Genomic DNA, 57244 nt, shown 5'->3' with positions numbered 1-57244 from the left:
CCGCCACTCGTCGTGAGCACAACGGGAGAAGACCCCGGCACCCGATATGAGGACACTGGGACCACGGGTCGTCGGAGATCGAACACACATCTCAGGGCCGCAAGAAGGGTGACACGGTATGCGCAAGGTACTGATCGTCGGCGCCGGGCAGGCCGGGCTGCATCTCGCGCTCGGACTGCAGCAGCGCGGATATGACGTGACCGTGGTGTCGGCGCGGACGGCCGACGAGATCGAGCACGGCAACGTGATGTCGTCGCAGTTCCAGTTCGACAGCACGCTCAGGCTCGAACGCGACCTCGGTATCTACTTCTGGGACGGACAGCCGCCGCACACCCCGTTCACCCGCTTCATGTTGGGCGCGGGCGGCCCCACTCCGGCCGTCGAGTGGAGCAGCCCGCTGAAGAAGCCGGGCGCCGACATCGACCAGCGGGTCAAGATGTCGCACTGGCTCCGGTTGTTCGAGGGCAACGGTGGCAACCTGATCGTCCGGAACGCCACCGTCTCCGACGTCGACAGGTGGGCGGGCGAGTACGACCTCGTCGTCGTCGCCGCGGGCAAGGGCCGGCTGGCCGAGATGTTCGAGCGTGACGCGGCCCGATCGCCCTACACGGAGCCGCAGCGCATGCTCTCGCTCGTCTACGTCAACGGCTTCCAGCCCGATCCGGCCGGCCCCGGTGACAATTCCGTGGACTTCCACCTGCTGCCGGGGCTGGGCGAGATGATCGTGATGCCCGCGCTCACCGTCTCGGGTCCGTGCCACGTCCTGTTCTTCGAAGCCCTTCCCGGCGGGGAGCTGGACGTGTTCGGCGACGTCTCCTCCCCCCAGCAGCACCTGGAGCGTTTCGCCGGGCTGCTGGAACGGCACGTGCCATGGGTGCGCGAGCAGTACGACAAGCTGGAGCTCACCGACCCGGGCGGCACGCTGCGCGGCGGGTTCACGCCGATCGTCCGGCGGCCGGTCGCGACACTGCCCTCGGGCGGCCGGGCGCTGGGCATGGGGGACGTCGTCGTGACCAACGACCCCATCACGGGTCAGGGGTCGAACATGGCCGCCAAGTGTGCGGCGACCTACCTGGACAGCATCCTGGAGCACGGGGACCGGCCCTTCGACCGTGCTTTCATGGAGCGCGCCTTCGAGACGTTCTGGACGCAGCACGGGCGCGCGACCACCGAGTGGACCAACATGGCGCTGTCGCCGCCGCCTCCGCACGTGGTCGAACTCCTGGGAGCGGCGGGCCAGTACACCGCGATCGCCAACCGCTACATCGAGGGTTTCGACGACCCGAACGACTTCGCCGAGTGGTTCATGGATTCCGACAAGGCCGCCGCCTACCTCGCCGAGGTCGTCGGAGCCGCTGCCGGATCGGCCCGCTGAGATCTGTAACGGGCCGGGGAGCGGGCGCTGTGACCTGCATGGACGTCGCACGGCGACGCGTTGGCGCCCCGGGCGGTGATATTACGGCGGAGTAGGCTGGCGACATGGTCAAGAAGCGCAGCTACAACGAAGGATGCCCGGTCTCCCATGCGCTGGATCTCGTGGGGGAGCGTTGGGCGCTCCTGGTCGTCCGCGAGCTGATGCTCGGGCCGAAGCGCTTCAGCGACCTCCGGGACGGCCTGTGCGGAGTCAGCTCCAACATCCTGACGAGGCGACTTCGCGATCTTGAGGAGAGTGGTGTGCTGCGCAAGCAGCGCGCGGGCATTCCGGTGAGCACGAACGTGTACGAACTCACCGACTGGGGGCGGTCCCTGGAGCCGGTTCTCTTCGCGCTGGGCAACTGGGGGGTGATGTCGCCTTTCTGGGACAGGCAGGCCCCTTCGACCGTCGATTCGCTTCTCCTGTCGCTGCGCTCGCAGGCCGAGCTGTTCTTCCCCGGCGGCATGCCCGTCACCGGCACCTGCGACATGCGGATCGGGGAAGAGCGGTTCACCATGCGCTTCGGCGATGCCGGACTGACCATCGCCCGCACCGCCGCCCACCAGGCCGATGCCGTCGTACGGTTGGACGCCCGCACCCTGAAAGCGCTGGTCAACCGTGACGAAACGCTGGACGACGCCATCGCGGCGGGGCGCGCGACGCTCGACGGCGACGAGCGGCTGATCAGGTGTGTGATCAAGTAGCCAGGTTTTACCTTCCGGCCACCCGGTGCAGGTCATCCATTTAGCCTGACTCTGTTGCACGGGCTCACGGGGGCTCTGTAGGCTCGCAGTGCGAAAATTGAAGCAGATGGTTTTATTTTCGAATCAACCATCGTCGCGGGACCGCAGAGCCTCCCGAAGGAGTGAGGGCACCATGGCATCCGCCGAAGTCGGGGTAGCGACACCCCATAAGGGCTGGACATTGGCCCTCGGCTCAGTGGGCGTCTTCATGACGGCCCTGGACGCCCTCGTCGTCACCACCGCCCTGCCGAAGCTGCGCGCCGACTTCGGCGCGAGCCTCAGCGACCTCGAGTGGACGATCAACGCCTACATCCTCACCTTCGCCTGCGTCATGCTGTCCCTGGCCGCGCTGGCCGACCGCTTCGGGCGCCGGCGGGTGTACACGATCGGGTTGCTGATCTTCACGGTGACGTCGGCGGTCGCGGCGCTCTCCCCGGACATCGGCGTGCTGATCGCGGCCCGCGCCGGCCAGGGACTGGCCTGCGCCATCCTCATGCCCGTCTCGCTCACCCTGATCAGCGACGCCTTCCCGGTCGAGAAACGGGGCACGGCGATCGGGACGTGGGGCGCGGTCTCGGGGCTCGCGGTCGCGGTCGGTCCGGTCGTCGGCGGCGTGGTCGTCAACGGGCTCAACTGGCACTGGATCTTCTGGATCAACGTGCCCATCGGGCTGGTGGCCGCGCTCCTGTCGAGGTCGCGGCTGACCGAAAGCTACGGACCGCGCCACTCGATCGACCTGTACGGGCTCGCCCTGGCCTGCGCCGGGGCGTTTCTCCTGGCCTGGGGGCTGGTGCGGGTCAGCAGCGTCGGCTGGGCAAGTCCCGAGGTCGTCGCCTCGCTGATCGCCGGAGCGGTCGTCGTGGTGGTGTTCCTGCTGGTCGAGAGCCGCAGGCCCGAGCCGATGGTGCGCCTGGAGCTGTTTCGGAACAGGGCCTTCAACGCGGCGAGCTGGGTCAACTTCTTCATGTACGCCCCGCTGTTCGGCGCGCTGTTCCTGATGGCCCAACTCTTCCAGGTCGGGCTCGGCGACACCCCGCTGATGGCCGGCCTGCATCTACTCGCCTGGACCGGCGTGTCCATGTTCATCGGCCCGGTCGTCGGCCCCTTGGCCGACAAGTACGGCAACCGCTCGTTCATGGCCCTGGGCATAGCTCTGCAGGCGATCGGATTCGGCTGGGTGGCGACGGCCGTCCAGCCCGGCATCGGCTTCGGCGGGCTCATCGGTCCGCTGCTCGTCGCGGGAGTGGGCATCGGCATCGCCTTCCCGACCGTCGCGAACGGGGTGATGACCTCGGTGGGGCCCGACCAGACCGGAATCGCCTCGGGTACCAGCGCGACGCTGCGCGAACTGGGGGGCGTGTTCGGGGTCGCGCTCGCCGCGAGCGTCTTCGCCCACCCGGACAACTACACGTCCCCCTCGATCTTCATCACCAGCTTCAGCCATGCCCTCTGGCTGTGCGCGGCTCTCTCGGCGGTCGGCGCCCTCGTGTCGCTGACGTACCCGAGGCATCGCGCTCTCCAGGCGCAGCACGAGGCGCACCGCCTGTCGGAGTCATCCGCCTGGTAGACGTCCACGGCTGATCGGCTGCCCAGAGAGGAGGTGAGGCCGGCCCGTACTTTCCGATAGCAACCGCCAGAGATTCCCACTCCCGGCGCCAGGAATTCCGTTCCGTCAACCGCTTGAGCATGAACGTCGCCGTGACGGCTCCGGCTCGGCGGTCGACCGCAGCGATCCGGGCGTATGAGCGAAATGAGGTCACGATATGGCTGCGCAGGACCAGAAGAACGAAGAGACCGCCGTCCTCGACGTCGTCAACGGCGTCCACGAGGCCTGGAGCAAGAACGACGCCGACGTCTTCGTCGCCGACTACCTCGAGAACGCGACCGCGACCGTGCCCGGCTCCTTCATGGAGTCGCGCGAGCAGATCCACGGCTCGATGACGTTCCTGTTCAACGGGCCGATGAAGGGCACGAGCGCCTCCCAGAAGGTGCGGGATGTCCGGTTCCCCAGCGACGAGACGGCCGTGGTCATCACCGAGACCGGCGTGCTGATCCCCGGAGAGAGCGTGGCCCCGCCCGAGCGCACGGCGTACGCGACCTGGGTTCTCGTGAAGCAGGACGGCCACTGGAAGCTCGCCGCCTACTGCAACAGCCCCACGGTCGGCCCCGGCCCGCGGTAGTCAGCGGACCGACGTGACCGTGCCCCGCCCTGGCCCCCGCAGGGCGGGGCACATCGCCTGTGCGCCTTGACGGAACGAGATGGACGACTTTATCTCCGGGAATGCCCGTCCGGCGCGGCGGAATCCGACAGGACGTGGCCCCGAGGGGCGACGAAGGGCCGGCCACAGATTGTTCGATGATTTTTCGATGATCGCCGCCAGCTCTTCTCCGGTGTCGCCGAATCCGGCCCGGCTTATCCCGCCGATCATTCACCAAACAGGAGCAGCAAAATGACATTCGAGAACACGACCGTGCTGGTGACCGGGGCCAACCGCGGCATCGGGCAGGCACTGGCCGCCGAGGCCCTGGCCAGGGACGCCAAGCAGGTCTATGCCGGCACTCGCCGCCCGCTGACCCACGCCGACGCGCGGGTCACCCCCGTGACGCTGGACGTCACCGATCCCGAGCAGATCAAGGCGGCCGCCGACCAGGTCGAGTCGCTGGACGTCCTGATCAACAACGCCGGCATCATGCTGCCCGACCTCCCGTTCGACCCGGACGTGCTCGAACGGCACCTGGCCGTCAACCTCTACGGCACCAATGCCGTGACCCAGGCCTTCCTGCCCGCACTGATCCGCTCCCGCGGGGTCGTCATCAACATCCTGTCGGTGATCGCGTTGGCTCCCCTGCCGCCCTTCCCGTCCTACTCGATCTCGAAAGCGGCCGCGTTCTCCCTGACCCAGACGCTGCGCGCGCTCCACGCCGGGCAGGGGGTTAGGTTCCACGCGGTCCTGGCCGGCCCAATCGACACCGACATGACGCGCGAGCTCGACGTGCCCAAGGCGTCTCCCGAATCCGCCGCCCGGGCCATCTTCGACGCGGTGGAGAAGGGCGAGGAGGACATCTTCCCCGACCCCGCGTCCGCGCCCCTGGGGGGACTCTGGAACGGCAGCCCCGACAAGATCCTGGAGCGCCAGTTCGCGCAGCTCGTGCAGGGAGGGCCCCCCGCGTCGTGAGCGGGACGGCGGCGCCCGTAGCCCCCTGACCACCACCCCCAGGACGTAGCACAGATCACGGCCGGCTCCGGGGGCGGACTCCCCAAGTCCGATCGAGTCCGCCCCCGGAGCCGGAAGAACAACGGAGCCGGAAGAACAACGGAGCCGCCGCGGGATCGTTCCACGCGATTCACGGGGAGCGGCACCGCGACTCGAACCACGGAAAACCCTCGAAACAGCCCGCGCGACCCCATATCGATGATGGGTCCGCCTCCCCTGAAAGACCCAACGATCCGCGGGCGAACATGCAAAAGGAAATACATTGGCAAGAGACAGGCAACAACGGCGGTGGCGGCATCGCTGGACCGGAATCCTCCTCGCGGTGGTGGCCCTGTTCGCGGTGATGAGCGTGAACCTCGCCGCGGACGCGGGCACTGCTGCCGCCCAGGGACCGGACTGGCCGATGTTCGGCCAGAATCCGAACAACACGGCCAACGGCCCGGCCGAGCGGACCGGGCGGCTCACGCCGGCCCATGTCGGCCGTCTCGCACCGAAGTGGACGTTCACGACCGGCGGTGACGTGTCCGCCCGTGCCGCCGTGGTCGGCAACCTCGTCTATTTTCCCGACTGGTCGGGGCACCTGTACGCGCTCAAGGCGGGCAACGGCCGCCTCAAGTGGTCGCGCGACATCCTGAGAGATTATCTGCAGGGCGTTTTCCCCAATCCGCCGGCCAAGGTGGTCTCCCGCACCACGCCGTACGTGGATTCGTCCACCAACACGATGTACATCGGCACACAGCAGGGGGCCTGGCTCCTCGCCATCGACGCCACCACCGGTGCCCTGAAGTGGAAAACCCAGTTGGACAGCCACCCGTACGCGATCGACACCGGCTCGCCGATCGTCAGTCAAGGCGTGCTCTACGTCGGGGTGTCCTCCAACGAGGAGACCGCGGCCGGCGATCCCGGCTACCCGTGTTGCAGCTTCCGTGGCAGCGTGGTCGCGCTCAACGCGAAAACCGGAGCCCTGAAGTGGAAGACCTTCACGGTGCCGACGGGATACTCCGGTGGCGCGATCTGGAGCAGCACCGTCGTCCCGGACCCGGGCAGAGGCGTCGTGTACACCACCACCGGCAACAACTACAACACGCCGACCGACCCCGCCTACACGGCCTGCGTCAGCAATGGCGGTACGCAGGAATCGTGTCAGTCCCCGGACAACCATTTCGACACGGTGCTCGCGCTGCGCATGACGAACGGTTCCGTCGCCTGGGCGCAACGGATGTCCGACGGAGACGACTGGAACCTCGCGTGCCTGTTCGGCACCCCCGGAGGGAACTGCCCGGCACCGGCCGGTGAAGACTACGACTTCGGCAGCGGCATCAACCTGTTCACCATCAGAACGAATCGGGGATCGAAAACCCTGCTCGGCGCCGGGCAGAAGAGCGGCATCTACGCTGCTTTCGACCCCGACCTCAACGGCGCACTCCGCTGGGCCACCCAAGTCGGGCCGGGAGGGCCACTCGGTGGAATCCAGTGGGGCTCCGCCACCGATGGCACCCGAATCTACGTCGCCATCTCCAACTCCAGCAGCGAACCCTATGTGCTCCAGCCATCCGGTGTCAGCACCAGCCACGGCTCATGGAGCGCACTGGACCCGGCGACCGGGGCTGTTCTCTGGCAGACCCCAGACCCCGGGGGCGCCACGGACCAGGGTCCTCTGGCCGTCGCCAACGGCGTCGTCTACGCACCCTCGATGGCCGGCACCGGCGACAACATGTTCGCGCTCAACGCCGCCACCGGCGGGATCCTCTGGAAATTCCCCTCCGGCGGATCGGTGATCGCCGGGGCCACGATCGCACGGAACAAGGTTTTCTGGGGTTCTGGTTACAGCCAGATCCCCGGATTCACCGGGAACAACAAGTTCTATGCGTTCAGCCTGAACGGAAACTAGCCTCGATTCGGCCCCGGCAGGCTGGGCACCGCCCTCCTGCCGGGGTCGTCTTCTTTCCGTCCGGCACCGGCGTCCGGTGGCCGGCACGTGGCTTCGGGATCTCCGATGCCCATGCGGAGTGGTCAGTCCCGGATCAGGAGGCCCTGGTAGGTGACACCGTCCTCGCCGCCGTCCCGGCGGTAGGCGAGCCCTTCACTCGTCTGGGTCAGGGTGATCCTGCCCGCGGCGCACCTGTCCAGCCGGAAGACGAGTGCGGTGCCGGAGCCGCGCGTCAGCGTCAGACTCCCCCGGCACGAGCTGTCGGTGTCCTTCCAGCTTCCGGTGCGCCCGCCCGCTGCCAGCACGATCTGGACGTCGGCCTCGCTGGTTCCCACGAGCTCGTCGGGCACGACATGGCCTCCCCAGGTGCCGGCGAACGCGGCCGGAACCGTCCCGCCCGGCGTGGTCGACGGCGCCGCGGTGCCCTTCGGAGTCGCCGTGGCGTCCCCCGCGGCGTCGTCCGTCGTCACAGCGTCATCCGTCGCCGCGCCGTCGTCCTCGGTCGAGCCGTCGTCCGTGACCGTGTCCCCCGGCGTGGCGCCGGCGGGTGGCGCCGCTGAGCCGGCGGTGCCCGAGACGGTGGTGCCCGAGACGGTGGTGCGCGAGACGGTCGTCGTCGCGCCGGTGTGCGGCGAGATGCCAGTGTGCGGCGAAGTGCCGGCCGCGCGGCCGGAAAGCAGGCGCGGCCCCAGCAGCGCGGCGGTGACCGACAGCGCGGCCACGGCGGCCACCACCCCGGCGACGATCCCGGTACGGGAGGCCTGCCGGCGGTCGCCCGTCACGGTGGTCCGCGACGCGGGCGGATTCGTCCCGGCCGGATCGGAGGCCGGGAAGGTGGGGAGGATCGCGGTCGTGCCGCCCTGCCGTACGCCCTCCGGCCTGGTGGCCGCCGCGGCCGCGCCCGCCCGAAGCGGGTCGGGGGCGGCCCCGACGAGCTCCAGCAGCAGGTCGCGGGAGGCCGGCCGGAGCGCGGGATCCTTGGCCAGGCACCGTTCGACCACCCCGCGCAGGGGCCGGGGCAGCGCCGAGGCGTCGGGCTCGGCGGTCAGGATCCGGTGCATGACGGCGGGGACGGTGGCGGCGCCGAAGGCCGGGCGGCCCGTGGCGGCGAAGACGATCGTGGCTCCCCAGGCGAACACGTCGGAGGCGGGCGTGGCCGGTTCCCCGGCGATCTGCTCGGGCGCGAGGTAGGCCGGAGTGCCGACCGGACCCGCCGTGATCGTGTCGCTCGCGCCCTGCCTGGCGATGCCGAAGTCCACCACCCGGGGGCCGTCCGGCCCCAGCAGCACGTTCGCCGGCTTGAAGTCCCGGTGCACGATCCCGGCCGCGTGCACGGCCGCGAGCGCCGTGGCCGTGCCGACCGCGAGGCGTTCCAGCTCGCCGCCCCGCAGCGGACCGCCGGAAGCGACCCGCTGCTGCAGGGACGGCCCGTCGATGAACTCGCTCACCACGTACGGCATCCGCCCGTCGACCACCGCGGTCAGCACCCGGGCGGTGCAGAAGGGCGCGACTCCGCGCATCGCGTCGAGCTCGCGGACCAGCCGCTCCTGCACCGACGCGTCGAGCCCCGACTTGAGCACCTTCACCGCGACCGGTTCACCTCGGGGCGACCGGCCGAGGAACACCACCCCCTGCCCGCCCTCGCCGAGCCGTCCGCTCAGTGTGAACTCGCCCAGTACGCGCGGATCGCCGGGCTCCAGAGGGGTGACCATGGCACCGGACCCTAGCGAGGCGAGCGCCCCTGCGGAACGCCTCACTGCGGCCGGCCGCCGGCCACGGAGACCGCCGACAAGTCATGAGCGCTTCGGTTCTCACGGCATCACCCGACGCGGGTGAAGTCCATGATCCAGTTGGTCTCCCAGGTCTCGCCGCCGTCGTAGGAGAAGGCCTGCGCCCAGTGGCACGAGTCGCGTGTGGTCTCCGACCAGGTGAACCGGACGCGGATCGGGCGGCCGTCGTCGGTGTCGTCGGCGTAGAACGTGCCGACCCCGTCGACGAAGCGGCCGACGACCGGGACCGGATCCAGGCCGCGCCTGCTGTTGATCCAGTGGATGGACCACTCGTCCCGCTCGGCGTCGTACGTCCGGACCGTCGCGCCGTCGAAGTCCTTGGTGGGCAGCGTGAGCGTGTCGAAGCTGCCCGCACCGTCGAAGAAGCCGTACGCGACGCAGTGGCCGGGGAACTCCTCCCACTCGTCGCTGCCGACACCCCGCTTGAGGAGCCTCCGGTTGGCCATGTCCCACCTGCCGACGAGGAAGTCGAAGTCGTTTGCCATGCCCAGGACCGTACGACCCCTCCACTGACATCTATTGTCAGTGGATGTGCGCGCATCCCGGCTGTTGTCCATCCTTCTGCTGCTCCAGTCGCGGGAGCGCCTGACGGCCCGCCGGCTCGCCGAAGAGCTGGAGGTGAGTGTCCGCACGATCTACCGCGACGTCGAGTCGCTGCAGGCCGCCGGCATCCCGTTGTACGGCGAGGCCGGGCACGAGGGCGGATACCGGCTGATGGACGGCTTCCGCACCCGCCTCACCGGCCTGACCCCGCGGGAGGCGGAGGCGCTGTTCCTGGCCCCGCTGCCGGGACCGGCCGCCGAGCTCGGGCTCGGCGCCCTCGCGGCGGCGGCCGAGCTCAAGATCGAGGCCGCGCTGCCCGCCACCCTGCGGGAGGGCGCCAGGCGGATACGGAGCCACTTCCTCCTCGACGCGCCCGGCTGGTATCACGACGGCGACCACGTGCCGCACCTGCCCGACGTCGCCGAGGCCGTGTGGAACGGCCGCGTCATCGAGGTGCTCTACCGGCGATGGGCCGCCCCGACCGAGGTCGAACGCCGGCTGGAGCCGTACGGGCTGGTGCTTAAGAGCGGGAAGTGGTATCTCGTGGCCCGCTGCGACGGCGCCCTGCGGACCTACCGGGTCACCCAGATCCTGCGGCTGCGGGTCACGGACGACACGTTCGAGCGCCCCGAGGGCTTCGACCTGGCCGGGCACTGGCGCGAGCACCTGGCGGGCTTCCGCTCGCGGCTGTTCCAGGGGCACGCGGTGATCCGGCTCTCGCCGGACGGGTGTGAGCGGCTGCGGGAGACGATGAGCTCGGCCGTGGTGACCGCCGTGGACGACACGGCCGAGGAGCCGGACGCGGAGGGCTGGATCAGGGCCACCGTGCCGATCGAGTCGCTGACGCACGCCCATTCCGAGTTCCTCAGGCTCGGGGCCGAGGTGGAGGTCCTGGAGCCCGCCGAGCTGCGGAGCAGGCTGGCGGACACCGCCGCCGCCCTGGCCGCCCTCTACCGGTGACCCGCGCCGGGGCGGGTGGATGGCAGGATGCTTGCGGGAGGGGTCATGACGGTCAGGGTGCGAGAGGACGCGCACCGGACCGCGGGAGAGCCGGAGGAGGCAGATGAGCCGGAGGAGCCATCGCGTCGCCGTGCTCGTGCTGGAGGGCGCGAAGCCGCTCGACGTCGGCATCCCCGCGCAGGTGTTCTCCAGCCGGCCGAGCATGCCGTACGAGGTGCGGGTGTGCGGCGCCGCGCCCGGACTGGTGACCGGCGGCGACGGCCTCTCCTATCACGTGGCCGAGGGCCTCGACGCCTTCGAGCAGGCCGACACGGTCTTCATCCCCGGCTATCGGGAGCCCGCGACCACGGAGCCGCCGGCCGCGGTCCTCGGCGCGCTCATGGCGGCCCACGAGCGCGGAACCCGGCTCGCGGCCATCTCGACAGGGGCGTTCGCACTGGCGGCGGCCGGCCTGCTCGACGGCAAGCGGGCGACGACCCACTGGCACTACACGAAGGCCCTCGCCGGCAAGCATCCGCTCGTACGGGTGGACGAGAACGTGCTGTTCGTGGACGAGGGCGACGTGCTGACGTCGGCGGGCGCGGCGTCCGGCATCGACCTGTGCCTGCACCTGGTGCGGCGCGACCACGGCGTCGGGCTGTCCAACCACGTGGCGAGACGGCTGGTGGCGGCGCCCTACCGAAGCGGCGGTCAGGCGCAGTACGTTCCCCGCAGCGTCCCCGAACCGCTCGGCGACCTGTTCGCGAACACGCGGGAGTGGGCCCTGGCGCACCTGTCCGAACGGCTGACCCTCGAAACCCTCGCCCGCCACGCGCGGGTGTCGGCGCGCACCTTCTCCCGGCGGTTCGTGGAGGACACCGGCCACACGCCGATGCAGTGGGTGCTCCGGGCACGCGTGGACCTGGCCCGCGAACTGCTCGAACGCACCGACCTGGGCGTGGAGCAGATCGCCGACCGGGTCGGGCTCGGCACCGGCGCCAACCTGCGCCTGCACTTCCAGCGCATTCTCGGCACCTCCCCGACCGAATACCGCCACACCTTTTCGGCCTGAACCCGATCGGGCGGGGTGTGGCGAGATCCTTGCGAACGGTGGCGAAACTTCTGGCTCGATCCTTGCGCGTGCTGTCATTCAGGCCACTGTCGGCCCGGCGTCCGGACGCCGATCATGGAGCGCGAGACGAAAGGAACGCCCATGACCCGCATCGCCGTCAACGGATTCGGCCGCATCGGACGCAACACCCTCCGAGCCCTGCTCGAACGTGACACCGACCTCGAAGTGGTCGCGGTCAACGACCTCACCGCCCCGGAGACCCTCGCGCACCTGCTCAGGTACGACAGCGCGCTCGGCCGCCTCGGCCTTCCCGTCGAGGTCGACGGCGCCGAGCTCGTGGTCGGCGGCCGCCGCATCCAGGTGCTCGCCGAACGCGAGCCTGCCAAGCTGCCCTGGGCCGAGCTCGGCGTCGGGATCGTGCTCGAGTCCACCGGCCGCTTCACCGCGGCGCGTGCCGCCCGCGCGCACATCGACGCGGGGGCCAGGCGCGTGCTGGTGAGCGCCCCCTCCGACGGCGCCGACGTCACGCTCGCCTACGGCGTGAACACCGAGGCGTACGACCCCGCCAGGCACGTGATCGTCTCGAACGCCTCGTGCACCACGAACGCGCTGGCTCCGCTGGCGTCCGTGCTCGACGACCTGGCCGGCATCGAGCACGGCTTCATGACCACGGTGCACGCCTACACCCAGGAGCAGAACCTGCAGGACGGCCCGCACCGCGACCTGCGGCGCGCACGCGCGGCCGGCGTGAACATCGTGCCGACCACCACGGGAGCCGCCAAGGCCATCGGCCAGGTGCTGCCGAACCTCGACGGCAGGCTGTCGGGCGACTCGATCCGCGTGCCGGTTCCGGTGGGTTCGCTCGTGGAGCTGAACACCTCCGTCTCACGCGAGGTGACCCGCGACGAGGTGCTCGCGGCCTACCGCGCCGCCGCCGACGGCAGGCTCAGGGGCATCCTCGACTACGCCGACGAGCCGCTGGTCTCCAGCGACATCACCGGCCAGCCGGCGTCGTCGATCTTCGACGCCGCCCTCACCCGCGTCCACGGCAGGCACGTCAAGGTGGTGGCCTGGTACGACAACGAGTGGGGCTTCTCGAACCGGGTCGTCGACACGCTGGAGCTGCTCGCACGCGACTGAGCCTCTTTCTGAGGTGGGATGACTCCCGGCGGCCCGGCACCCTCGGAAGGGTGAAGGAGGCAACCGGCGGCAGGCGCGCACCTCGCGGTCACGGTCCCGGCCCCCGCCCTTCCTGCCGCTGAAATTTTCACCGAGCTCCTGGCCACAGTTGATGACCGCCCTGGAACGGGGACCGAGATGACACGGCGTCCACGACGTTCCTTGACGCAAGACATAGGACGTCATACGTTGCGCCGGTACGTCATATTCATGGGATGTCTGGCGGCACAGGCGGTGCTCGGCCGCGACCATCCCCCCGGCTCGCCACCAGGAGCTTCGATGAACATGCCGCTGAACCGTCGACGCTTCATCGCCACCACGGCGGCGACCGTTGGCGCCGCCGCGCTTCCTTCGACGATCTTCTCTGGCCGGGCGGCCGCCGCCGTACCGCCGCAGGTGACGCTGCCGCAACGCGGCATCTACGACACGGCCGCCGCCGCCAACTGGACCGATGCCTTCCTGACCGGCAACGGCGAGTACGGGGCCATGCTCTACGGCGCGCCCACCCTGGAGAAGGTCGTCTTCACGCATCATCGGTTCGTGCTGCCCAACGGCACCCGCAACGTGACACCGCCGGTGCTGTCGAATCGGTTAGCGGGGGTCAGGGACAAGGCGCTCGCCGGTGACTTCAACGGTGCCACCGGCGACTTCACCTCCGGCTGGTCGCTGCGCTGGACTCAGACCTTCCATCCGGGCTACGAGCTGCGGATCAGCACCCCGGGGATGACGACTGCCGCCGACTACGCCCGGATCACCGATTTCCGGACCGGTGAGGTCACCTCCACCTGGACCGACAGCTACGGCGCGTGGACGCGCCGGGCCTTCGCCTCCCGAGCCGACCGGGTCATCGTCCACGAACTCACGGCCGCGCCGGGCCGGACGATCGACACCACGCTGAGCGTCAACACGGCCCTGAGCGGCGTGCCGGGGTCTGTCGGCTTCACCACCCTGGCCACGGCCGGCAACGGTGACGGATACCTGAACCTGCGGGGCACCTACCCCGCCGGGCAGGGGGCGTTCGGCTACGAGGGCGTCACCCGGGTGGTCGCGACCGGCGGTTCGGTACGGGTCAGCGGGTCGACCATCGTCGTGGCCGGGGCGACCAGACTCGTGCTGCTGACCAAACTCGACCGCTACGAATCATCCACCGCGTGGGACGCCAAACCCCTGCACACGGCGCTGGCCGCGCTGAGCGCCGACTACACGGCGCTGCTCGCGCGGCACACCGCCCTGCACACCCCGCTGTACGACCGTTCACGCCTCGACCTGAACGTGAGCGCCGCCGATCGGCAACTGTCGACCGGTGAGCTGATCGGCCGGCAGAACTCCAACCGCAACGTCATCGACCTCGCGTTGCTGGAGCGGATGTACGACTCCGGCCGTTACCTGTTCCTCAGTTCCAGCGGCGTCCTGCCGCCGCGGCTCACCGGCCTGTGGACGGGCGCCTGGGACGCGGCGTGGGCCGGCGACTTCACCACCGACGCCAACGTCAACTTCCAGGTCGCCGGCGGCAACATCCTGTCCCTCACCGAGGCCATGGACGGTTACTTCACCCTGATCCTCGGCCAGATCAATGACTGGCGCACCAACGCGAGAAACCTCTACGGCACCCGCGGCCTGCTCGCTCCCTCCCGTACGGACGGCGAGTACGGCAAGATGCTGCACTTCGACGGCGGGTTCCCCGGCCACACCTGGATCGGCGGCGCCGACTGGCTCCTCTATCCCCTGCTCGAGTACTACCAGGTCAGCGGTGACACCACCTTCTACCGCACCAAGCTCGCCCCGGTCCTGATCGAGCTCGCGTTGTTCTACGAGGACTTCCTCACCCGCACCGACGCGGGCGGCAAGGTCGTCTTCGTGCCGTGCTTCTCCATGGAGAACAGCCCGGGCAACACGGGCAGGCAACTGTCGATCAACGCGACCGGCGAGATCGCCGCGGGCCGGCACGCGCTGCAGGCCGCCGTCGACGCCGCCAACTTCCTCGGCACCGAGCAGGGCCAAGGCCAGGGCGTACAACGCTGGACCGCCCTGCTGGCCAAACTGCCCGACTATCGGATCAACGGCGACGGGGCGCTCGCGGAATGGTCGTGGCCCAGCCTGTCCGACCGGTACAACCACCGGCACGTACAGCACATGTATCCGGTCTGGCCGCTGCACGAGATCAACCCCGAGGACAAGCCCGACCTGATCCGGTACGCCAGCCGCGCCCTGGATCTGCGGGGGGACGAGGGAGGGGAGGCCCACGGGGCCATCCACCGCAGCCTCGCCCGGGCCCGGCTCAAGGACGGCGCCGGTGTGTACGGCAACCTGCGGAAGATCCTGGGCAACAACATGGTCTTCCGGTCGTTGATGACCTCGCACAACCCGAACCTGTCGATCTACAACGCCGACGCCGCCAACTCGCTGCCCGCGATCGTCGCCGAGGCGTTGGTCTACTCCAGGCCCGGCGTCCTGGAGTTGCTGCCCGCGCTGCCCGACCAGTTCGCCAAGGGCGCGATCACCGGCGTACGCGGCCGCAACCGCATCCGGATCGATTCGCTCACCTGGGACGTCGTCGCCCGGACCGTCACCGCCACCGTCGTCTCCGACATCACCCAGACCGTGACGCTCATCTGCCGGCGCGGGATCGCCTCCGTGACCACCAGCGCGGGCGTCGCCGCCTCGCCGCTGGGCAACCATGCCCGGCAGGTGTCGCTCACCGCGGGCACGACGACCCAGATCACCGTCGAGCTGGGCGCCGGCGGCCCGGCTTCCAGCGTCGTCCGCCTGGTCAACCGCAACAGCGGCAAGGTGCTGGACGTCTACGGCGGCTCCACCGCCGACGGCGCGACCGTCGTCCAGTGGCCCTGGAAGGGCGGGGCCAACCAGCAGTGGCGGATGACACAGAACTCCGACGGCTCGTTCCGGCTGGTCAGTCTCGGCAGCGGCAAGGCTCTCACCAGCCCGAACGCCAACCAGGGCACCGCCCTTGTCCAGACGACCGACACCAACGGCGCGAACCAGCGGTGGAAACTCGTCCCCGCCACCACGAGCGGCTACCACCGGCTCGTCAACGTCGGCAACGGACTGTGCGCGGACGTCGAAGGGGGCTCCACAGCCGACGGCGCCCGGGTCATCCAATGGGCCGCCAACGGCGGCGTCAATCAGGAATGGCAGGTCGTCACCGTGTGACCCCGGGAGCCCGGCCGCGCTCCTCCGCACTCCCCCGCGAGCTCTCCGCGGCCAGGCCGGAGGTGACCGTGTCCCCCTGCGCCCGCAGCGCAGCGATCACCGAATGTTCACTCCGGGTGAGCCTGGCGGTCCCGGCCCTCCACCACCGGGCGCCCGAGCAGCTTGTCGATGCTGCGGCGCTCGCGTTTGGTGGGGCGTCCCGCGCCACGGGCCCGGACGGCCACCGTCACCGCCTCCTCGCGCGGAGGAGGCGGAGGGCTCTTGTCGACGTAGCACTCGGCGGCCACAGCGGCGCCGACGCGCTTGGTGATGACGCGGGAGACGACCACGATGCGTTCGCGCCCCTCGTGCCGCAGCCGGACCTCGTCGCCGACCCGGACGACATGCGCGGGCTTGACCCGCACCCCGTTGACCCGGACGTGACCACCCCGGCAGGCGTCGGACGCGATCGAACGAGTCCTGGTCAGCCGTACCGACCAGATCCAGATGTCCACCCGCGCACTCACCTGCTCACCCGGCACCCCGCCACTGTACTGAGACCGGCACGCGGCAGGCGTGCGAGCCGACGACAACGAGATCGACCAGGACTCTCGCAAGACAGCAAGATCGCAGCAGTCGTACGATATGAAAAAGACCAGCTCACACAGAATGTGTGGAGCTGGTCTTGGTCTGGTGCCCCCTGTAGGATTCGAACCTACGCACCCGGCTCCGGAGGCCGGTGCTCTATCCCCTGAGCTAAGGGGGCTCAACCGCTGACAAGGCTACCAGTACTCCGATGCGGTTCGTGACACCATTACGGCCGCCGGAGATTCGGACGGGCGGATCAGCGAAAACCGCACGCCCACCCCTCCTCATTGGCTAACTTGGCGCCCGTGGGTGAGCTTCTGGGACGCGTGCTGGTGGTGGATGACGACGAGGTCATCCGGCAGCTCATTACGGTCAACCTGACCCTTGAGGGATTCGAGGTCGAGACCGCGTACGACGGGCAGAACTGCCTGGACCGGGTGCGCGAGGTCGCTCCCGACGTCGTCACGCTCGACGTGATGATGCCGCGCATGGACGGCTGGGAGACGGCGACCAGGCTCCGCCAGGATCCGGGCACCCAGCACATCAAGGTCATGCTGATCACGGCCCGCGCCCAGGAGGACGACCGCAGGCGGGGGTACGACATCGGCGTGCACGCCTATCTCACCAAGCCCTTCGACCCCGCCGAGCTGATCCAGACCGTACGGGACCTCGCCGGAAGCCCCCGGCCGCTCTGACCATCGCCCGATGCTGATCGTGGACATGCTCGCCGGGGCCGTCTGACCGCGGGTCGTATTCCGGCAATTGCCTCTGGACGATGGCTTTACCGGTCACGCGGTGACCGCCGTACTCGATGGGGTAGGGCGGCGAGGGGATCCGAGGGCGGGCCGACCGGCACGGACCGGCGGCTGACCGGACGGATCCTGGGGGGCCCGGCCAGGTGTGCCGGGCGGCCTCTCGGTTCAACCTCGTGCGCCGCCGTGCGATGGGACGGGCGCCGCACACGCGCGCCGGGACACCGGCCGCGCCGGCCTTTCATCACGCCGGCCTTTCACCACGGGCACATCCGCCCGTGTCCGGGCACATCAAAGCCACGTCGGCCACTTCGTACCCGCGCCGCGCCCGTACGCGCGTGGCCTGCGGCTCCTGATGGCCGAGCAGAGGGAGCAGTTCCGATGACCAGTCCCGAATTCCGCGGGAACGCGGAGGAGAAGCCACCGACACCACCGCGAGGAAAACGGCCTCGTCTTCTCCTCGGTGTCGCCGCGGCGCTCACGCTCGCCACCGGCGCTGGCCTCGCCACGGCCAACGCTCCGGGCGACCACGCGCCGTCCCGCGCCATACAGGCCGGCCAGGCCGGCCAGGCGGAGCACGCCGCACAGGCGCCATCCGGCCCGATCAAGTTCAATCCAGCCCAGTTCGGGCTGACGGAGCTCGCCCTGCTCCAGCAGGGGCAGCCACAGCCCGGGCGGCCCGGCCAGGACGACTACCAGACCTTCACCAGCCAAACGGGCGCGGTGGACTCGGTGCAGAGCGACTCCATCTCGGTCGGCGGACGGGCCTACGCCGTGGACGAGTCGACCAGGGTCGTCGCCGACTCCAAGGGATTACAGGGCATCCAGCAGGGTGACCAGGTGTGGGTGATCGGCACGCCCGGGGACAGTCCGCGTGCGGTCCTGATCGCGGACGCCAGCCGGCCGCCGCTGCCAGGTCATGCCGGAGGTGGCCCGGGGGCGCCGTCCCCGCCCGGCGCTCCCGGCGCTCCCGGCGCTCCCGGCGCGACGCCGGAGCGGTCGCCCGGCGGCTCCGCTCCCGCCACACCCAGCGAGACGGAGTCACCCGAGACCGTCCAGCCGACCGGCTGACGAGGCGAGCACGGGCGGGGACCCGCGACAGGATCCCCGCCCGCACCGGTCAGGACGTGGCGAACGTGAACCAGTTGAGGTTGACGAAGTCGGCCGGCTGGCCGCTGCTGAAGGTCAGGTAGACCGTGTGCGTGCCGGTGACGCCGGTGATGTTGGCCGGGATGGTCTGCCAGCTCTGCCACCCGCCGGTGTTGCCGACGGCGAAGTCGCCGATCGGGGTGGCCGTCGGGCTGTCAAGCCGCACCTGAATCAGGCCGCTCACGCCGGCCGCCGCACCGGAGGCGACCCGCGCCCTGAACTGCCGCGCCGCCGTCGAGCCGAAGTTCACCTTGTCGTACCGCAGCCAGTCGCCGTTGCCGATGTAGGCGACGTTCTGCCCGCCGCCGGCGTCCTGCGTCGTCTCAAGCTGCGTGCCGCTCTGCGCCTGGTACGCCTCGGCCTGGATGGTCGAGCGCGCGTCCACGCCGCCCGACGGCGGGTTGCTCGGGGTTGCCGACGGCGAGGGGTTGCTCCCGCCGCCGCTCTGCCAGACCGCGACGTAGTCGACCAGCATCGGCCGCCCGGAGACGGTGGCCGAGGTCGGCGTGGAGAACCCGGCGACCCCGTTGGGGAACCCGCCACCGACGGCCACGTTCAGCAGCAGGAAGTAACCCGCGTGGGACGTCATGTTCGACCAGGTGGTGGCGTCGAGCTGACTCTGGCTCACGCTGAGGAACTGCTGGCCGTCGACGTACCACCGCAGCTGGTTGGGGCTGACGCTGCGGTCCCACTCGAAGCGGTAGGTGTGGAACGCCGACTGGCAGGACGAGCCCGGGCACGCCCGGCTCGTGCCGAGGCCGTTGGTCTCGTTGCACGGCCCGCCGGGGTTCACCCCGCAGTGGAGGGTGCCCCAGACGGAGTTGACGCCGTTGACGTTCTCCATGATGTCGAGCTCGCCGATGGACGGCCAGTTCTGGTAGTTGCCGCGGTACGGCGAGCCCAGCGCCCAGAACGCCGGCCAGTAGCCCAGGGCGGCGTTGCCGGTGACGTTCGGCATCTGGATGCGGCCCTCGATGCGCAGGACGCGCCCGTCGGCGGGCTTGAAGTCCGAGCGGCGCGTCTCGATGCGGGCGGAGGTCCAGTTCTGGCCGCTGCCGATCGGGGTGATGCGCAGGTTGCCGCCGCCGTCCAGGCTGAGGTTCGCCGGGTCGGCCGTGTAGTTCTGGATCTCACCTGTTCCCCAGTTGCCCGGGCCTCCGGGGTACGCATGGCCGGTGTCGATGATCCAGTTACTGGACGACGGCGGCGATCCCGACGAACCGTCGAAGTCGTCGGACCAGACGAGCGACCAGCCGGACGGCGTCGCGGGCACCGACGCGTCGGCGGGCCGTACGGCGAGGGCCGCGACCGCGGCGGTGGCGGCGAGCAGCGCCACCATCGAGCGCCGCCATGGGGAGTGGAGCACACGCATGAGTACCTCTCTCCTTAGTCCGGTCGTCGCGGCGAGGGGATGGGGGGTGCGACCGCGGACCACTTGAGCGCCACTTTCCCCCCGGAATCTCACTCGCGTCAAGAGGATCTGTGAAATCTGAGAGAGCGTTCTCTTCCCTTTAAGGCTCACATAACGGCGTTGGGCGAGAGCGCTCTCTGTCGACACGAGCGGCGCTGCGACGAACGGGAGCGCGCCCTGTCAGGAGCCCCGGCCCCAGCGGTGGACGCCGTACCCCATCAACAGCAGGCTGACCGCGCCGGCCGCGGCCCGCCAGGTGTTCCAGGTGGTCCACCGGGCCGCGTAGTCCGACCAGATCCTGGCCGCCTCCGCCGGGTCGCCGTGGACCGCCACGGCGGCGAGGGCGTCGTTCATCGGCACGTTCACCGCGGCCGTCGGCAGGATCACACCGACGGCGTACACCCCGGCGGCCGCGAAGAAGGGCCACGCCGCGCCCGGGCCGGAGCGGGTCAGCAGCAGGGCACCGGTCCCGGCGGCGGCGACCGGGGCGAGGACGAACGCCGCCAGGAACACCGGGTTCTGGATCCTGGCGTTGACGGCGTTCATCGCGTCGATCGCCGAGGAGGCCGGGACCGCGTTCAGGCCCGGCATGACGCCGGCCGAGAACCCGAAGAAGGTGCCCGCCATCCCGGCGGTCATGAGCATGGAGAGGGCGGCGGAGGCGGCGGCCGGAAGGGAGATCATGATGCTCAGTCAACCGGCGGAGGACACCGGGCGACATGGCCGACGATCTCGACCCCATACGCGGCCGTCTACCGGAATGCGGGCCAGTGCTCCGGCCTTCAGGCCGGGGGTGGAGGCCCGCGCGGGAGTGCCCGCTAGGGCGCGAACGTGCTTTCACCCGCAGGTCACGGTGGGCGTTGCCGCTGCTCGATGTGCTGCTTGAGTACCGTGAGCGGTGCACCGCCGACTGAGCCGGCGAAGTAGGACTTCGGACCAGAAGTGTCCACCCCTCAGGTACTTGCGGACATGCGCGCTGTGTTCCTTGCGGAGTATCCGCGCCGAGACGCCCTTCAGTGGGTTGACGAGTGTGGACAGGGCGACCTTCGGCGGGTGGTGGATCAGTGGGTGGACGTGGTCGAGTTCGCCGTTGAACTCCCGACGTTCGACCTCGAAGTCGGCGCGCACCTCGCGCATGAGTTCCTCGCATCGGGTCGGCATCGGGTCGGTGAAGGCCCCACGCCGGTACTTCGTCACGCACACCACGTGGGCGTGGAGGGTGTGGACACCACGGCGTTCGATGCGTACATCGGGGTCACTCAGGGTGTGGATTCCATCACGATGACATAAACCAGAGGGATACGATCAGGGCGTGGAGGTGACCAGGCAGGCTCGTGCGCACGTGGCGCGACTCGACCTGAGCACGGCCCAGGTGGCGGTGCTGGACGGTCAGGCGCACACCGTCCGCGCGCTGTGGAACCTGCTGCACGAGTACGTCACCTTCCGGCAGGGCCGGTTTCCGACGGTGAAGGAGTGCGACACCGCGATCCGGCAGGCCCGCCGGGAGATCGACTGGATGGGGCGGCTGCCCGCCCAGGCAGCGCAAGCGGTGCTGAAAACCTACCGGCAGGCGTGGGCGAACTTCTTCGATCCCGGCCACCCCGCCAAACGGCCCACGTTCAAGAGCCGGTCGCGGACCCGGTTGGCGGTGGATGTCCCCCAGGGGCGGGACCTGAACATCACGCGGCTGAACCGGCGGTGGGGCGCGGTCAACCTGCCCAAGGTCGGGCGGGTCCGCTTCCGCTGGACGAGGGACCTGCCCGGCGTCACCAGGGGCGGCCCGGCCGGGCGGATCACCGGAGCCCGGCTGGTCAAGGACGCCTTCGGGTGGCACATCGTGTTCCGGACCGAACGCCAGGTGCCTGCCCCGGCCGCCCACCCCGGCCCCGTGGCAGGGGTCGATCGGGGAATCGCCGTCGCCCTGGCGTTGTCGGACGGCACCATGCGCGAGCACGGGCCCTGGCTGCGCGACGGCGAGAAACAACGCCTGCGCCGACTGGAGAAGAAGTCCGCCCGGCAGCGCCGCACTCGCACTCCCGGCCGGCCCACGTCCAAACGGCTGGCCCGCACCTACGACCGGATCGCCCGGCTCCGCGCGACAGCCAAGCGCCGAGCCGTGAACTGGCAGCACCAGACCACCACCGAACTCGCGCGCACCTACGGCGTGGTCGTGGTGGAAGACCTGCAGATCACGAACATGGCCCGCACTGCCACGGGCACGATCAAACGGCCCGGCCGGAACGTGCGGCAGAAGGCCGGGCTGAACCGCGCCATCACCGGGCAGGCATGGGGCCGCACCGTCACCCTGCTGGAGTACAAAACCCGTGATCGCGGCGGCCTGATGGTGAAGGTGCCCGCCCCGGGCACATCGCAGACCTGCCACCAATGCGGCCACCGCGACCCGGCGGCCCGGAACGGGATCAGGTACGCCTGCGTCAACCCCGCGTGCGGGTGGGCCGGGCACGCCGACACCAACGCCGCGATCAACATACGCAACGCCGCAGGAACCGCGGTGTCAGGACGTGGAGACCTCGGGGCTGCCCGGTCCGCGAAGCGTCAACCCCCGCACGCCGCCTGACCGCGACACGACGGGAGAATCTCCGGCCTTCAGGCTAGAGAGGAGTTCAAGATCTGGCTGTGGACGCGCTCGCCGACCTCCTCGACGGGCCCCGGGCGCGCGGGGCCTTCCTGCTGCGGGCGACGCTGCGCCCGCCCTGGTCCGTACGGATCCGGGACGAGGCGCCGCTGTGCCTGGTGGCGATGCTCCGCGACCAGGCGTGGATCACCCCGGACGGGGACCGGGCCGTACGGATCTCGCCCGGCGACGTGGCGGTCGTGCGCGGGCCGGGTCACTACACGGTCGCCGACGACCCGGCGACGCCGCCACAGGTCGTGATCCATCCCGGGCAGGTCTGCACCACGCCGGACGGCCGCGGCCTGTCGGCGGAGATGGACCTGGGCACACGCGGCTGGGGCAACGACGCCGGCGGCTCGGCCGTGCTGCTCGTCGGCGCCTACCAGACGCGCGGCGCGGTCACCGGCCGGCTGCTGGCGGCGCTGCCCACGCTGCTGGTGCTGCCCGGCGACTCCTGGGACGGCTCCCTCGTCGCGCTGCTCGGCCGCGAGATCGGCAGGGACGAACCGGGTCAGGAGGTGGTGCTCGACCGCCTGCTCGACCTGCTGCTGATCGGCGTGCTGCGCGCCTGGTTCTCCCGGCCGGACGCGGCGCCCCCGGGGTGGTACCGCGCGCACGGCGACCCGGTGGTGGGGCCCGCGCTGCGGATGCTGCACGCCGAGCCGGCCCGCTCCTGGACGGTCGCCGAACTGGCCGGCCGGGCGGGAGTCTCCCGCGCCGCGCTCGCGCAGCGGTTCGGCAGGCTGGTCGGCGAGCCGCCGATGACCTACCTGACCGGGCTGCGGCTGGCGCTGGCGGCCGACCTGCTGCGTGAGACGGACGCGACGCTGGAGACCGTCGCCCGGCAGGTGGGGTACGGCACCGCCTTCGCGCTGAGCACGGCCTTCAAGCGGGAACACGGCGTGAGCCCCCAGCGCTACCGGGAGAGCCTGCGCCCCTCCGCCGGTTGACAGGCCTCGGTGGGCGGCACGACGCTCGGGACGTGCCGCCCACCGCGGGCCGTTCGCAGGCGGGCCGTTCGTCAGGACGTGGCGAACGTGAACCAGTTGAGGTTGACGAAGTCGGCCGGCTGGCCGCTGCTGAAGGTCAGGTAGACGGTGTGCCTGCCGGTGACACCCGTGATGTTCGCCGGGATCGTCTGCCAGGCCTGCCATCCGCCCGTGTTGCCGACCGCGAAGTCGCCGATCGGGGCGGCGGTGAGGCTGTCGAGCCGCACCTGCACCAGGCCGCTCGCCCCGCCCGCCGCGCCGGAGGCGACCCGCGCCCTGAACTGCCGCGCCGCCGTCGAGCCGAAGTCGACGTTGTCGTACCGCAGCCAGTCGCCGTTGCCGATGTAGGCGACGTTCTGCCCGCCACCGGCGTCCTGCGTCGTCTCCACCTGCGTGCCGCTCTGCGCCTGGTACGCCTCGGCCTGGATGGTCGAGCGCGCGTCCACCCCACCGGTAGACGGAGAGGGCGATGGAGAGGGTGACGGAGACGGCGAACGTGACGGGGACGGCGACGGGGAAGGCGAGGGTGACGGTGACGGTGACGGGGAGGACGACGTGCCCGCGCTGGTCGTGGTGGACCGGGCCGGGACGGTCAGCGTCCTGCCGTCCGAGAACGTGACGACCCTCGCCGACGAGCCGAAGTTGTGCGCGACGTACGTCCGCGCCGAGCCGTTCACGAACACGGCGGCGGTCGGGCTGTCGGCGGTCACGCCGGGGTCGACCACCCCCATCCTGGCTAGATTGTAGATCCAGTGGTAGACGTGCGCGAGCGACTCCCCCGATTCGGGCGTCAGGGTCGTGTATCCGGCGTCCCACGCGCTCCTGGCCGCGGCCGGGTCGGCGAGCGCCCGGAACTCCCAGATGACGTCCTTCCACTCGACCGCCGGGCCGCCGTTGTTCGCCTCCATCTCCGACAGGTTCTGCTTCACGTCGGCCTGGTACAGCCCGTGGTAGAGCGACCCGCCGGTGACCGGCAGCACGTTGATCCCGTGGATCTCCTCGGGGTTGGCGGTCCACCAGGTGGAGTAGGCCGCGCCGGAGCCCCAGATCATGCCCGCCGTGTCGTGCCGGAACGCGGCCGGGAAGACCGCGTCGTCCTTGTCGAACCAGTACTGCGCGATGGCCGACGTCTGGGTCGTGTGGAGGTAGACGCCGAGGTCGCGCAGGGCCGTGTCCCCCGTCGCCGCGCCGAGGAGGATCGCCCCGGCCGCGAAGTTCATCGCCTCCGACGACGACTCCTCGTTGTTGCCCGCCGCGAAGCCCTGGTGCCCGGACGCCCAGCCGTTGCCGGCGTACGGGTCGAAGTTGCGCAGGAACGGGAACCGGGTCTCCGACCTGTCCCAGTTGTTCGCGTCGGCGGCCAGCAGCCTGGCCATCGGCGCCCAGCTCGCCGCCCAGGCCGCGTCGTACCTCGCCACGGTCGCGGCGGCCATCAGGTAGTAGCCGTAGTGGAAGTGGTGGTCGTTGACCTCGGTGTCGCTGCCGTACGAGGCGGGGTAGCCGGTGAGCACGCCCCAGGTGGAGTCGTACCGGAACTGCTCGGCGCCCCCGGCGGTGAACCAGCTCTCCAGCTCGCCCTTGAGCAGCCCGAGCAGCCGGTCGCGGGAGGTCGTGTCGCCGAGTTGGTCGGCGATCGGCACGAGCTGGGCGAGGCGGCCGAGCGCCTTGCCGGTCCAGTAGGTGTCGGTCGCGCCCTTCCACGGGTCGGTGGCGTTCGCCTCCTGCCTGACGTACGTCCCGAGCCTCGTCCTGTCGTACGCCCCGAGGTCGGGCAGCGACGGCAGCACGCCGTGGAACGTCTCGGCTGTGGTGAACGACGTGCCCTCGCGCAGCTTCATCGTGCCGCGCGGCGAGACGTACGTGTACGACGTCAGCGGGCTGCTCGTGGCCAGCCACTGGTGGCGGTAGAGCGCCAGCAGCGTGCCGGTCTGGCTGCCCTCCCTGGCCGTGGTGGTCGCCGTGTAGGTGGTGGTGAGCCGCGCCGACGGTTCGTCGTACGACCAGGTCACCTTCGTCCCCGTGACGAAGCTGAACGCGTACTTCGCGAACAGGTCGAGCGTCGAGGCGGACGCGTCGGGCAGCACGGCGACCGAGAAGTAGTTCCGCCCGCCGAGCGCGTCGGTCGCGACCGTGCCGCCGATGCTCCAGTCGGTGCCGGACGGCCCGAAGATCCCGTAGTGGTGGCCGTTGACGGTGACGCCGAGGACGTTGCCCCGGTCGGCCCAGACCGCCGGCGTCGCCACGAACGTGACCCGGGCGTCGCCGCCGCTCGGCGTCGCATAGACGTACGGCAGGCCGTGCCCGATGGTGGCCCTGAGCGAGCGCGCGCCGTCCGACCAGTACGGCGTGACGGTCCAGTCGGACCAGTCGTCCACCTTTGTGTCGGGCGAGTTGAGGCCGGTGACGCCCAGCGTGAGGTCGCGCGCGTGCGGGAACTCGTACTGCCGCCCGTCGGAGCTGATCAGCGGGGTGGTGGGATAGCTGATCTCCAGCCCGCCGGCCACCGCGTGGAAGGCCAGCGGGTGGCCGTACATGTTCTCGGAGTACGGGTTTCCGGCGTACCGCTGGAAGGCGAGCGACGACCACCAGTCGTTGGTGGGCACCTTGCGGGTGACGTTCGAGGTGACCTTGGGCGTGACCGGGGCGCCGTCGGAGTTGGCGGGCCCGCTCGCCCCGGCGGGCAGGTCGGTGGTGTAGCCGCCCGCCCCGACGGGCACGGTGGCGGCGCCGGCGGGCGCGGCCGGGAGGATGGGCAGAGACAGGGTGAGGGCGGTCAGGACCGCGAGGCCGAGGGCTCTGAGGGGGCGGGTTCTGAGGGGACGAGATGGCATGGGCGACCTCCGCTGGGGGGTTCAGCGACTTCGGGAGGCGTTCCGGGATCCGGCGACGCGACCCGGCGGCGCTTCTGGAAGCGCTCTCAGCGTGGCTGACGCTAGGCGTGCTGAAATAGGCTGTCAACGCGTGAAGAAAGTTTCATGGCGAGTGCGAGAGCGCTCTCTTCTGTTGGAGGAATCGTGCAGGGAGCTGTGCAGGGTTGACCACCGAGACCACGACCACGGAGACCACGACCACCGAGACCACGACCACGCCGGGCGCACTCGTCTTTCCCGACGGCTTCGTCTGGGGAGCCGCCACCGCCGCCTACCAGATCGAGGGCGCCGCCGCCGAGGACGGCCGGGCCCCCTCGATCTGGGACACGTTCTCGAAGGCGCCGGGCAACGTCGCCGACGGCCACACCGGCGACGTCGCCTGCGACCACTACCACCGCTACGCCGACGACGTCCGGCTGATGGCCGGCCTGGGCCTGGCGGCCTACCGGTTCTCGGTGGCCTGGCCGCGGGTCATGCCCACCGGGGCGGGCACGGTGAACGCCGCCGGTCTCGGCTTCTACGACCGCCTGGTGGACGAACTGCTCGCCCACGGCATCACGCCGTACGTGACGCTGTATCACTGGGACCTGCCGCAGGCGCTGGAGGACGCGGGCGGCTGGGCCGCACGCGACACCGCCGCGCGCTTCGCCGACTACGCCGCGGTCGTCCACGGGCGGCTCGGCGACCGCGTACGGACCTGGACGACGCTGAACGAGCCGTGGGTCGCGGCCTTCCTCGGCTACTGCTCCGGCGAGCACGCGCCGGGCCGGCGCGATCCGGCCGCCGCGTTCCGCGCCGCCCACCACCTGCTGCTCGGCCACGGCCTGGCGGCGCGGGCCCTGCGCGCGGCCGGCGCCGCCGAGATCGCGCTCACCCTCAACCTCTCGCCCATGATCCAGACGGACGGCGGCGAGAGCGAGGCGAAGGTCGTGGACGGGCTGCTGAACCGGCAGTTCCTCGACCCGGCCCTCCGCGGGAGCTACCCGGAGGACGTGCTGGAGATCGCCGCGCGCCACGGCGGCCTCGGCCACATCCGGGACGGCGACCTGGAGGCCATCCACCAGCCGATCGACCTGCTCGGCGTCAACTACTACAACCCGACCTTCGTGTCGGCGGCGCCCGGCGAGCCCGCCGCCCCGCCCTTCCCCGGCAGCGAGGGCGTCCGGTTCGATCCGCCGCCCGGCGCGACGACCGCGATGGGCTGGCCCATCGACCCCGCCGGCCTGGAGACCCTGCTCGTACGGCTGTCGCGCGACTACCCCGACGTCGGGCTGATCATCACCGAGAACGGCGCGGCCTTCGACGACCGGCTCACCGGTGACGCCGTACACGACGACGACCGCGTCGCCTTCCTCGACGGCCACCTGCGGGCGGCGCACGCCGCGATCGCCGCGGGAGCGGACCTCAGGGGTTATCTCGTATGGTCACTGCTGGACAATTTCGAGTGGGCCTACGGCTACCACAAGAGGTTCGGCATCGTGTACGTCGACTACGAGACCCAGCGGCGCGTGCCCAAGGACAGCGCGCTGTGGTATCGCGACGTCGTCAGGCGCAACGGGTTGTAGAGGACCGATGAAACAGGGTGACGCATGAAACGACCCACGCTGGAGGCGGTCGCGGCGCGGGCGGGAGTGTCCCGCGCGACCGTCTCCCGGGTCGTCAACGGGCAGCTGACGGTGACCCCGCAGATCAGGGATGCCGTCATGCGCGCCGTCGACGAGATGGGATACGTGCCCAACTCGGCGGCGCGCAGCCTCGTCACCCAGCGGACGGACTCGGTCGCGCTGGTCGTGTCGGAGCCGCCGACCCGGGTCTTCTCCGAGGACCCGATGTTCTCCACCGTCATCCGGTCGGCCAGCCTCGAACTGGAGGCCGCCGACAGGCAGGTCGTGCTGATGCTCGCCGGCTCTCCCAAGAGCCACGCGAGGATCGAGCGCTACGTCGCCGGCGGCCACGTCGACGGGGTCATGCTGATCTCCATGCACGGCGCCGACCCGCTGCCGGCCGCCCTCGCGCGGATGGGCGTCCCCGTCGTCTCGTACGGCAGGCCGGCCGTCCCCGTGCCCCTGCCGTACGTGGACAACGACAACGTGGGCGGCGCCGAGAAGGCGGTGCGCCACCTGCTGGACCGCGGCCGGCGGCGCATCGCCACGATCGCCGGCCCGCAGGACATGATCGGCGGCCAGGACCGGCTCACGGGCTACCGCGACGCGCTGCGCGACTCCGACCGCCGCTCGATCGTCGCCGTCGGCGACTTCACCCGGCAGTCCGGCGCCGTCGCCATGCGCCACCTGCTCCAGGACGACCCGCACCTCGACGCCGTGTTCGTGGCCAACGACCTCATGGCGATCGGGGCGCTGCAGGCCCTGCGCCAGGCGGGCCGCCGGGTGCCGGACGACGTGGCGGTCGTCGGCTTCGACGACATCGAGGCGGCCCGCTACACCGAGCCGCCGCTCACCACGATCAGGCACCCGGTCAGCGAGCAGGCCGCCGCGATGGTCCGGCTGCTGCTCGGCCTCCTGCGAGGCGGCCCGGCCGCCTCGGTGGTCCTCCCCACCGAGCTCGTCGTCCGCGACTCCGCCTGAGCCCTCCGGAACGGTCAGGACCCCGTGGTCAGGACCCTGTGGTCAGGACGCCGTGGTGAGGGACTCCACCGGCAGGCCGGCCTCGACCCAGTCCTGGATGCCTTCCCGATACTTGCGCACGTCGGTGTATCCGAGCGCGCTCAGCCGGTTGGCCACGGCCTGGCTGTTGGGGCAGGAGGGGTTCGAGCAGTAGGTGACGATCGGGGCGTTCCTGTCCGGGAGCAGTTCGGCGGCCCGCTCGGCCACCTCCGCCTCCGTGAGCGAAATCGCTCCCGGAAGGTGCTGCTGGGCGTAGTAGTCGCCGCCCAGCGCGTCGACGACGGTGACGGCCCCGGTGTCGATCGCGGCCTTGAGCTCGTCCCTGCTGATGAGCGCGGTCATTGCGTCCTCCGATTAACTGGACTACAGTCCGTTTCTGTGAACAGCTCAGAAATTACCGGACCGCAGTCCGGTTCGTCAAGAGACCTCACCTCCCTGCTGGCCGACCCGCCCCGCGAACGTGCCGACGCCGCCCGCAACCGGCGACGGGTGCAGGAGGCGGCGGCGAAGCTGTTCCGCGAGCACGGGGTCGAGGACGTCTCGATGGACGCGGTGGCGGCGGAGGCCGGGGTGGGCAAGGGCACGCTGTTCCGCCGGTTCGGGGACAAGTCGGGGCTCGTGGCGGCCCTGCTCGACGACAAGGAACGGGACCTGCAGGAGCGCATCCTGTCCGGGCCGCCGCCTCTGGGGCCCGGCGCCTCGGCGGGCGATCGGGTGCGGGCGTTCGTCGCGGCCTACGCCGACTACCTCGTCGAATACCTCGATCTGCTGCGCGTCTCCGAGACCGCGAGCCCCGGAGCCAGGTATCGGATCGGCGCCTACCGTTTCTGGCACCGCCACCTCGCGATCCTGCTCGCCGAGGCACGCCCCGGCGCGGACGCCGACTACCTCGCCCACGCGCTGCTCGCCCCGCTCGCCGCCGAGCACGTCACCGCCGTGCTGCGCGAGTGCGACGCGGCGCGGGTCACCGCAGGTCTCGCCACCCTCGCCGACGCCCTGGTCTCAGACCGGCCGTAGCACCCCGCCTGGGCCCGGCGCGCCCGGCGTTGCTCACCGTCCGGCGCGGCAGATGTGGCAGCCTTGCTCACACAAAGCTGTGCCCCGGCTGCGTACCGTAGCAGAGGCAAAACCGGGGCCTATGTCACTCAGAGTAGCACAGGGGGTACGGGCGCGAAATGGAGGAGGCCGAGGCCATACGGCTGCGGGAGGTGCTGTCGGTCGCCCGTATCACTGAGTACGAGGCACTGTGTGACGGGCAGACCAGAGCCGCGCTACGCCTGCACTGCTGGAACACCGAGATCTGCGCGGCGTTCTACGGCTGCAGTACCTGGAGGCGCGCTGCGCAGCGCCCTCAGCCGTGAACTCGTGAGGCTTTTTCAGCGCACCGACTGGTGGGAGGAGGCCGACCTGCACTTCGGCGCCCAGCGCAAGATCAGTGAGGTCCGCGATCAACTGCGCAGGCAAGGCCGTACGGCCACCCCCGAGCAGATCGAGAACGAACTGCCTTTCGGCTTCTGGGCCTCCCTGCTCGGCCCCGGCAACAACTACGACCAACGCCTTTGGCGTACAGCCCTGCACCGGGCCTTCCCCGGCTACCGAGGCGGACGCAGGGAACTGCACCGCTATCTCGACCACCTACGCGTGCTACGCAACAAGATCGCTCACCACTGCCCGATCCACCACCGCCACCTGCAGGCCGACCATCAGACCATCCTGCAGTGCCTCGGCTACATCGACGCAGACCTCGTGGGCTGGGTCGACCGCTACAGCCGCGTGCCCGGCGTTCTCGCCTGCCGACCGTGACCCTTGCGAGGGAGGTCCGCACCCGGGTAAGAGGATGCTCACCGCAGCGCGAGCAGCTTGTCGGCCGGGCGGGCGATCGGCCGGGCCGGCGCCTCGGTTCGGGCTTCAGGCGAGCGCGCCGGGGATGCGGGCGAGCGCGTCGAAGGAGGCCAGGCCGTACGCGTGGAAGTCGGCGGCGCCGGCCCCGGCCGTACGGGCGGCGCGGACCTTGGCCGCGAGCCGGTCGGCCGAGTCGGTGTCGGGGGCGCCCGGTCGCAGCACGACGCGCAGTTCGGGGTTCTTGCCGATCGAACGCCGGTAGGCGGCGACGTCGTCGGCGATCCGGGCGGGGTCCCGGGCGTAGCCGAGGACCGCGAACGACGGGACGATGTCGCCGAGCGCCACCAGGTCGATCCCGAGCTGCCAGGAGTCGTGCGCGGCCAGGCCGGCCGAGGGCAGCCCGTGGGCGTAGCCCTTCGCCGCTCCCGTCGCGTCCGTGAACGTCAGCCGCGCGCCCTCCGCCGCGACTGCGGCCGCGACCTCTCCCACCAGCGAGGTGACGCTCTCGGAGCGGGCCCGCGCGTACGCCACCGCCTCCGGGCCGGCGTAGGCCGTCAGCGCCGCCCGCGTGACCTCGCCCTCCGCCGGGGAATCGCCGTCCAGCACGCCCCCGACGATCCTCGCGCACTCCTGCCTCGCCGTCTCGGCGTTCACCCCGAGGTCGGCGGCCCGGCTCATGCAGTGGGGGCAGAAGCACAGGCCGAACAGGAAGGCGTCCATCGGGCCGAGCGGCACCGAGCACCGCTCATAGCCGAAGGGCGCGAAGTGCAGCGCCTCGGCCACGACCGTGTCCACCCCCTGCCGGGCGACGGCCCGGGCCAGCGCCACCGCGTACGCCCGCACGTCGGGGTGCGCGGGACACAGGTCCGCCGGAGCGCCGCGGTCGCCGAAGCAGTTCTCCACCGTCACATCGGGGCAGGCCAGGCCGATCGCGGCGTTGCGCAGGAAGACCGTCCAGCCGTGCAGCCGCATCCCCCGTTCGGCGCAGGCCGCGCGCAGTTCCTCCACCGGCCGGTCCTCGGCCCCCGGCTGCACGGGCGGAGCCAGGCGCAGCCCGCCGAACAGGTCCTCCGGCGGAGGGAAGTGGACGCCGTCACCGCGCAGCGTCAGCCGCGTGGCGCCGTGCGGGGTGACGTCCCTGGCCTGGTGATAGGCCGCGGCCACCGCGACGCCGCGCACGCCGTACGTGGAGGCCCGGTCGAGCAACCCGCGCACGCCCTCGGCGCGCAGGTCCTCGACGAAGACGTACAGAGCGCTGTCCATCGATCAGCGGCCCCCCTCGCCCTCTCCAGACCACCTCGGTGGATCGTACTGGACACCGTCCCGGGAGTAGACTCGCGCCCTCGCACCGATGATCACAGCATCGATGATCACAGAGGGGACCGGGCATGAGCGGTGACCCACGGCTCGAACGGGCCGGAACCCTCTACGAGCGGGCCGTCTTCGGCGGGGACGCCTCGGCTCTCACCGACGCCGATCGGGAGCTGGACGCGGTCGAGGCCGATCTCGCCCTGGCGCGCGGGCGGATCGTCCACGCGCGGTTCCTGGAGAGCGGCGAGGAGGACCCTCGCGAGCCGGACCTGTTCGAGCGCGCCGCCGATCTCTACCGGCGGCTCGGCGACCTGCGCGGCGAGGGCGAGGCGCTCTTCTGGATCGGCTGCTTCCAGCAGGTGGTACGGCGCGACCACGAGGCGGCCGGGGCCGCGTTGCGGCGCTCGTACGAACTCGCCGAGGCGACCGGCGACACGCTGACGATGTCGTACGCGCTCAGGCACCTGGGCGTCGCCGAGCACCTGGCCGGACGGCTGGAGCCGGCGCGGGAGCTTCTGGAGGAGTCGGCGCGGCTGCGCCGGGAGATCGGTTTCCAGCCGGGCGTCGCCGCCAACCTGGTCGGGCTGGCCTACATCGCCGCCGCGCAGAACCGCGGAGAGGACGCCCTGCGGCTGCTCGGCGAGGCGGCCCGGCTCGCCGAGGAGAGCGGCGCCGAGGGCGTCGCGCGGCAGGTCGCGGAGGCCCGCGCGGCCGTGTGACGGCCGGAGCGCCCCGATTCGCCGACCGGGTTCCATTCGATGACGTGTTCGATATAGGCTGTGACCGGCCGTGATGGAGAGCTGTCGCTTCCGCCGGTCCGATCCCACCTGCCGTAGAGGAGCGAGCACGTGACCGACCCCAGGACGCACACCCTTGAGGTGCCCGGCTGCACACTGCACTACGACGTGCGCGAGGCCTGGGAGAGCGACGCGCCGATCCTGCTGATGATCGGGTCGCCGATGGACGCGCGGGGGTTCACCGCCCTGGCCGGGCACTTCGAGGATCGCACGGTGGTGACCTACGACCCCCGCGGGATCGGGCGGAGCGTCCGGACCGACGGCGCCGCCGAGTCGACGCCCGAGCTGCACGCCGACGACCTGCACCGGCTGATCGACGCGCTCGGCGGCGGGCCGGTGGACGTCTTCGCCAGCAGCGGCGGCGCGGTCAACGGGCTCGCGCTCGTGGCCCGGCATCCGGAGCAGGTGCACACACTCGTGGCGCACGAGCCCCCCACCGCCCAGGTGCTGCCCGACCGGGAGCGGGCGCTCGCCGCCGTCGCCGACATCCGGCAGACGTACGACAAGGAGGGCTTCGGCCCGGCGATGGTGAAGTTCATCGCGGTCGTCGGCCACCAGGGCGATATCCCGGCGGACTTCGCCGACCAGCCCAGGCCGAACCCGGCCGAGTTCGGGCTGCCAGCCGAGGACGACGGCACCCGCGACGACCCGCTGTTCGCGCAGAACCTCGTGACCTGCACCCACTACGAGCCCGACTTCGAGGCGCTGCGCGCGGCCGGCACCCGCGTCGTCCTCGGTGTCGGCGTCGAGTCGGCGGGGCAGCTGGCGTACCGCGCGGGCGTGGCGGTGGCCGAGCGGCTCGGCACCGAGCCCGTGACGTTCCCCGGCAACCACGGCGGGTTCCTCGACGACACGTTCGGCGCGCCGGGCGACCCGGACAACTTCGCCGTCACACTGCGCCAGGTCCTCACCGGCTGAACCACGGGCCGGTCATATCGGTGCCGGTCATATCGGTGCCGGTCATATCGGGGTCAGTCGTATCGGGGTCAGTCGTATCGGGGTCAGTCGTATCGGGGTCAGTCGTAGGCGTATCCGCGGTCGGAGACCGGGCAGTCGCCGCCCGGCAGCACCGGCCGCTTCGCCAGCACCTCGCGGGCGCGGGCGCGGGCGAGGTTCCAGTCGTTCCAGGAGTCCGGCCGGTCGAGCCGGTTGGCCGCCACGACGTCCCGCAGCACGCAACTGCGGTCGGGCTCGGGCAGCCGGTCCAGGATCGGCACGGCCTCCGCGCCAAGGTCACCCAGGTAGCCGTGGTCGAGCCGCGCCACTCCCCGGATCGTGAGCTGGGTCTCGGCCACCCGCGCGTCGGGGTCCCAGACCGCGAACGCCAGCAGCGACACCCCGGTGAGCAGCACCAGCCCGCGGAAGAACCACCCGGCGCCGCCGCCGGCCAGGCGGACCACCCCGGCCACCGGCACCAGCACGAACACCGCGCCGAGCCACCAGATCGTCGCCTCCACCGAGGCCCGCAGCCGCGACAGGCCGTACGCGTCGGTGTAGAGGCCGAGACGGTGCAGCGCAGACGCGAGGACGACGAGCGTGAACGCGCACAGCAGGCCGAGCAGCGCGGCGAGCAGCCGGCGGTCGGCCCGGCTCTGCCGGCGCAGCAGCGCGACCGTGCCCGCGACGACGCCGAGCACGAAGACGCTGACCGTGACGAGTTCGAAGAAGCCTGACCTGGCATACTCCGCGTAGGTGAGGCCCGCCGTCGACAGCACCCTGCGGCTTCCGCCGAACAACACCGTGATCTGCACGGCCACGAACGCCGCGAACAGCAGGTTCAGCCCGATCAGCGGGATCATCCACACCTGACGGCCGAGGGAGATCCGCAGGTCGGGCGGGGCGGGCTCGGCCACCGGACGCAGTCCCACCAGCGCCGCCGCCACGGCCAGCACCGCGAACACGCAGAACACGAAGATCCGGTACGGCAGGTCCCAGGCCCAGTCGGGCGTCCGCAGCAGGTCGCCCACGAACGCCGAGAAGACGGCGTCGGCCGAGGCGAACAGCAGGCCGAAGACGGCCAGGAGCACGACGGTGACGGCGGCGCCGGCCAGGGTGGGCAGCACGCGGCTACGCCGGGCCAGATCCCGGACCGGCCCGGCCAGGAACCACGGCACCGGCAGCATCGCGAAGACGACCGAGATCCCTCCCCTGATCACCCCGAGCCAGCCCCGCCCGCCGCCGGACAGCGCGAGCGACCCCACGGCGAACGCCGCCAGCAGCACCGGCGCGACCAGCCATTCCGCGTCGCGGAAGAGGGCCACGGCGACCAGCGCGTACGCCAGGAGGCCGAGGGCCACCGTCCACGGGGTGAGCCGGCCGCGCCGCCGCGGCAGCACCGCCGGGAAGGCCGCCGCCCCCAGCGCCACCGCCGTCAGCACGGAACCGAGCCCGGCCGACGCGTACGGCAGGGCGATGGCCGCGACCAGGCCGGCCGCCGCTCCGGCCGGCAACAGCCACCGGGGCGCGTCCGGCAGATCCGGCCTGGGGAAGAGTGGGGGTGGCACGTACGCGGGCGCCTCGCTCCACGGTGCCTCCTCCCGCTGCGTCTCCTCCTGCTGCGTCTCCTCCTGCTGCGTCTCCCCCGGCGTCCTCTGCGGTGCCCCGGCGTACCGGTGGACCGGGGACGAGCCGAAAGCGGCGCCCGCCGCCGCGCCGCCGACGGTGAACAGCAGGATCGCGGCGGCGCCCAGCAGCCCCTCGCCGTACACCCCGAGGACGGCCGCCGCGATCAGCCCGGCGAGGAACCCTCCCACCATGCCGAGGCCCGCGCCGAGAGCGGCCCGTGCGGACCGCCCGTGCCGGACCTGGGCGAGCGCGGCGTACGGCCAGGCCCCCGGCGGATCGGCCCGCGGGCCGACATCCGAGCCGGCAGGCGGACCGGTAGCCGAGTCGGCAGGCGGATCCGCGGGCCCGTGCTCCGTGGGCACGGCCGGGACCACGCCGTGCCGCTCCGCGTGACCGGTCACGGTCGTCCCGCGCTCCACCCCCCCATCCGTGAGCACGTCCACACGCCCAGGCTCCGGAAGCCCGGTGTCCGGGAGTGTTGCGGGGACACCGGGCATCCTCAGCGCCTCGGCGGGGGGAGCCGGCAGAGCGGCTTCCTCGTGCTGGTCTCCGGGACGGCCCCCGCCGGCCTGCTTGGCGTTCATGGTTCCCCTTCGCTCACCGGCGTGGAGGGGCGCGTCCGGGCCCTCCCCGGTCGCCGGGTCTCTGTGCCGTGGCAACGCGACGACCATCCGGCAGCCCCCGGCCGGTCGGTGACCGTTCACGGCCGCCGGCGGCGGGTCGGCCACGGTGATCGTCCCTCCGTGCAACTCGGCGATCTCCCTGGCGATCGCGAGACCGAGCCCCGCGCCGCCCGCGTCGGCGGCCCGCCCGGCGTCGAGCCGGGAGAAGCGCTCGAACACCCGGGCCCGCTCCCTCGGCGGGATGCCGGGGCCGTCGTCGACCACGCTGATCTCCAGGGCCAGCCCGGCGGCCCGCGTCTCCACCCGGACCCGCCCGCCCGGCGGGCTGTGCCGTACGGCGTTGTCGAGCAGGTTGGCCAGCACCTGCGCGAGCAGGGCCGGGTCGGCGGCGAGGACGGTCCCCGGCGGCACCGCGCTTTCCACGGTCACGTCGTCACGCGCGATCGACGCCTCCGAGACCGCCTGACGGCACAGCGACGCGAGGTCGAGGTTCTCCGGTTCGATCAGGCGCGCCCCCGAGTCGAGCCGCGACAGGTCGAGAAGCTGGGCCACGAGACGGCCCAGCCGCTGCGTCTGGGCGAGGGCCGTGCCCAGGGTGTCGAGGTCGGGCGGTGACACGCCGTCGACGACGTTCTCCAGCACCGCCTGCAGACCGGCGATCGGGGTGCGCAGCTCATGGCTGACGTTGGCCACCAGGTCGCGCCGCTGCCGGTCGACCTCCGCGAGATCGGTCGCCATCGCGTTGAAGGCGCGGGCCAGTTCGCCCACCTCGTCGCGGGAGGTCGCCGTCACCCGCAGGCCGTACCGGCCCTTGGCGATCGTCTGCGCGGCGGCGGCCATCTCGCGCAGCGGCCGGATCATGCCCCGGGCGAGGAACTGCACCATGACCATCGCGAGGGCGACGGCGATCGCGATCCTCAGGTCGCGGGTCAGGCCGGAGTTGATGCCCACCTCGTTGACGACGAACGCCGCGACCACGGCGAGCACGATCACGATCCCGAGCTTGACCTTGATCCGGCCGAGGAAGTCGAGCGGCCTCATCGGGTGGCTCTTTCTTTCGCGGCGCGCGTCACGGGCGGACGAGCGCGTAGCCGACACCGTGGACGGTGCGGACGACCTCGGACCCGAGCTTGCGGCGCAGGGCGCGGATGTGGCTGTCCACGGTCCGGGTCGCGGCGGCCTCGGAGAAGCCCCAGATGTCCGAGAGCAGCCGCTCCCGCTCGAAGACCTGGCCGGGGCGCTCGGCGAGGCGCCGCAGCAGATCGAACTCGGTACGGGTGAGCTGCGCCTCGGTGCCCCGGACGAACACGCGGCGCTCGGCCGTGTTGATCTCGACCTCGCCGATCCGGATCACCGTCTCCTCCTGGGCCAGCAGGCCCGCCCGCTCCACCCGCCGCAGCAGCGCGTGGATGCGGGCGACGAGTTCCCGCATGCTGAAGGGCTTGGTGATGTAGTCGTCGGCGCCCACGCCGAGGCCGACCAGCACGTCGGTCTCCTCGCCGAGCGCGGTCAGCATGAGCACCGGCACCGGACGGGCCGCCTGCATCCTCCGGCAGACCTCCAGGCCGTCCAGGCCGGGCAGCAGCCGGTCGAGGACCACCAGGTCGGGCTCGGCCTTCGCGTAGGCCGCGAGCGCCGCCTCGCCGTCGCCCGCCACCCGCACGTCGAACCCCTCCGCGAGGAGCCTGAGGCGTACGGCGTTCGCGATGGTCTGGTCGTCCTCGACCACGAGCACACGGCGTTGCTGGGGGAAGGCCATGCACGAAGCGTAGGACCCGCCTGTGCAGAAGGGCCGTCCGCGACTGTGCAGATCCCGTGCAGCGCACCGCCGCGGATCCCGTGCGGCACAGCGCGATCCCGTGTGACCTGCGGCGGTATCCGCGCCGATTCCGCCGGTCGTGGTTTCGGGTCCAGGTTCCGGGTAGCCCGGATATGACCAGGAAGGAGGCGCTATGGACCGCCAGACAAGGCCGGAGACCATGCGGGAGAACGACGTGATCGATCTCCTGATCCAGCAGCACGCCCTCATCCGGGAGCTGTTCGACGAGGTGGACAGATGCCGCGGGAAGGAGCGCAAGGAGGCCTTCAGCCGCCTCGCCCGCATGCTCGCCGTGCACGAGACGGCCGAGGAGGAGATCGTTCATCCCTACGCCCGGCGCAAGCTGGTCGGCGGGGACGCGATCGTGGACAACCGGCTGCAGGAGGAGGAAGAGGCGAAGGAACTGCTCTGCCGTCTCGACGAGATGGACGCGACGGCGCCGGGGTTCACCCAGGAGCTGGAGCGGCTCAGGGCCGCCGTGTTCGCGCACGCCGCCGCCGAGGAGCGCTACGAGTTCTCCGAGTTGAAGGCGTGTACGTCCGAGGGCCAGCGCAGGGCGATGGCCGTGGGGGTCAGGGCCGCGGAGGCCGTCGCGCCCACGCACCCGCATCCGGGGGTCACCTCGCCGGCCGAGAACATCCTGATGGGCCCCCCGCTGGCGATCATGGATCGTGCCCGCGACCTGATCCGCAAGGCGATGGGCAAGCCCGAGTCCGGCGAGGGCTGAGCGCGGGCCGCGCGTGCGGAACTCGCCGCCCGCCCCGGGCGTTGTCCAGGCGACGCGGACGATCCCCCATCGGGGATCCACACGAAAGGCCTGACGATGTCGCCACTGGGCAAGTACTACGTGGGCGCGGCGGTGGTGGCCGTGCTGGTGTTCATCCTGCCGGTGCCGGCGCTCCTGGCCTGGCTGATCACGGTCGGCGTGCTGGGCGCCCCGGTCGTCGCCTACTTCATGCTCGACGAGTCGCAGCGGGCACGCCTCAAGCGCATCCGGCGCCGCCAGATCGGCGGCTAGAACCGGCTTCTACAGCCGGCTGGAGCCCCGGCGCCGGAAGGTCCTGGCCGCCGCCCCCACGGGCCGCGCGGCCGGGATTCCGCACGCCCTCACGAGGTGGCGGCGATCGTCCTGCGGGTCCGCTCGGTGACGCTCCGCTCCAGCACGAAGGACAGGAACGGGATCGTGCCCGCCACGAGCACGAGCAGCATGTAGCCGAGCGACCAGCGCGCCTTGATCAGGCCCAGGTTGATCGCGGCCACCAGGTAGACCATGTAGAGGAAGCCGTGGATCGGCCCGACCACCGCGACCATCGTGCCGTTGTCGAAGCCGTACTTGACGACCATGCCGACACAGAGCACGAGCAGCATGACGCCGACGACGTACGCCATGACGCGGTAGAAGTTGAGCGCGGACTCCACGTCGATCAACACCTCTGCTGGGGAAACGGTCACCACACGATATCCGTGCCGGCCGCCGGTTCCGGTTCCAGGGCCCGGCAGCGGGTCGCGGTCAGGCCTCCGCGGGCGCGGCCGGCCCCGCCGACTCCGGCCCCTTCGACTCCGGTCCTGAGGGCTCCTGCCGCCGTCCGCGCAGGGTGTCGCGGACGAAGTGGAACCACATGTACACGGCGAACAACGCGAAGACCCACCACTGGAGCGCGTAGGCGAGGTTCCGCCAGGTCAGGCCGCCGCCGATGGCCGGGGCGGGCACGGCCACGGGCGTGGCGTGGGAGGGCGGCTCCTGGGCGGCGGCGACGACGAACCCGTCCCGCACCCGCGCGTCCGGCCACATGTTGATCAGCTCCGCCGTCGACACGGTCGCCACCTGGCCGCGCGGGAGCAGCCCGGTGCGCTGCACGTCGTCGGTCTGCTCCGCGGGCCGCAGCCGTCCGCTCACCGTGACCGGCCCCTCCGGCACGGCGGTCGCGGGATCCCCGGGCGAGCGGACCCAGCCGCGTACGACCGGGACGACCGTGCCGTCAGCGAGCCGCAGCGGGGTGAGCAGCCAGAATCCGTCTCCCCGGGCGGCCCGTCCACCGGGCGCGGCGACGTCGGCGACCCGGTCGGCCACCAGAAGCTGGCCCGCCGCGTCGTAGGCGCCGGTCGCGGTCACCCTGCGGCCCACGGCGTCCACGGCGACGTACCGCCCGACCTGGGTCAGTTGCGCGACGGCGACCGGAGCGGGATCGGGGGCCCGACGCGGCGCGCCCGACGACTCGAAGACGCCGAGCTGCCAGCGGCCGAGGAACGTGAACGACACGAGCACCCCGATGACCAGCAGGTGCAGGGCCACCAGCCGAGGAGACAGGAGGGTGCGGAGCATGGTTACCACGCTATCCGCCGGTCGCGGCGGTCCCGCACCCGCGCCGCGGTTGTCCGGCTCGGGGCGACCGGCGGGGGCGCTCATCCGCCCACGTCCCGGCGGTGAGAGAGCTCGAAATCCGACAAATCGCGGCCAGGGGGCCTCGTCTGTCGCTAGAGTCGTGCCCATGTCCGACCCTCAGATCGACCCGGCCGGAAACACGCAGGCTTTCCGGGTGTTCGCTCAGCAGCAGGACGCGGAGATCTCCCAGGAGCGGCCGTCCCGCCTGCCGATGTGGATCGCCATCGGCGTGGCGCTTGTCGTCGTCCTCGCCGTGGTGGCGTACCTCCTGGTTCGCTGACATACCTGTACCAGCCGCCGACGACCGCGCCCGTCGGCGGCTTCACCATGCCAGGACAATCGGGCCAGGACCTCTCGGGCGCGGTCATCCGCCGGTTCAGCGGTGGGTGCCGACCACGAGTGCGCTGCCTCCGCCTCGGCGTGCGGGCTCGGCGACGGCCTGGACCTTGCCGTCCCGGAGGAACTCCAGGCCGGTCGCCGCGCCGATCTCTCCTGCCGGCGGTCCGGGGACGTCCGTCAGCGTGTGACCGAGCGCCGTCAACTCCGCGCCGTACCGCTGGGTGAACGCGGGCTCGGCCTGGGTGGCGGCGGTGTTTCGCTGCGAGGCCCGCGGCGCGGCCACGGCGTCGGGCAGGGACATGCCGAAGTCGAGCCGGTTGACCAGGATCTGCAGCACGGTCGTGATGATCGTGGCGCCGCCGGGCGAACCCACGGCGAGCAGGGGCCTGCCGTCCTTGAGCACGATCGTGGGGGCCATGGACGACCGCGGGCGCTTGCCGGGAGCGGGCAGGTTGGGGTCACCGGGCGCCGGGCCGAAGGTGAAGTCGGTCAGCTCGTTGTTGAGCAGGATGCCGCGGCCCGGCACCACCATTCCGCTGCCGCCGGTCTGCTCGATCGTGATGTTGTAGGCCGCCACGTCGCCCCAGCGGTCGGTCACCACGAGGTGGGTGGTCTCCGGGCCCTCCTTCTTCTCCTCCGGCGCCGTGGCCGCCGGGGCGGCAGGGGTTGCCGGGGAGGCGCAGGCGGAGTAGGAGCCGTCGGGCGATCCGGGCGCGGCGGGGTGCGGCATCGCCCGCGGGCCGATCAGGCAGGCGCGCTCCTTGGCGAACCCGTCCGACAGCAGGTCCCCGAGCGGCACCCGCGTGTACGCGGGGTCGCCGACGTAGGCGTTGCGGTCGGCGAAGGCGAGCCGGGAGGCTTCCAGATACTCGTGCGGGCCGATCTTCGGCAGCGCCTCCAGGATGTTGAGCGCCTCGCCCACCGTCGATCCGCCCGAGGACGGCGGCGCCATGCCGTACACGTCCAGGCCCTTGTACGTGACCTTCGCCGGCGGCCGTTCGAGCGCGCGGTAGGCCCTGATGTCGCTCACCTCCATGAGCCCGGGCCGGACGTTCCGGGTGGCGCCCGCGCGCACCGGCGGCTTCTTCACCGTGTTGACGATCTCCCGGCCGAGGTCGCCGCCGTACAGCCAGGCGGGGCCGCGGATGCCCAGCTCACGGTAGGTGCGTGCGAGGTCGGGGTTGCGGAGGAGCGACCCGACCGGCGGCGGCTGCCCGCCCGGCAGATAGAGCGCCGCGGTCGGGGTGAAGTCGGCGAACCGGTCGGCGTTCTGCTGGGTCTGGTCGTGGAACGTCTGGTCGACGACGAAGCCCCTGTCGGCGATCTCGATCGCGGGGCGCAGCGCCTGCCGCAGCGACATCGTGCCGTACTTCCGCAGCGCCAGGTCCCACTGCGCGACGCTGCCCGGCACGCCCACCGACAGGCCGCTGCTGACGGCCTCGGCGAACGGGATGCCCTCCAGAGCCGTCGAGTTCATCGCCCGGGGGGCGGTCTCACGGCCGTCGATCGTGGTCACCTTCCGGTGGCGCGCGTCGTAGTAGAGGAGAAAGCCGCCGCCCGCGAGACCGGCCGAGTAGGGCTCGGTCACGCCGAGCGCGGCCGCCCCCGCCACCGCCGCGTCCATGGCGTTGCCGCCCTGGCGCAGCACCGTGAGTGCGGCCTTGCTGGCGTCGAGGTCCACGGTGGCCACCGCCCCGCCGTACCCCTCCGCGACCGGCCGTTTGACCTCCTTGGGAGGTGGCGGGTGTACGGCCGGAGCCGCCTCGGCGGGCGGGGCGAGCAGGCCCGCCAGCGTGAGCACTCCCAGCGACGTGACGACGACACTCCTCATGCGTGCGGCACCTCCACCACGTGAGCGATCACTCCAGCATGACTCACCGGAGTCAGACCGAAACGGGAATGTCCACTTTTGGACGCCCGCCCGGCTACTCCCCCGGACGTACGCGGCCATGCGGCCCCGGTCGGATGCGACCATCGGCGGGAAGGGCCTAGCGTGCGGATGTGCGCTCCCGTTCCGACTTGTATCACCGCGTCGATCCCGTTCTGCCGGTCGTCGTCGGGATCGCCCAGGTGTTCCTGACGTTCGGCGCCCAGTCCTGGCAGCTGCGCAACCCGGACCTCGGGCGGGTGCCGCTGACCTGGTGGGGCTGCGCGTTGCTGCTGGTCGGGCCGGGCGCCATCGCGCTGCGCCGCCGCGCCCCGGTCGCCGCGCTGGTCGTCACGCTCACCGCGACCTCGGTCTACATGCTGTTCGACTTCGCGTACGGGCCGGTTTTCTTCAGCCCGGTCATTGTGATCTTCAGCGCGGTGGGGAACGGGCACCGCCGGGCGGCGTGGTCGGCGTCGGGGGCGTTCTTCCTGTTCGTGGTCGTCTACGCGACCTGGTTCATCCCGCACCGGGCGGGGCTCTTCCACCACACCGCGGTCGCGGCGTACCTGCTGCTCACGCTGACCGTCGCCGAGTGGCACCGGGTGCGCCGCGAGCGCCTGGCCGAGCGCCGGCGGGTGGAACGCGAGGAGGCCAGACGGCAGGCCAGCGAGGAACGGCTGACCATGGCCCAGGAGCTGCACGACGTGCTGGCCCACAACATCTCGCTGATCCACGTGCAGGCGTCCACCGCGCTGCACCTGCTGGACGACCATCCGGAGCAGGCCCGCACCGCGCTGACCGCGATCAAGCAGGCGTCGAGAGACGTGCTCACCGAGATGCGCGGGGTGCTCAGCCTGCTGAAGGACGGCGCGCCGCGGTCTCCCACGGCCGGGATGGCCCACCTCGCCGGCCTCGCCGCGGGCAGCGGCCTGCCCGTGACCGTGGAGGTCGCCGGGGATCCGCGCCCGCTGCCCCCCGGCATCGACCGGGCCGGATACCGGATCGTCCAGGAGTCGCTCACCAACGTCTCCCGGCACGCGCCGGGCTCCCGCGTGACGATCAGGGTCGCGTACGCCGCCGACGAGCTGGGCCTGGTGATCGAGGACGACGGCGCGGGGGCGGCGCGGGCGGTGGCGGGGCTGGGAGGCGGCAACGGCGTGCCCGGCATGCGCGAGCGGGCGGCGGCGCTCGGCGGATCACTCACGGCCGGTCCCCGGCCGGGCGGCGGCTTCCGCGTGGCGGCCCGCCTCCCCCTGCCGCCAGTGCCCCAGCCACCCGTGCCCCAGCCACCCGTACCCCAGCCACCCTTACCCCCGTCCACGGAACCGGAGGAACCGAAGTGATCCGCGTGCTGCTCGCCGACGACCAGGCCCTGGTGCGGGCGGGGTTCCGGGCCCTGCTCGACGCGCAGGAGGGCATGACCGTCGTGGGCGAGGCGGGCGACGGCGAGCAGGCCGTCCTGCTGACCCGGGACCTGCGCCCCGACGTGGTGCTGATGGATATCAGGATGCCCGGCATGGACGGCCTGACCGCCACCCGCCGCATCGCCGGCGACCCCGGCCTCGCCGACGTGAAGATCATCATGCTCACCACCTTCGAGCTGGACGAGTACGTCTTCGAGGCGCTGCGCGGCGGGGCGAGCGGCTTCCTGGTCAAGGACACCGAGCCGGCCGAGCTCATCCAGGCGGTCAGGGTGGTGGCCGGCGGCGACGCGCTGCTGTCCCCCGGCGTGACGCGCCGCCTCATCGCCGAGTACGCCGCCCGGGCCAAGGAACCGGGCGTCACCACCGGCCTCGCCCCGCTGACCGAGCGGGAGCGGGAGGTGCTCGCCCTCGTGGGCGCCGGCATGACGAACGACGAGATCGCCACCCGTCTCTTCATGTCGCCCGCGACGGCGAAGACGCACGTCAGCCGCATGATGACCAAGCTGCACGCCCGCGACCGCGCACAGCTCGTCGTCATCGCGTACGAGTCGGGTCTGGTGAAGCCCGGCTGGCTGGCGTGAAAGGGCTTGAGTCTCCACCGGCTGGAGGGTCCACGCTGTGGATGTGAACGACCGCAGCGAGCCGAGCCCGCTCACGATCGGAGAGCTGGCACGCCTGACCGGCGTGCCGGTGCGCACGATCCGGTTCTGGTCCGACGCCGGGGTGCTCCCGGCGGCGGGCCGGTCGGCGGGCGGCTACCGGCTCTACGACGCGGAGGCCGTGGCCCGGCTGCACCTGGTGCGCACGCTGCGCGACCTCGGGCTCGACCTGCCCACCGTGGAGCGGGTCGTGACCAGGCGGACGGGCCTGACGGAGGTGGCGCGGACGCACGTCGCCGTGCTCGACGCGGAGATCCGCGTCCTCCAGGCCCGGCGTGCCGTCATGCGGTCGGTCGCGGAAGGCCACTGCACCGCTGAGGAGATGAGACTGATGCACGAACTGTCCCGGCTGTCCGCACGTGAGCGGCGGCGGATCATCGACGAGTTCGTCGACGAGACGTTCGCCGGCACCGACCCCGCCGCGCCCGGCGCGGGGATCGCGCAGTCGATGCGCGGGCTGCCCGAAGAGCTGCCGGACGAGCCCACCGTCGAGCAGGTGGAGGCCTGGATCGAGCTCGCCGGGCTGGTCGCCGACCCCGGCTTCCGCGAGCGGGTGCGCCAGATGGCGACCGGCCAGGCGGAACCGCCGCCGGTGCCGAACGACCCGCAGGCGGTCCTGACCGAGGCCGGGCGGGCCCTTGACCAGGGGATCGGCCCCGAGTCGGCGGAGGGCGGGCAGATCGTGGACCGGCTGGTCGGCCCGGGCCTGCCCGCCGGCGAGCGCGCGCGGCTCGCCGACGCGCTGGAGCGGTTCACCGACCGCCGGGTGGAGCGTTACTGGCAGCTGCTCGGCGTGCTCAACGACCGGCCGCCGTTCCCGCCCTCGGTGCCGGCGTTCGAGTGGTTCATCGCGGCGCTGCGCGCCGCACGCTGAGCGAGGCCGCGCCGGGGACATCCTCAGCGTGCGGGGCGGCCCTCAGCTACCCGCATGCGGATGACCCGGGGCGGCGCGGCGAGCGGCGCGGGCAGGCGGAGAGGGCCGCGGCCGGGAGTGAGTGAGCCCAGCACCCGCGGCCCCGACGCGCCCGTGCACGCGGGCACGGTGCCCGGCAGGCCGTGCGCGGTCAGCCAGCCGAGATAGGAGAACGCGACGGCCTCCTTGGCGTCCGGCGGCACGCCGAGGTGATCGCTTGTCAGCATCCGCACGCCGCTGCCGGACCGCTCGCGCAGCTCCCGCATCAGGACCGGGTTGCGCAGCCCGCCGCCGGAGACCACCACCGTGCCGAGCCGGTGCCGCCGGATCTCCGCCGCGACGGTCTCGGCGGTGAGCGCGGCCAGCGTCGCCACCAGGTCGGGCAGGCCGAGCCCGTACGGCCCGGCCACCCGGTCGAGGTATCCCCCATGGAACAGCTCCTTGCCCGTCGTCTTGGGCGGCGGGCGACGGTAGTAGGGCTCGGCGAGCAACTCGGCCAGCAGGCCGTCGTGGACCCGCCCCGCCGCCGCCAGCCGGCCGTCCTCGTCGTACGGCCTGCCGGTGGCGGCGAACACGGCCGCGTCCATGAGCGCCGAGGCCGGTCCCGTGTCGTAGGCGAGCGGCGCCGCGCACCCGGCGTGGTTCTCGGCGTGGTCGTACCGGCTCGCGCCGGGCGCCACGGTGAGGTTGGCGATGCCGCCGAGGTTCAGCGCGCCGGGCCGCCCCACCGGCCCGGGTGGCTCGGGTGACTGGGCCAGCCCGGCGAGCAGCGGCAGGTCGAAGGCGGACACGAGCGGGGCGCCCTGCCCGCCCGCGGCCACGTCACGGGCCCGCAGGTTCGACACGACCGGCACGCCGAGCCGTTCGGCGATCCAGGCGGCCTCGCCGAGCTGCAACGTGCCGCGCGCCCGGCCGTCCTCCACCCAGTGGTAAAGCGTCTGCCCGTGCGAGCAGACGAGGTCGGCCGGCGGGCAGCCCGCCGCCGCCTCGGCGAACGCCCGGCCCACCAGTGTGTCGAGCCGGCAGACCGCGCCCATGTCTGTGGTGTTCGGCGGCAGTGCGGCCAGGATCGCGGCGCGCGACTCCGGCGCGTACGGCGTCGTGCCGGTGTGCTCCACGACCCCCTCCACCACCCCCTCCGCGACCCAGTCGACGAGCGCGGTGTCGATCCCGTCGTGAGAGGTTCCGGAGATCAGCCCGAGCACGCGCACCTGCCCACCTCCAGCACATCTCGTACCGGCCTGAGCATGGCGGAAACTTCCTCCCGCACCAGCCGCGATAAAAGAAAGCGTCATGGGCGTGTAATCTGCCCCAGGAGGTCTTCACACGGACGCGTCGCCCGTGCCGGTCACGGCGGACTTGTCTCGAAATGTTGGCTTCCGGTGCCCGTTGTCACGCCTGGATAGGTGTCTGCGGGTTCCAAGCTGATCGCGCACAGGAGAGGCTCTGACGTGACGAACGAGAACGAGGGCGCCGCGCCGGCCAATCCCATCGCGACGGTGCGTGCGGTGCTGCCCTCGCTCACCCCCGCCGCCCAGACCATCGCGCGCCTCATCCTCGACGACCCCGCCTCGGTGGCCCGCAGCACGATCACGGAGGTCAGCGCGATCTCGGGGATCAGCGAGGCGACGATTGTGCGGACCGCGCGGTCGCTCGGCTTCGCCGGCTACTCCCAGCTGCGGTTCGCCCTGGCGGCGGCCGTGGCCAGGGACACCCCCGAACGGCTCGTCCCCGGTGACCTCGCCCCGGACGACCCGCTGACCGATGTGATCGCGAAGGTCGCGCGGGCCGAGGCGCAGGCGCTCGCCGACACGGCGGCCCAGCTCGACCCCGACGCCCTCGCGGCGGTGGTGGACGCCGTCGCCGCCGCCCGCCGCGTGGACGTCTACGGGGTCGGCGCCTCCGGCCTCGTCGCCGCGGACATGGTGCAGAAGCTGCTGCGCATAGGACTGCCCGGCAACCACTTCACCGACGCGCATCTCGCGCTCACCAGCGCCGCGCTGCTGCGCGAGGGCGACGTCGCCGTCGGGGTGAGCTGCACCGGCGAGACCCCTGACGTGCTGGGCCCGGTGCGGGCCGCCCGCGGGGCCGGCGCGACCGTGGTGGCGATCACCAACAACCCGCGGTCGTCCCTGGCCGGGCTCGCCGGACACGTCCTGATCTCGGCCGGGCGCGAGTCGGCGTTCCGCCCGGGTGCGCTCGCCAGCAGGATCAGCCAGCTGCTCATCGTCGACTGTCTCTTCGTCGGGGTCGCCCAGAGCACCTTCGACGCCTCGGACGCCGCCCTTCGCGCGACCCGTGTCGCGCTCGACGACTACCTCGGCGACGCCCACCGCCGCGCCCGCACGGCCTGAGCCCTCCCGCCCGTCCGGCCCGCCCGCACATCTGGCCCGCACATCTGGCCCGCACATCTGGCCCGCACATCTGGCCCGGCGGTGGCGCTGTTGTCTTGCCCCTGTCTCCGCGGGGTCAGCGAAATGTTACTGGCCGAGTCCAGTCGATCACATTACGTTGCGAGCAAAGGCCCCGCCGTACGAGGAGGACACGTGAAGTCCATCGCCCGATTCTGTGGCAGCTGCAGCTGCGGCTGCCCCGAGCTCTTCGTGGACGTGTCCGCGCCGGCCGAGCGCCGTGTCGTGATCACCGACGACTTCGGCCAGCGGGTGGAGATGAGCCTCGACCAGTTCGGCTCGATCGTCGAGGCCGCGAAGACCGGAGTGCTGGACGACCTGGCGCTCACCGGCTGACCATGAACCCGGCCGCCCTGTTCGCCGGGGGCCTCGTCGCCGGTCTCGCCGCGGGTACGGCGTCGTGCGCCGCGGTCCAGGGCGGCCTCCTCATCGGCCTCGTCTCCCCCGGCTCCCCCCACTCTCCGGGCTCTCCCCGAGCCATGGGCGCCGCCGGAGCCGGCCCTGCCACCCGCGCCACCCACACCGCCCGGGACCTGCGGGACGCGCTGCCCGCGGTGGCCGCGTTCCTTACCGGGCGGCTCGCCGCCCACACCGCCCTGGGGGCGCTGCTCGGCCTGGCCGGCTCGGCCGTGCGGCTCGGCCCGCACACCCGGGCGGCCCTCCTGGTCGCCGCGGGGATCACGGTGGCCGCCCTCGCCGTACGGATGCTCGCCCGGCGTGGCCGGGCCGGATGCGCCGCCGCGCGAGACACGCCACCCGGTCACCTCGGCTGCGCACACTCGGACAGGCACGCGGACAGGCACGGAGACGCGCAGGACACGGCCCGGGAAGACACTGCACGGACAAGCACTGCACGGACACGCACGGGGCGGACAAGCACGGGGCGGCGGGGGACGGCGCGGGCGGCCGGGCTCGGCCTGGCCACGATCCTGATGCCCTGTGGCGTCACGGTGAGCCTGGAGGTCGTGGCCGTCTCGGCGGGCTCCGCACCGGGCGGCGCCGCCGTGCTCGCCGGGCTCGCTCTGGGCACCTCTCCGGCCCTCGCCGCGCTCGGACTGCTGCTGCGTGGGCTCGCCACGACCCGGCTCGCCGTCCTCGGCGGCGTCGCGGCCCTGGCCGCCGGGCTGTTCACCGCCGGGTCGGGGCTGCGGCTCGGTGGCTGGCTGCCGGAGATCGGCTACCCGGCAGCCGCGGCCGCCCGCGCGTACGTCGGCGCGGACGGGGTCCAGCGGCTCACGATCTGGGCCACCGACCGGGGTTTCCGGCCGGGTGTCGCCGTCGCGACGGCCGGACGGCCCGTCGAGATCGTCTTCAGGACCTCGGGCAACCGCGGCTGCACCCGCTCTGTCGCCGTCGACGGCCGCGACGTCGCGCTCCCCGTGACGGGCGCGCGTACGGTGCGCCTGCCCGCCCGGCCGGAGGGACGGCTCCGCTACGCCTGCGGAATGGGGATGTACGTGGGCTTCATCGAGTTCGAGCGCCCCTTGACCCCGGCGTCTTCCCGATAACGCTCCGTGACGTCCCGGTTACGTGTCACCCTGTCTGGCATGACACTAGTGGGAGCAGCGGAGACGGCCGCGTGGATCGGGATACCGGTCTCGCGCATCCCCGGACCCCTGGAACCGGACGAGGCCGATCTGCTCGGCAGAGCCCGTGACGGCGACCGCGAGGCGGCGCACCGGCTGGGCCGGCTGTGCGCGGAGCGCGACGACCGTCTGGGCGCCCGGCACTGGTGGGAGCGGGCGGCACAGGCGGGCAACGTCGACAGCGCCTACAACCTGGGGCTCTGGCACCGGATGCACGGCACGACCGAGGAGGCCGTCGGCTGGTTCGAGGCCGCGGCCGCCACCGGAGACACGGACGCCGCGACCAACCTCGCCTCGTTGCTGCTGGAGCGGCGCGGCGACGCGGCCGGGGCACGGCTGTGGTTCGAGCGGGCGGCCGAGAACGGTTCGCGGCACGCGTCCCGCCGGCTGGCCCTGCTCTGCGAGGACCAGGGCGACGGCATGGGCGCCCGGCGCTGGCACTTCAGGGCGGCCCTCGACGGCGACCTGCGGTCCGCCCACGACCTCGGCTTCCTCGGCTACACCGCGGGTGACGAGGCCGAGGCGTCGCACTGGTGGGAGTACGCGGCCCGCGGCGGCCACGCGGAGGCCGCCTATCACCTGGCCCTGCTCCTGCACACGGCCCGCGACGCCAAGGGCGCGGAGGGGTTCTACCGGCTCGCCGCCCGGGCCGACCACCCCGGCGCCGCCTTCCGGCTGGGCGACCTCGCGCTCACGCGCGGCGACCTGCGTACGGCACTCGCCTGCTTCGAGCGGGCCGCGCACACGGGCAGCCAGGAGGCGTCCCGGATGGCCGGCCTGATCTGCCTGCGGCTGGACGACCGCCTCTCGGCGGCGCACTGGTTCGGGCGGTCCGCGGCGGACGACCCCGAGGCGGCGTACCGGTTCGGGTCGCTGCTCGTCTCCGAGCACAACGACCTGAAGGGCGCGCGGCACTGGTTCCGGCGGGCGGCCGAACGCGGGCACCAGGCCGCCCAGGCGGAGCTGCGGAAGGTGCTGCCCCTCACCGGCGGCTGTGTGGAGACCGAGGGCTGCCTGCTGGACCCGCCCCCGCCGTACTGGACCCGCCCTGCCGAGCCGGAGCAGGCGGCGCGCGCCGAGCTGGCGGTGGCGGCGGCGCGCAGGCGCGGCGACGCCGCGGCCGAGCCCGCCGCACTGGTCGAGATCCTCGGCACCTGGGATCTGGTCGCCCGCGAGTCGCTCAGCCGCGGCCTGCCGGACGTCCCGACCGGTGGCATGGTCGGCGGCGCGGTCGGCGGCATGGTGGAGTTGCTGGCCCGGACGAGCGGGCTGCACCTGGCCGCCATCGAGCATCTCGGCCTGGTGCGCGCCACCCTGCTGCGGCCCGGCACGGCCCCCTGGCCCACTCCCGCCGAGGTCGAGCACGTCCTCGGCACCGCGCGGGACCTGCGCAGCCACTTCGGGCTGCGCTGACCTCTCCTCCCGGCCGCCCGGCCCGCCGGTCAGGCGGCGATGATGTCCGTGACCGGCGTGTACGACAGGCCGTGGGCGAGCCCGACCGGCTCGTTGGTCAGCACCCCGGCGTGGGTGTTGAGGCCCAGCGCGAGCGCCTCGTCGCCGCGCAGCGCTTCCCGCCAGCCCTTGTCGGCGAGCCTCACGACGTAGGGCAGGGTCGCGTTGGTCAGCGCGAAGGTGGAGGTGTTGGCCACCGAGCCCGGCATGTTCGCGACGCAGTAGAAGACCGACTCGTGCACGCGGAACGTCGGGTCGTCGTGGGTGGTCGGCCGGGAGTCCTCGAAGCACCCGCCCTGGTCGATCGCGATGTCGACGAGCACGGAGCCCGGCCTCATGCGGGAGACGAGCTCGTTGGACACGAGCGTCGGAGCCTTCGCGCCCGGGATGAGCACCGCGCCGATGACCAGGTCGGCCTCCAGCACGGCCCGCTCGACGGCGTACTGCGTGGAGACCAGCGTCTTCAGCCGGCCCTGGTAGATGGCGTCGATGAAGCGGAGGCGGTCGATGTTGATGTCGAGGATCGTCACGTCCGCGCCCATGCCGACGGCGATCTGCGCCGCGTTGAGGCCCGAGACACCGCCGCCGATCACGACGACCTTGGCCGGGGCCACGCCGGGCACGCCGCCGGGGAGCACACCGCGCCCGCCGTTGAAGCGCATCAGGTTGTACGCGCCGACCTGCGGGGCGAGCCGCCCGGCGACCTCCGACATCGGGGCCAGCAGCGGCAGCGTGTGGCCGGCCTGGACCGTCTCGTACGCGACGGCGGTGGTGCCGGCCGCGAGCAGCGCGTCGGTGCAGGGCCGGGAGGCGGCCAGATGCAGGTAGGTGAACAGGATCTGGTCCGCGCGGAGCCGGTGGTACTCCTCCTCGACGGGCTCCTTGACCTTGAGGATCATCTCCGACTCGGCCCACACTTCGTCGGCGCTCTCGACGAGCTTGGCGCCGACCGACAGGTACTCCTCGTCGGTGATGTGGGAACCGAGACCGGCGCCGCGCTGGACGCTGACCTCGTGTCCGTGACGGACGAGCTCGTGGACGCCGGCCGGGGTGGCGGCGACGCGGTATTCGTGGTTCTTGACCTCGGCGGGCACGCCGATCTTCATGAGTTGTGTCCTTTCAAGCGGTCACTCGTCACGGTCGCCCCCTACCCCGGCCGCACGAGCTCCACGGGCTACAGGCGGGCCCACGCCTCGGTGAGCACCGAACGGAGGATCGACTCGATCTCGTCGAACTCCTTGGGGCCGCAGATCAGCGGCGGGGCGAGCTGCACGACCGGGTCCCCGCGGTCGTCCGCCCGGCAGTACAGACCGGCGTCGTACAGCGCCTTCGAGAGGAAGCCGCGGAGCAGGCGCTCCGACTCCTCCTCGTTGAACGTCTGCTTGGTGGACTTGTCCTTGACCAGCTCGATCCCGTAGAAGTAGCCCGAGCCGCGGACGTCGCCGACGATCGGCAGGTCCAGCAGCCGGTCGAGGGTCGCCTTGAACACCGGCTCGTTGGCCGTGACGTGCTCAAGCAGGCCCTCCCGCTCGAAGATGTCGAGGTTGGCCAGGGCGACGGCGGCCGACACCGGGTGGCCGCCGAAGGTGTAGCCGTGCGCGAAGGTCTCGTCGCCGTGCTTGAACGGCTCGAACAGACGCTCCGAGACGATCATCGCCCCGATGGGCGAGTAACCGCTGGTCAGACCCTTTGCGCAGGTGATGATGTCCGGCACGTAGTCGAACTTCTGGCCGCCGAACATCGTGCCCAGCCGGCCGAAGGCGCAGATGACCTCGTCCGAGACGAGCAGCACGTCGTGGGCGTCGCAGATCTCGCGCAGGCGCCGGAAGTATCCGGGGGGCGGCGGGAAGCAGCCGCCGGCGTTCTGCACCGGCTCGACGAAGACGGCGGCCACGGTGTCCGGGCCCTCCATCTCGATGGCCTTGCCGATCTGGTCGGCGGCCCAGCGGCCGAACGCCTCGGGGTCCTTCTCCAGGCCGGGGAAGCCGGAGATCTCGTCGGCGCGGTAGAGGTTCGTGTTGGGGGCCTTGATCGCGCCGGGGACCAGCGGCTCGAAGATCTGCTTGAGCGCCGGGATGCCGGTGATCGACAACGCGCCCTGCGGGGTGCCGTGGTAGGCGATGGACCGGCTGACGACCTTGGTCTTCAGCGGCTTGCCCTTGATCTTGAAGTACTGCTTCGCCAGCTTCCAGGCCGACTCGACGGCCTCTCCGCCGCCGGTGGTGAAGAAGACGCGGTTGAGGTCGCCGGGGGTGAGCTCGGCGAGCCGGGCGGCGAGCTCGGCGGCCTGGGGATGCGCGTACGACCACAGCGGGAAGAACGCCAGCTCCTTGGCCTGCCGTGCGGCGGCCTCGGCGAGCTCGGCGCGGCCGTGCCCGACCTGGACCACGAACAGCCCGGCCAGGCCGTCGAGGTAGCGCTTGCCGTGGATGTCGTAGACGTAGGCCCCCTCGCCCCGCACGATCATGGGCACCTCCCCTCCTTCGTAGGAGGAGTGGCGCGTGAAGTGCATCCACAGATTGTCCTGTGCGGCCTTGAGAACGTCGGGGCGCGTCATCGCAACCTTCCCTGAAGTGATCTGTACTGCCCACAGTGTGCACGCCGCTTCTGCGTTTTGCCAAGTGATTGCGTGGCTTCACTATGCAAGAAGTTCGGATTCCGCGACATCGTGTTGTAACGGCAACGAAATCCGTCAAGGTAGATTGAGGCCGCCGAGACGTCGGCGGAGGGCCGACGGACGCTGTGGTCAAATGGGGTCAATCGGTCGGCCGTAACGACCGAAACCACGCACATCGGGAGAACGCCGTGACACCTGAGGAGATCGAGCGCGCCGTCGAGGCAGGAATGCCGCAGACCGTCGAGGACCTCAGGCGCCTGGCCGCCATCCCGTCCGTCGCGTTCCCCGGCCACGCCGAGGCCCCGGTCCTGGAGGCCGCGGCGCTCGTGGAGCGCCTGCTGCGCGCGGCCGGCCTCCCCCACGTCAGGCAGATTCCGGTCGAGGGCAGCTTCCCCGCCGTGTTCGCCGAGGCGCCCGCGCCCGACGGCGCCCCGACCGTGCTGCTCTACGCCCACTACGACGTGCAGCCCTCGGGCGACCTCGCCCTGTGGCGTACCCCGCCGTTCGAACCCACGATCGTCGACGGAGCGATGTACGGCCGTGGCGTCGCCGACGACAAGAGCGGCGTCATCACGCACGTCGCCGCGCTGCGCGCCTTCGGCGGCCGGTTCCCGGTCGGCGTGAAGGTCATCGTCGAGGGCCAGGAGGAGTACGCCGGGGAGCGGCTTGAGGACTTCGTCGCGGCCAACCCCGAGCTGCTGCGCGCGGACGCCATGGTCATCGCCGACGTCGGCAACCCCGAGGTGGGCGAGCCCGCCCTCACGACCTCGCTGCGGGGCATGGCCGCGTTCACGATCGAGGTCCGCACGCTCGCCGAGGCCCTGCACAGCGGCGCCTTCGGCGGCGCCGCCCCCGACGCGCTGGCCGCGCTCATGCGCATGCTGAGCGCGATGCACGACGACACCGGCGTCGTCCGCGTGCCGGGCCTGGAGCCCGGCGTCTTCCCCGGCGAGACGCTGGCGGAAGAGGAGTTCCGCGGCCTCGCCGGCGTGCTCGACGGCGTCTCGCTCGTCGGCGACGGCTCACTCGCCGACCGCCTGTGGGCGTCGTACGCGATCACGGTGACCGGGCTTGACGTGCCGACCGTGAGCGGCGCGATCAACGCGGTCCAGGCCGTCGCCCGGGCCCGCGTCACGCTCCGCATCCCGGCGAGCGGAAGCGCCAGGCAGGCGCTGGACGACGTGACGGCCTTCCTGGAGAAGGTCGCGCCCTGGGGGGTCAAGGTCTCCTTCGGCGACTTCGTCACCGGCTCCGGGTTCCAGATCGAACCGGGCGGCCCGGCCATGAACGCCGCCGAGCGGGCGCTGGAGCGGGCGTTCGGCCGCCCGCCGCGGCAGGTCGGCCAGGGTGGGTCGATCCCGCTGGTCGCGGCCCTCGCCCGGCAGTTCCCCCAGGCCGAGATCTTGCTGTACGGCGCGGAGGACGACGGCGCCTCGATCCACGCTCCGAACGAGCGGCTGGTGCTGGAGGAGCTGCGGCGGACCATCACCACCGAGGCCCTCTTCCTCGCCGACTACGGCGGCTGGCACGGCGCTTCCTGCGGCGGAGATGTTAGCCAGACGAGATGATCGGCAACTAAGGTGATCCGCCGTTCGTCGGGATTAGTACCGGTATCCCGTTGATATGGAGGAGATCCGTGTATCCCCCACCCCAGCAGAAGCGCCGCCGCAGCGTGGCCCCCTTCATCGTCGCGGTCATCGTGGCGGGAGCGCTGATCGTCGGCCTGAAGACGGTGTTCGGCGGGATGCCCGACGTCGGGAAAGCCTTCCGCGGCGACACGGGCGGTGACTCGGCCGGGCGCGCCTGCGGGGACGGCGGGATCACCCTGACCATCTCCGCCTCCAGCGACAAGGCCGAACTGCTGCGCGCGATGGCCAAGAGTTACAACGGCCACGAGGTGGACGGCCGGTGCGTGGACGTCGTCGTGAGCTCCAAGGCGTCCGGTGACGCGATGCAGGCGCTGGCGCGCGGCTGGAACGCGCGGCAGGACGGGCCGAAGCCGGACGTGTGGACGCCCGCGTCCGCCGGTTGGGTCGCCCTCCTGCGGCACCGCGTCGAGGGCGGCGACAAGCAGTCACCGGCCTCCGCCGACAACCCTGCGATCGCCGCGTCTCCGCTGGTCATCGCGATGCCCAAGCCGATGGCGCAGGCGCTCGGCTGGCCGTCGAAGAAGATCGGCTGGTCGGACGTCCTCGACCTCGCGAACGACCCGAAGGGCTGGGCGAAGTACGACCATCCCGAGTGGGGCCGGTTCCGCCTCGGCAAGACGAACCCGAACTTCTCCACCTCGGGCCTCAACGCGACCGTCGGAGCCTACTTCGCCGCCACCGGGCTGTCGGGCGACCTCACCGAGCGGGACGTCGCCGGGGCGAAGGCCCGTGACTTCGTCAAGGGCGTCGAGCGGTCCATCGTCCACTACGGCGACACCACGCTGACCTTCCTGACGAACCTCCAGCGCGCCGACGACACGGGAACCGCGATGTCCTACATCTCCGCGGTGACCGTGGAGGAGAAGTCGGTCTGGGACTACAACCAGGGCAACCCGACCGGCGACCCCAAGACGCTCGGCGACCACGCGAAGCCGAAGGTCCCGCTGGTGGCGATCTATCCCAAGGAGGGCACGCTCTTCTCCGACCATCCGTACGCGGTGCTGTCCTGGGCGGACGCGGCGAAGCAGGCCGCGGCGGCCGACTTCCTGAAGTACCTGCGGGCGTCGGACCAGCAGAAGGAGTTCGCGAAGTACGCGTTCCGGTCGTTCGACGGCAAGCCGACCGACCACATCACTGCCGCCGACGGCCTCGACCCCAAGCAGCCGGCGACCACGCTGAGCACTCCGACCCCGCAGGTGCTCGACCGGATGCTGCGGAGCTGGGCGGAGCTGCGCAAGCCCGCCAACGTGCTGATGGTGATGGACGTCTCCGGCTCGATGGGCGCCGAGGTCTCCGGCACCGGCAAGACCAAGCTCGACCTCGCCAAGCAGGCCGCGGTCAACGCGCTGCCGCAGTTCGGCCCGAACGACCGGGTCGGCCTGTGGATGTTCTCCCTCAAGCAGGACGGCGACAAGGACTACCGCGAGCTCGTGCCCATGGGCAGGAACAACCAGTCGCGCCTCAAGAGCCGCATCGGGGGCCTGATCCCCAACGGAGGCACGGGCCTGTACGACACCGCCCTCGCGTCGTACCAGGAGGTGCTGCGGCACCGGAGCGGCGACGCCATCAACGCGGTCGTGTTCCTGACCGACGGCAAGAACGAGGACAACAACTCGATCTCCCTCGACGACCTGCTGCCGCAGCTGCGTCAGGAGACCGGGCAGGACACGGTGCGCATGTTCACCATCGCGTACGGCGCGGACGCCGATCTCGACGTGCTGCGGCGCATCTCGCAGAGCACCGACGCGGCGGCCTACGATTCCCGCAAGCCCGTGAGCATCGACCAGGTGTTCACCGCCGTCATCTCCAACTTCTGAACGATCTCCGACTTCTGAACGATCTCCGACTTCCAGAACGGGAGCCCCCTTGTCCCGCTTCACCGAGGAACTGCGCGACCCCTGGGCGCTGCTCCTGGGCGCCACGGCCGCGGGCGCGGCCTGGGCGGTCGACGTCCATCCGGCGGGGGCGGTCGTCGCCGGCGTGGTGGTGTG

50 protein-coding genes, 1 tRNA gene and 2 pseudogenes (1 of these 53 only partly in view) are annotated in these 57244 nt (G+C 71.7%); 34 read left to right on the top strand and 19 right to left on the bottom strand.

Features of this window, described 5'->3' with window-relative positions; genetic code table 11:
• The first annotated feature begins 118 nt into the window (after positions 1–118).
• The 6 genes from OG344_RS16400 (at position 119) to OG344_RS16375 (ending at position 7263) form a co-directional block, all read left to right on the top strand.
• The gene (locus OG344_RS16400; protein WP_405088954.1) at positions 119–1375 is read left to right on the top strand and encodes a styrene monooxygenase/indole monooxygenase family protein; all 1257 of its coding nucleotides are present in this window, start codon (positions 119–121) and stop codon (positions 1373–1375) included.
• Between the two features lie 104 nt (positions 1376–1479).
• Positions 1480–2118: a winged helix-turn-helix transcriptional regulator gene (locus OG344_RS16395; RefSeq protein ID WP_327044137.1), complete on the top strand. Its 639-nt coding sequence runs from the start codon at positions 1480–1482 to the stop codon at positions 2116–2118.
• 106 nt (positions 2119–2224) lie between these two features.
• A complete protein-coding gene (locus OG344_RS16390; RefSeq protein WP_327044136.1) occupies positions 2225–3724 on the top strand; it encodes an MFS transporter in 1500 nt (499 codons plus the stop codon).
• Positions 3725–3920: 196 nt separating this feature from the next.
• The gene (locus OG344_RS16385; protein ID WP_327044135.1) at positions 3921–4337 is read left to right on the top strand and encodes an SgcJ/EcaC family oxidoreductase; all 417 of its coding nucleotides are present in this window, start codon (positions 3921–3923) and stop codon (positions 4335–4337) included.
• Between the two features lie 270 nt (positions 4338–4607).
• Positions 4608–5333: an SDR family NAD(P)-dependent oxidoreductase gene (locus OG344_RS16380; protein WP_327044134.1), complete on the top strand. Its 726-nt coding sequence runs from the start codon at positions 4608–4610 to the stop codon at positions 5331–5333.
• A 361-nt stretch (positions 5334–5694) separates the two neighbouring features.
• Entirely contained in the window at positions 5695–7263 is a 1569-nt protein-coding gene (locus tag OG344_RS16375; RefSeq protein WP_405088953.1) for a PQQ-binding-like beta-propeller repeat protein, read from the top strand.
• Positions 7264–7385: 122 nt separating this feature from the next.
• Here OG344_RS16375 and OG344_RS16370 read toward each other — a convergent pair whose 3' ends face one another.
• Positions 7386–9014, bottom strand: coding sequence for a serine/threonine-protein kinase (locus OG344_RS16370; RefSeq protein WP_405088952.1), 1629 nt, complete (start codon positions 9012–9014; stop codon positions 7386–7388).
• A gap of 107 nt (positions 9015–9121) precedes the next feature.
• Positions 9122–9577: a hypothetical protein gene (locus OG344_RS16365; protein ID WP_405088951.1), complete on the bottom strand. Its 456-nt coding sequence runs from the start codon at positions 9575–9577 to the stop codon at positions 9122–9124.
• A 46-nt stretch (positions 9578–9623) separates the two neighbouring features.
• Between OG344_RS16365 and OG344_RS16360 the strand changes: the two genes are divergently transcribed.
• The 4 genes from OG344_RS16360 to OG344_RS16345 all read left to right on the top strand — a co-directional run bounded on the left by OG344_RS16360 (position 9624) and on the right by OG344_RS16345 (position 15996).
• Entirely contained in the window at positions 9624–10595 is a 972-nt protein-coding gene (locus OG344_RS16360; protein WP_405088950.1) for a helix-turn-helix transcriptional regulator, read from the top strand.
• Positions 10596–10698: 103 nt separating this feature from the next.
• Positions 10699–11646, top strand: a complete 948-nt coding sequence (locus tag OG344_RS16355) for a GlxA family transcriptional regulator (protein WP_405088949.1) — start codon at positions 10699–10701, stop codon at positions 11644–11646.
• A 141-nt stretch (positions 11647–11787) separates the two neighbouring features.
• Positions 11788–12786 (top strand): type I glyceraldehyde-3-phosphate dehydrogenase, encoded by a 999-nt coding sequence (gap, locus tag OG344_RS16350; RefSeq protein ID WP_405088948.1) that lies wholly within the window; start codon positions 11788–11790, stop codon positions 12784–12786.
• 318 nt (positions 12787–13104) lie between these two features.
• Complete coding sequence (locus OG344_RS16345) at positions 13105–15996, top strand: glycosyl hydrolase family 95 catalytic domain-containing protein (protein ID WP_405088947.1); 2892 nt, start codon at positions 13105–13107, stop codon at positions 15994–15996.
• 107 nt (positions 15997–16103) lie between these two features.
• On the opposite strand, the gene OG344_RS16340 is transcribed toward OG344_RS16345, so the two are convergent.
• Both OG344_RS16340 and OG344_RS16335 read right to left on the bottom strand, forming a co-directional pair.
• Positions 16104–16517, bottom strand: a complete 414-nt coding sequence (locus OG344_RS16340; RefSeq protein ID WP_405088946.1) for an RNA-binding S4 domain-containing protein — start codon at positions 16515–16517, stop codon at positions 16104–16106.
• A 149-nt stretch (positions 16518–16666) separates the two neighbouring features.
• Positions 16667–16741, bottom strand: a tRNA-Arg gene (locus OG344_RS16335).
• A gap of 127 nt (positions 16742–16868) precedes the next feature.
• Here OG344_RS16335 and OG344_RS16330 point away from each other — a divergent pair.
• Together OG344_RS16330 and OG344_RS16325 are read left to right on the top strand one after the other, a co-directional pair.
• Positions 16869–17258 (top strand): response regulator, encoded by a 390-nt coding sequence (locus OG344_RS16330; RefSeq protein WP_327044122.1) that lies wholly within the window; start codon positions 16869–16871, stop codon positions 17256–17258.
• A 438-nt stretch (positions 17259–17696) separates the two neighbouring features.
• On the top strand, positions 17697–18386 hold the full coding sequence (locus tag OG344_RS16325) for a DUF5666 domain-containing protein (RefSeq protein ID WP_405088945.1): 690 nt from the start codon (positions 17697–17699) through the stop codon (positions 18384–18386).
• 49 nt (positions 18387–18435) lie between these two features.
• Here the strand turns inward: OG344_RS16325 and OG344_RS16320 are convergent, their stop codons facing one another.
• The 3 genes and pseudogenes from OG344_RS16320 to tnpA form a co-directional block, all read right to left on the bottom strand.
• A complete protein-coding gene (locus tag OG344_RS16320) occupies positions 18436–19836 on the bottom strand; it encodes a glycoside hydrolase family 16 protein (RefSeq protein ID WP_327044118.1) in 1401 nt (466 codons plus the stop codon).
• 219 nt (positions 19837–20055) lie between these two features.
• Positions 20056–20559: an anthrone oxygenase family protein gene (locus OG344_RS16315; RefSeq protein WP_327044117.1), complete on the bottom strand. Its 504-nt coding sequence runs from the start codon at positions 20557–20559 to the stop codon at positions 20056–20058.
• A gap of 164 nt (positions 20560–20723) precedes the next feature.
• Positions 20724–21138, bottom strand: a pseudogene (tnpA, locus tag OG344_RS16310) (IS200/IS605 family transposase).
• A 49-nt stretch (positions 21139–21187) separates the two neighbouring features.
• Here tnpA and OG344_RS16305 point away from each other — a divergent pair.
• Positions 21188–22453, top strand: coding sequence for an RNA-guided endonuclease InsQ/TnpB family protein (locus tag OG344_RS16305; protein WP_405088944.1), 1266 nt, complete (start codon positions 21188–21190; stop codon positions 22451–22453).
• Positions 22454–22512: 59 nt separating this feature from the next.
• Entirely contained in the window at positions 22513–23460 is a 948-nt protein-coding gene (locus tag OG344_RS16300) for a cupin domain-containing protein (protein WP_405088943.1), read from the top strand.
• A gap of 71 nt (positions 23461–23531) precedes the next feature.
• Here OG344_RS16300 and OG344_RS16295 read toward each other — a convergent pair whose 3' ends face one another.
• The gene (locus OG344_RS16295; RefSeq protein ID WP_405089105.1) at positions 23532–23945 is read right to left on the bottom strand and encodes a carbohydrate-binding protein; all 414 of its coding nucleotides are present in this window, start codon (positions 23943–23945) and stop codon (positions 23532–23534) included.
• Here OG344_RS16295 and OG344_RS16290 point away from each other — a divergent pair.
• Complete coding sequence (locus OG344_RS16290; RefSeq protein WP_405089104.1) at positions 23926–24246, top strand: hypothetical protein; 321 nt, start codon at positions 23926–23928, stop codon at positions 24244–24246. The genes OG344_RS16295 and OG344_RS16290 overlap by 20 nt on opposite strands.
• 35 nt (positions 24247–24281) lie before the next feature.
• Here OG344_RS16290 and OG344_RS16285 read toward each other — a convergent pair.
• Positions 24282–25337: pseudogene (locus OG344_RS16285) on the bottom strand (glycosyl hydrolase); the annotation flags it as partial.
• A gap of 1196 nt (positions 25338–26533) precedes the next feature.
• On the opposite strand from OG344_RS16285, the gene OG344_RS16280 reads away from it, so the two are divergent.
• Together OG344_RS16280 and OG344_RS16275 are read left to right on the top strand one after the other, a co-directional pair.
• A complete protein-coding gene (locus tag OG344_RS16280) occupies positions 26534–27934 on the top strand; it encodes a GH1 family beta-glucosidase (protein WP_405088942.1) in 1401 nt (466 codons plus the stop codon).
• A 24-nt stretch (positions 27935–27958) separates the two neighbouring features.
• Positions 27959–28954: a LacI family DNA-binding transcriptional regulator gene (locus tag OG344_RS16275; RefSeq protein ID WP_327044111.1), complete on the top strand. Its 996-nt coding sequence runs from the start codon at positions 27959–27961 to the stop codon at positions 28952–28954.
• A gap of 42 nt (positions 28955–28996) precedes the next feature.
• Here the strand turns inward: OG344_RS16275 and OG344_RS16270 are convergent, their stop codons facing one another.
• Positions 28997–29335, bottom strand: coding sequence for a rhodanese-like domain-containing protein (locus OG344_RS16270; RefSeq protein WP_405088941.1), 339 nt, complete (start codon positions 29333–29335; stop codon positions 28997–28999).
• Positions 29336–29371: 36 nt separating this feature from the next.
• Between OG344_RS16270 and OG344_RS16265 the strand changes: the two genes are divergently transcribed.
• A complete protein-coding gene (locus OG344_RS16265; RefSeq protein ID WP_405088940.1) occupies positions 29372–30010 on the top strand; it encodes a TetR/AcrR family transcriptional regulator in 639 nt (212 codons plus the stop codon).
• 348 nt (positions 30011–30358) lie between these two features.
• Complete coding sequence (locus OG344_RS16260) at positions 30359–30796, top strand: hypothetical protein (RefSeq protein WP_405088939.1); 438 nt, start codon at positions 30359–30361, stop codon at positions 30794–30796.
• Positions 30797–30901: 105 nt separating this feature from the next.
• Here OG344_RS16260 and OG344_RS16255 read toward each other — a convergent pair whose 3' ends face one another.
• A complete protein-coding gene (locus OG344_RS16255; RefSeq protein WP_405088938.1) occupies positions 30902–32098 on the bottom strand; it encodes a hypothetical protein in 1197 nt (398 codons plus the stop codon).
• 125 nt (positions 32099–32223) lie between these two features.
• On the opposite strand from OG344_RS16255, the gene OG344_RS16250 reads away from it, so the two are divergent.
• Together OG344_RS16250 and OG344_RS16245 are read left to right on the top strand one after the other, a co-directional pair.
• Positions 32224–32865: a hypothetical protein gene (locus tag OG344_RS16250; RefSeq protein WP_405088937.1), complete on the top strand. Its 642-nt coding sequence runs from the start codon at positions 32224–32226 to the stop codon at positions 32863–32865.
• A 129-nt stretch (positions 32866–32994) separates the two neighbouring features.
• The gene (locus OG344_RS16245; protein WP_405088936.1) at positions 32995–33861 is read left to right on the top strand and encodes an alpha/beta fold hydrolase; all 867 of its coding nucleotides are present in this window, start codon (positions 32995–32997) and stop codon (positions 33859–33861) included.
• 98 nt (positions 33862–33959) lie between these two features.
• On the opposite strand, the gene OG344_RS16240 is transcribed toward OG344_RS16245, so the two are convergent.
• Complete coding sequence (locus tag OG344_RS16240) at positions 33960–37172, bottom strand: DUF4153 domain-containing protein (RefSeq protein WP_405088935.1); 3213 nt, start codon at positions 37170–37172, stop codon at positions 33960–33962.
• 28 nt (positions 37173–37200) lie between these two features.
• Complete coding sequence (locus OG344_RS16235; protein WP_405088934.1) at positions 37201–37890, bottom strand: response regulator transcription factor; 690 nt, start codon at positions 37888–37890, stop codon at positions 37201–37203.
• A gap of 193 nt (positions 37891–38083) precedes the next feature.
• Between OG344_RS16235 and OG344_RS16230 the strand changes: the two genes are divergently transcribed.
• Both OG344_RS16230 and OG344_RS16225 read left to right on the top strand, forming a co-directional pair.
• A complete protein-coding gene (locus tag OG344_RS16230) occupies positions 38084–38677 on the top strand; it encodes a hemerythrin domain-containing protein (RefSeq protein WP_405088933.1) in 594 nt (197 codons plus the stop codon).
• A gap of 96 nt (positions 38678–38773) precedes the next feature.
• Positions 38774–38968 (top strand): hypothetical protein, encoded by a 195-nt coding sequence (locus OG344_RS16225; RefSeq protein WP_405088932.1) that lies wholly within the window; start codon positions 38774–38776, stop codon positions 38966–38968.
• 89 nt (positions 38969–39057) lie between these two features.
• Here OG344_RS16225 and OG344_RS16220 read toward each other — a convergent pair whose 3' ends face one another.
• Both OG344_RS16220 and OG344_RS16215 read right to left on the bottom strand, forming a co-directional pair.
• The gene (locus OG344_RS16220; protein WP_405088931.1) at positions 39058–39402 is read right to left on the bottom strand and encodes a DUF3817 domain-containing protein; all 345 of its coding nucleotides are present in this window, start codon (positions 39400–39402) and stop codon (positions 39058–39060) included.
• A gap of 58 nt (positions 39403–39460) precedes the next feature.
• Positions 39461–40273, bottom strand: a complete 813-nt coding sequence (locus tag OG344_RS16215) for an SURF1 family protein (protein WP_327044099.1) — start codon at positions 40271–40273, stop codon at positions 39461–39463.
• A gap of 166 nt (positions 40274–40439) precedes the next feature.
• Here OG344_RS16215 and OG344_RS16210 point away from each other — a divergent pair, with 166 nt between their 5' ends.
• On the top strand, positions 40440–40613 hold the full coding sequence (locus OG344_RS16210) for a hypothetical protein (RefSeq protein ID WP_191909883.1): 174 nt from the start codon (positions 40440–40442) through the stop codon (positions 40611–40613).
• A 96-nt stretch (positions 40614–40709) separates the two neighbouring features.
• On the opposite strand, the gene ggt is transcribed toward OG344_RS16210, so the two are convergent.
• Positions 40710–42503: a gamma-glutamyltransferase gene (gene ggt / locus OG344_RS16205; RefSeq protein ID WP_405088930.1), complete on the bottom strand. Its 1794-nt coding sequence runs from the start codon at positions 42501–42503 to the stop codon at positions 40710–40712.
• 170 nt (positions 42504–42673) lie between these two features.
• Between ggt and OG344_RS16200 the strand changes: the two genes are divergently transcribed.
• The 3 genes from OG344_RS16200 to OG344_RS16190 are packed head-to-tail and all read left to right on the top strand — an operon-like array spanning position 42674 to position 45499.
• Complete coding sequence (locus OG344_RS16200) at positions 42674–43885, top strand: sensor histidine kinase (protein WP_405088929.1); 1212 nt, start codon at positions 42674–42676, stop codon at positions 43883–43885.
• Positions 43882–44547, top strand: coding sequence for a response regulator (locus OG344_RS16195; RefSeq protein WP_405088928.1), 666 nt, complete (start codon positions 43882–43884; stop codon positions 44545–44547). Before OG344_RS16200 ends, OG344_RS16195 begins: the two co-directional genes overlap by 4 nt.
• 43 nt (positions 44548–44590) lie before the next feature.
• Positions 44591–45499: a MerR family transcriptional regulator gene (locus OG344_RS16190; RefSeq protein ID WP_405088927.1), complete on the top strand. Its 909-nt coding sequence runs from the start codon at positions 44591–44593 to the stop codon at positions 45497–45499.
• A gap of 23 nt (positions 45500–45522) precedes the next feature.
• Here the strand turns inward: OG344_RS16190 and OG344_RS16185 are convergent, their stop codons facing one another.
• Complete coding sequence (locus OG344_RS16185) at positions 45523–46749, bottom strand: anhydro-N-acetylmuramic acid kinase (RefSeq protein WP_405088926.1); 1227 nt, start codon at positions 46747–46749, stop codon at positions 45523–45525.
• Between the two features lie 240 nt (positions 46750–46989).
• Between OG344_RS16185 and OG344_RS16180 the strand changes: the two genes are divergently transcribed.
• From OG344_RS16180 to OG344_RS16165, 4 genes are all read left to right on the top strand, one after another.
• The gene (locus tag OG344_RS16180) at positions 46990–47892 is read left to right on the top strand and encodes a MurR/RpiR family transcriptional regulator (protein WP_405088925.1); all 903 of its coding nucleotides are present in this window, start codon (positions 46990–46992) and stop codon (positions 47890–47892) included.
• A gap of 192 nt (positions 47893–48084) precedes the next feature.
• Positions 48085–48285 (top strand): hypothetical protein, encoded by a 201-nt coding sequence (locus OG344_RS16175; protein WP_327044092.1) that lies wholly within the window; start codon positions 48085–48087, stop codon positions 48283–48285.
• Positions 48286–48287: 2 nt separating this feature from the next.
• Positions 48288–49457: a sulfite exporter TauE/SafE family protein gene (locus OG344_RS16170; protein WP_405088924.1), complete on the top strand. Its 1170-nt coding sequence runs from the start codon at positions 48288–48290 to the stop codon at positions 49455–49457.
• A 39-nt stretch (positions 49458–49496) separates the two neighbouring features.
• Entirely contained in the window at positions 49497–50948 is a 1452-nt protein-coding gene (locus OG344_RS16165; protein WP_405088923.1) for a tetratricopeptide repeat protein, read from the top strand.
• 29 nt (positions 50949–50977) lie between these two features.
• Here OG344_RS16165 and ald read toward each other — a convergent pair whose 3' ends face one another.
• Both ald and OG344_RS16155 read right to left on the bottom strand, forming a co-directional pair.
• The gene (ald, locus tag OG344_RS16160) at positions 50978–52093 is read right to left on the bottom strand and encodes an alanine dehydrogenase (RefSeq protein WP_405088922.1); all 1116 of its coding nucleotides are present in this window, start codon (positions 52091–52093) and stop codon (positions 50978–50980) included.
• Positions 52094–52161: 68 nt separating this feature from the next.
• Entirely contained in the window at positions 52162–53544 is a 1383-nt protein-coding gene (locus tag OG344_RS16155; protein WP_405088921.1) for an aspartate aminotransferase family protein, read from the bottom strand.
• Positions 53545–53792: 248 nt separating this feature from the next.
• On the opposite strand from OG344_RS16155, the gene OG344_RS16150 reads away from it, so the two are divergent.
• The 3 genes from OG344_RS16150 to OG344_RS16140 form a co-directional block, all read left to right on the top strand.
• Positions 53793–55172, top strand: coding sequence for a M20/M25/M40 family metallo-hydrolase (locus OG344_RS16150; RefSeq protein WP_405088920.1), 1380 nt, complete (start codon positions 53793–53795; stop codon positions 55170–55172).
• A 68-nt stretch (positions 55173–55240) separates the two neighbouring features.
• Positions 55241–57070: a substrate-binding and VWA domain-containing protein gene (locus OG344_RS16145; protein WP_405088919.1), complete on the top strand. Its 1830-nt coding sequence runs from the start codon at positions 55241–55243 to the stop codon at positions 57068–57070.
• Positions 57071–57119: 49 nt separating this feature from the next.
• Positions 57120–57244, top strand: the start of a protein-coding gene (locus OG344_RS16140; RefSeq protein WP_405088918.1) for a hypothetical protein. 646 nt of this gene lie beyond the right edge of the window; the window shows 125 of its 771 coding nt (coding positions 1–125); it begins with the start codon at positions 57120–57122; its stop codon lies beyond the right edge, outside the window.

This window comes from Microbispora sp. NBC_01389, from assembly GCF_045040095.1.
Taxonomy (GTDB): Bacteria; Actinomycetota; Actinomycetes; order Streptosporangiales; family Streptosporangiaceae; genus Microbispora.
Note: the sequence above shows the minus strand (reverse complement) of the source record. Positions and strands in the feature narration are given on the sequence as shown.

Bases quoted from the DNA above. Each gene is read 5' to 3' on its own strand.
- OG344_RS16240 (WP_405088935.1), bottom strand. From the start codon at position 37,172: ATGAGGCCGCTCGACTTCCTCGGCCGGATCAAGGTCAAGCTCGGGATC.
- ald (WP_405088922.1), bottom strand. From the start codon at position 52,093: ATGAAGATCGGCGTGCCCGCCGAGGTCAAGAACCACGAATACCGCGTC.
- OG344_RS16270 (WP_405088941.1), bottom strand. From the start codon at position 29,335: ATGACCGCGCTCATCAGCAGGGACGAGCTCAAGGCCGCGATCGACACC.
- OG344_RS16325 (WP_405088945.1), top strand. From the start codon at position 17,697: ATGACCAGTCCCGAATTCCGCGGGAACGCGGAGGAGAAGCCACCGACA.
- OG344_RS16385 (WP_327044135.1), top strand. From the start codon at position 3,921: ATGGCTGCGCAGGACCAGAAGAACGAAGAGACCGCCGTCCTCGACGTC.
- OG344_RS16210 (WP_191909883.1), top strand. From the start codon at position 40,440: ATGTCCGACCCTCAGATCGACCCGGCCGGAAACACGCAGGCTTTCCGG.
- OG344_RS16395 (WP_327044137.1), top strand. From the start codon at position 1,480: ATGGTCAAGAAGCGCAGCTACAACGAAGGATGCCCGGTCTCCCATGCG.
- OG344_RS16315 (WP_327044117.1), bottom strand. From the start codon at position 20,559: ATGATCTCCCTTCCGGCCGCCGCCTCCGCCGCCCTCTCCATGCTCATG.
- OG344_RS16235 (WP_405088934.1), bottom strand. From the start codon at position 37,890: ATGGCCTTCCCCCAGCAACGCCGTGTGCTCGTGGTCGAGGACGACCAG.
- OG344_RS16345 (WP_405088947.1), top strand. From the start codon at position 13,105: ATGAACATGCCGCTGAACCGTCGACGCTTCATCGCCACCACGGCGGCG.
- OG344_RS16400 (WP_405088954.1), top strand. From the start codon at position 119: ATGCGCAAGGTACTGATCGTCGGCGCCGGGCAGGCCGGGCTGCATCTC.
- OG344_RS16355 (WP_405088949.1), top strand. From the start codon at position 10,699: ATGAGCCGGAGGAGCCATCGCGTCGCCGTGCTCGTGCTGGAGGGCGCG.
- OG344_RS16230 (WP_405088933.1), top strand. From the start codon at position 38,084: ATGGACCGCCAGACAAGGCCGGAGACCATGCGGGAGAACGACGTGATC.
- OG344_RS16250 (WP_405088937.1), top strand. From the start codon at position 32,224: ATGAGCGGTGACCCACGGCTCGAACGGGCCGGAACCCTCTACGAGCGG.
- OG344_RS16370 (WP_405088952.1), bottom strand. From the start codon at position 9,014: ATGGTCACCCCTCTGGAGCCCGGCGATCCGCGCGTACTGGGCGAGTTC.
- OG344_RS16225 (WP_405088932.1), top strand. From the start codon at position 38,774: ATGTCGCCACTGGGCAAGTACTACGTGGGCGCGGCGGTGGTGGCCGTG.
- OG344_RS16155 (WP_405088921.1), bottom strand. From the start codon at position 53,544: ATGACGCGCCCCGACGTTCTCAAGGCCGCACAGGACAATCTGTGGATG.
- OG344_RS16390 (WP_327044136.1), top strand. From the start codon at position 2,225: ATGGTTTTATTTTCGAATCAACCATCGTCGCGGGACCGCAGAGCCTCC.
- OG344_RS16255 (WP_405088938.1), bottom strand. From the start codon at position 32,098: ATGGACAGCGCTCTGTACGTCTTCGTCGAGGACCTGCGCGCCGAGGGC.
- OG344_RS16365 (WP_405088951.1), bottom strand. From the start codon at position 9,577: ATGGCAAACGACTTCGACTTCCTCGTCGGCAGGTGGGACATGGCCAAC.
- OG344_RS16320 (WP_327044118.1), bottom strand. From the start codon at position 19,836: ATGCGTGTGCTCCACTCCCCATGGCGGCGCTCGATGGTGGCGCTGCTC.
- OG344_RS16215 (WP_327044099.1), bottom strand. From the start codon at position 40,273: ATGCTCCGCACCCTCCTGTCTCCTCGGCTGGTGGCCCTGCACCTGCTG.
- OG344_RS16275 (WP_327044111.1), top strand. From the start codon at position 27,959: ATGAAACGACCCACGCTGGAGGCGGTCGCGGCGCGGGCGGGAGTGTCC.
- OG344_RS16170 (WP_405088924.1), top strand. From the start codon at position 48,288: ATGAACCCGGCCGCCCTGTTCGCCGGGGGCCTCGTCGCCGGTCTCGCC.
- gap (WP_405088948.1), top strand. From the start codon at position 11,788: ATGACCCGCATCGCCGTCAACGGATTCGGCCGCATCGGACGCAACACC.
- OG344_RS16165 (WP_405088923.1), top strand. From the start codon at position 49,497: ATGACACTAGTGGGAGCAGCGGAGACGGCCGCGTGGATCGGGATACCG.
- OG344_RS16290 (WP_405089104.1), top strand. From the start codon at position 23,926: ATGGTCGAGCGCGCGTCCACCCCACCGGTAGACGGAGAGGGCGATGGA.
- OG344_RS16380 (WP_327044134.1), top strand. From the start codon at position 4,608: ATGACATTCGAGAACACGACCGTGCTGGTGACCGGGGCCAACCGCGGC.
- ggt (WP_405088930.1), bottom strand. From the start codon at position 42,503: ATGAGGAGTGTCGTCGTCACGTCGCTGGGAGTGCTCACGCTGGCGGGC.